37 protein-coding genes and 2 pseudogenes are annotated in these 57,671 nt (G+C 58.0%); 15 read left to right on the top strand and 24 right to left on the bottom strand.

The genetic code is table 11. The annotated features are described in order from the left end of the window. Positions 1 to 93 precede the first annotated feature (93 nt). Positions 94 to 1,068 carry a taurine ABC transporter substrate-binding protein gene (tauA, locus tag GHO42_RS09345; RefSeq protein ID WP_133144556.1) on the bottom strand — a complete coding sequence of 325 codons (975 nt, stop codon included), beginning with the start codon at positions 1,066 to 1,068 and terminating at the stop codon, positions 94 to 96. A 268-nt stretch (positions 1,069 to 1,336) separates the two neighbouring features. On the opposite strand from tauA, the gene GHO42_RS09340 reads away from it, so the two are divergent. Then, positions 1,337 to 3,379 carry a c-type cytochrome gene (locus tag GHO42_RS09340; protein WP_133144557.1) on the top strand — a complete coding sequence of 681 codons (2,043 nt, stop codon included), beginning with the start codon at positions 1,337 to 1,339 and terminating at the stop codon, positions 3,377 to 3,379. Positions 3,380 to 3,519: 140 nt separating this feature from the next. On the opposite strand, the gene GHO42_RS09335 is transcribed toward GHO42_RS09340, so the two are convergent. The 7 genes from GHO42_RS09335 to GHO42_RS09305 form a co-directional block, all read right to left on the bottom strand. After that, a complete protein-coding gene (locus tag GHO42_RS09335) occupies positions 3,520 to 4,929 on the bottom strand; it encodes an efflux transporter outer membrane subunit (RefSeq protein ID WP_133144558.1) in 1,410 nt (469 codons plus the stop codon). After that, positions 4,926 to 8,105, bottom strand: coding sequence for an efflux RND transporter permease subunit (locus GHO42_RS09330; protein WP_095000341.1), 3,180 nt, complete (start codon positions 8,103 to 8,105; stop codon positions 4,926 to 4,928). The genes GHO42_RS09335 and GHO42_RS09330 overlap by 4 nt, the downstream gene beginning before the upstream one ends. Positions 8,106 to 8,120: 15 nt before the next feature. Beyond that, entirely contained in the window at positions 8,121 to 9,365 is a 1,245-nt protein-coding gene (mexE, locus tag GHO42_RS09325) for a multidrug efflux RND transporter periplasmic adaptor subunit MexE (protein ID WP_095000340.1), read from the bottom strand. A 540-nt stretch (positions 9,366 to 9,905) separates the two neighbouring features. Then, positions 9,906 to 14,369, bottom strand: a complete 4,464-nt coding sequence (locus GHO42_RS09320) for a SpvB/TcaC N-terminal domain-containing protein (protein ID WP_153326225.1) — start codon at positions 14,367 to 14,369, stop codon at positions 9,906 to 9,908. Further along, complete coding sequence (locus GHO42_RS09315; protein WP_153326227.1) at positions 14,366 to 19,099, bottom strand: neuraminidase-like domain-containing protein; 4,734 nt, start codon at positions 19,097 to 19,099, stop codon at positions 14,366 to 14,368. The genes GHO42_RS09320 and GHO42_RS09315 overlap by 4 nt, the downstream gene beginning before the upstream one ends. 34 nt (positions 19,100 to 19,133) lie before the next feature. Beyond that, positions 19,134 to 21,755 carry a Tc toxin subunit A gene (locus tag GHO42_RS09310; RefSeq protein WP_133144560.1) on the bottom strand — a complete coding sequence of 874 codons (2,622 nt, stop codon included), beginning with the start codon at positions 21,753 to 21,755 and terminating at the stop codon, positions 19,134 to 19,136. A 203-nt stretch (positions 21,756 to 21,958) separates the two neighbouring features. Then, a complete protein-coding gene (locus GHO42_RS09305; RefSeq protein WP_153326260.1) occupies positions 21,959 to 24,142 on the bottom strand; it encodes a TonB-dependent siderophore receptor in 2,184 nt (727 codons plus the stop codon). 614 nt (positions 24,143 to 24,756) lie between these two features. Between GHO42_RS09305 and mtlD the strand changes: the two genes are divergently transcribed. Both mtlD and GHO42_RS09295 read left to right on the top strand, forming a co-directional pair. After that, positions 24,757 to 26,883: a bifunctional mannitol-1-phosphate dehydrogenase/phosphatase gene (mtlD, locus tag GHO42_RS09300; protein ID WP_095031606.1), complete on the top strand. Its 2,127-nt coding sequence runs from the start codon at positions 24,757 to 24,759 to the stop codon at positions 26,881 to 26,883. Positions 26,884 to 26,944: 61 nt separating this feature from the next. Further along, on the top strand, positions 26,945 to 27,955 hold the full coding sequence (locus GHO42_RS09295) for an Ldh family oxidoreductase (RefSeq protein ID WP_133144561.1): 1,011 nt from the start codon (positions 26,945 to 26,947) through the stop codon (positions 27,953 to 27,955). 90 nt (positions 27,956 to 28,045) lie between these two features. Here the strand turns inward: GHO42_RS09295 and GHO42_RS09290 are convergent, their stop codons facing one another. The 7 genes from GHO42_RS09290 to GHO42_RS09260 form a co-directional block, all read right to left on the bottom strand. Then, the gene (locus tag GHO42_RS09290; RefSeq protein WP_095019987.1) at positions 28,046 to 28,963 is read right to left on the bottom strand and encodes a dihydrodipicolinate synthase family protein; all 918 of its coding nucleotides are present in this window, start codon (positions 28,961 to 28,963) and stop codon (positions 28,046 to 28,048) included. Positions 28,964 to 29,181: 218 nt separating this feature from the next. Continuing rightward, on the bottom strand, positions 29,182 to 30,213 hold the full coding sequence (locus tag GHO42_RS09285) for a proline racemase family protein (protein ID WP_095017990.1): 1,032 nt from the start codon (positions 30,211 to 30,213) through the stop codon (positions 29,182 to 29,184). 9 nt (positions 30,214 to 30,222) lie between these two features. Next, positions 30,223 to 30,945 carry an amino acid ABC transporter ATP-binding protein gene (locus tag GHO42_RS09280; RefSeq protein ID WP_095017989.1) on the bottom strand — a complete coding sequence of 241 codons (723 nt, stop codon included), beginning with the start codon at positions 30,943 to 30,945 and terminating at the stop codon, positions 30,223 to 30,225. Next, complete coding sequence (locus tag GHO42_RS09275) at positions 30,938 to 31,588, bottom strand: amino acid ABC transporter permease (protein WP_095000330.1); 651 nt, start codon at positions 31,586 to 31,588, stop codon at positions 30,938 to 30,940. The genes GHO42_RS09280 and GHO42_RS09275 overlap by 8 nt, the downstream gene beginning before the upstream one ends. Positions 31,589 to 31,597: 9 nt before the next feature. Further along, a complete protein-coding gene (locus GHO42_RS09270) occupies positions 31,598 to 32,263 on the bottom strand; it encodes an amino acid ABC transporter permease (RefSeq protein WP_095000329.1) in 666 nt (221 codons plus the stop codon). Continuing rightward, a complete protein-coding gene (locus GHO42_RS09265; protein WP_133144563.1) occupies positions 32,256 to 34,025 on the bottom strand; it encodes an aconitase X in 1,770 nt (589 codons plus the stop codon). The genes GHO42_RS09270 and GHO42_RS09265 overlap by 8 nt, the downstream gene beginning before the upstream one ends. 10 nt (positions 34,026 to 34,035) lie before the next feature. Then, positions 34,036 to 34,854 carry a transporter substrate-binding domain-containing protein gene (locus GHO42_RS09260; RefSeq protein WP_095026449.1) on the bottom strand — a complete coding sequence of 273 codons (819 nt, stop codon included), beginning with the start codon at positions 34,852 to 34,854 and terminating at the stop codon, positions 34,036 to 34,038. Positions 34,855 to 35,164: 310 nt separating this feature from the next. On the opposite strand from GHO42_RS09260, the gene GHO42_RS09255 reads away from it, so the two are divergent. Continuing rightward, entirely contained in the window at positions 35,165 to 35,590 is a 426-nt protein-coding gene (locus GHO42_RS09255) for a hypothetical protein (protein ID WP_178102646.1), read from the top strand. Between the two features lie 200 nt (positions 35,591 to 35,790). On the opposite strand, the gene GHO42_RS09250 is transcribed toward GHO42_RS09255, so the two are convergent. Continuing rightward, the gene (locus GHO42_RS09250; RefSeq protein ID WP_086797300.1) at positions 35,791 to 36,471 is read right to left on the bottom strand and encodes a GntR family transcriptional regulator; all 681 of its coding nucleotides are present in this window, start codon (positions 36,469 to 36,471) and stop codon (positions 35,791 to 35,793) included. 370 nt (positions 36,472 to 36,841) lie between these two features. Between GHO42_RS09250 and GHO42_RS26410 the strand changes: the two are divergent. The 6 genes and pseudogenes from GHO42_RS26410 (at position 36,842) to GHO42_RS09220 (ending at position 44,271) form a co-directional block, all read left to right on the top strand. Then, positions 36,842 to 38,133 (top strand): annotated as a pseudogene (locus GHO42_RS26410) (MFS transporter). A 13-nt stretch (positions 38,134 to 38,146) separates the two neighbouring features. Continuing rightward, entirely contained in the window at positions 38,147 to 39,637 is a 1,491-nt protein-coding gene (locus GHO42_RS09240) for a sucrose-6-phosphate hydrolase (protein WP_153326229.1), read from the top strand. 100 nt (positions 39,638 to 39,737) lie between these two features. Further along, a complete protein-coding gene (locus GHO42_RS09235) occupies positions 39,738 to 40,736 on the top strand; it encodes a LacI family DNA-binding transcriptional regulator (RefSeq protein ID WP_133144566.1) in 999 nt (332 codons plus the stop codon). Between the two features lie 162 nt (positions 40,737 to 40,898). Further along, positions 40,899 to 41,909, top strand: coding sequence for a zinc-binding alcohol dehydrogenase family protein (locus tag GHO42_RS09230; RefSeq protein ID WP_095026445.1), 1,011 nt, complete (start codon positions 40,899 to 40,901; stop codon positions 41,907 to 41,909). Positions 41,910 to 41,938: 29 nt separating this feature from the next. Further along, entirely contained in the window at positions 41,939 to 43,468 is a 1,530-nt protein-coding gene (locus GHO42_RS09225; protein WP_153326231.1) for a UxaA family hydrolase, read from the top strand. A 92-nt stretch (positions 43,469 to 43,560) separates the two neighbouring features. After that, entirely contained in the window at positions 43,561 to 44,271 is a 711-nt protein-coding gene (locus GHO42_RS09220) for a FadR/GntR family transcriptional regulator (RefSeq protein WP_095019978.1), read from the top strand. Between the two features lie 80 nt (positions 44,272 to 44,351). Here GHO42_RS09220 and GHO42_RS09215 read toward each other — a convergent pair whose 3' ends face one another. Continuing rightward, entirely contained in the window at positions 44,352 to 44,507 is a 156-nt protein-coding gene (locus tag GHO42_RS09215) for a hypothetical protein (protein ID WP_153326233.1), read from the bottom strand. Between the two features lie 234 nt (positions 44,508 to 44,741). Between GHO42_RS09215 and GHO42_RS09210 the strand changes: the two genes are divergently transcribed. Continuing rightward, the gene (locus GHO42_RS09210; RefSeq protein ID WP_133144568.1) at positions 44,742 to 46,106 is read left to right on the top strand and encodes an MFS transporter; all 1,365 of its coding nucleotides are present in this window, start codon (positions 44,742 to 44,744) and stop codon (positions 46,104 to 46,106) included. 65 nt (positions 46,107 to 46,171) lie between these two features. Here GHO42_RS09210 and GHO42_RS09205 read toward each other — a convergent pair whose 3' ends face one another. The 7 genes and pseudogenes from GHO42_RS09205 to GHO42_RS09175 form a co-directional block, all read right to left on the bottom strand. Continuing rightward, positions 46,172 to 46,663, bottom strand: coding sequence for a GNAT family N-acetyltransferase (locus GHO42_RS09205; RefSeq protein ID WP_323165882.1), 492 nt, complete (start codon positions 46,661 to 46,663; stop codon positions 46,172 to 46,174). A gap of 9 nt (positions 46,664 to 46,672) precedes the next feature. Further along, positions 46,673 to 46,834 carry a DUF2986 domain-containing protein gene (locus tag GHO42_RS09200; protein ID WP_095031598.1) on the bottom strand — a complete coding sequence of 54 codons (162 nt, stop codon included), beginning with the start codon at positions 46,832 to 46,834 and terminating at the stop codon, positions 46,673 to 46,675. Positions 46,835 to 46,966: 132 nt separating this feature from the next. Beyond that, the gene (locus tag GHO42_RS09195; RefSeq protein WP_368668056.1) at positions 46,967 to 48,004 is read right to left on the bottom strand and encodes a fimbrial protein; all 1,038 of its coding nucleotides are present in this window, start codon (positions 48,002 to 48,004) and stop codon (positions 46,967 to 46,969) included. 40 nt (positions 48,005 to 48,044) lie between these two features. Further along, on the bottom strand, positions 48,045 to 49,028 hold the full coding sequence (locus GHO42_RS09190; protein WP_153326238.1) for a fimbrial protein: 984 nt from the start codon (positions 49,026 to 49,028) through the stop codon (positions 48,045 to 48,047). A gap of 25 nt (positions 49,029 to 49,053) precedes the next feature. Beyond that, positions 49,054 to 51,501, bottom strand: a complete 2,448-nt coding sequence (locus GHO42_RS09185) for a fimbria/pilus outer membrane usher protein (protein ID WP_240043212.1) — start codon at positions 51,499 to 51,501, stop codon at positions 49,054 to 49,056. A 211-nt stretch (positions 51,502 to 51,712) separates the two neighbouring features. Further along, positions 51,713 to 52,468, bottom strand: a pseudogene (locus GHO42_RS09180) (molecular chaperone). A gap of 66 nt (positions 52,469 to 52,534) precedes the next feature. After that, complete coding sequence (locus tag GHO42_RS09175; RefSeq protein WP_095024707.1) at positions 52,535 to 53,131, bottom strand: fimbrial protein; 597 nt, start codon at positions 53,129 to 53,131, stop codon at positions 52,535 to 52,537. A 357-nt stretch (positions 53,132 to 53,488) separates the two neighbouring features. On the opposite strand from GHO42_RS09175, the gene GHO42_RS09170 reads away from it, so the two are divergent. The 4 genes from GHO42_RS09170 (at position 53,489) to GHO42_RS09155 (ending at position 57,585) form a co-directional block, all read left to right on the top strand. Continuing rightward, positions 53,489 to 54,154: a response regulator transcription factor gene (locus GHO42_RS09170; protein ID WP_095024706.1), complete on the top strand. Its 666-nt coding sequence runs from the start codon at positions 53,489 to 53,491 to the stop codon at positions 54,152 to 54,154. Positions 54,155 to 54,183: 29 nt separating this feature from the next. Continuing rightward, entirely contained in the window at positions 54,184 to 55,410 is a 1,227-nt protein-coding gene (locus tag GHO42_RS09165; protein WP_240043213.1) for an EAL domain-containing protein, read from the top strand. A gap of 127 nt (positions 55,411 to 55,537) precedes the next feature. After that, positions 55,538 to 56,236, top strand: a complete 699-nt coding sequence (locus GHO42_RS09160) for a response regulator transcription factor (protein ID WP_095000313.1) — start codon at positions 55,538 to 55,540, stop codon at positions 56,234 to 56,236. Continuing rightward, a complete protein-coding gene (locus GHO42_RS09155; RefSeq protein ID WP_368668055.1) occupies positions 56,233 to 57,585 on the top strand; it encodes a transporter substrate-binding domain-containing protein in 1,353 nt (450 codons plus the stop codon). Before GHO42_RS09160 ends, GHO42_RS09155 begins: the two co-directional genes overlap by 4 nt. Positions 57,586 to 57,671 lie beyond the last annotated feature (86 nt).

Below are 57,671 nucleotides of genomic sequence, written 5' to 3'. Positions count from 1 at the left end.
AGGTTGTTGCAGCGCCAGAGCGGAGCCGGCGGTGCAAGGCACTGTGTTGTAGGGCGTAACGAAGCATTTGTTGTGCCAGTGGCTAACAGCTTGTTATTGCGGCAAAAATTTATCGCTGACAAAGGCTGAATAGTCGGGCAGAACGGTTTCGATCTTGCCCTGCTCCTTGAGGAACAGGGCCGTCCCGGCGATACTTTTGGCCGTGCCACCCCCCAGCAACTGCGCCGACTTTTGCTCGGCTGCCGAAGGGAAGTGCGCGCCGTGCAGCAACTCGGGGATGTCTTCGGGGCTGGCGCCGGTCAGCCGGGCGATTGTCTGCACCTGCGGCGAATCGGTAGTCCAGGCGGTCTGGTGGGCGTTGTAGTCGGCGATGGCATCGAGGCTGACTTTGGCGAATTTAGCGACGATTTCCGGATGTTTGTCCGCGAAATCCTTGCGTGCGACCCAGACTTCAAAAGTCGGTGCGCCCCATTCGCTGACCTGGCCGGCGTCGGTGAGGATTTTCCCGGTCTTGCGAATTTCCCCCAGGGCAGGTGACCAGGTGAACGCGCCGTCGATATCGCCACGCTTCCAGGCTGCGGTGATTTGCGCAGGGCTGAGGTTGACCACCTTGACCTGCTGCGGGGTCAGGTTCCAGTGTTTCAGCGCGCCTAGCAGGCTGTAGTGCGACGTCGAGACAAAGGGCGTGGCGATGGTCTTGCCGATCAGGTCCTGCGGGCCGTTGATACCACTGCCGTTACGCACCACCAGGGCTTCGGAACCCTTGATCTGCGCGGTGACGATAAAAGTCACCAGCGGCACATTGCGCGAGGCCGCGGCAGCCAGCGGGCTTGAACCCAGGTTGCCGATCTGCAGGTCTCCGGAGGCCAGTGCCGACACCACCGCCGGACCCGAATCAAAGCGGCGCCAGTCAATCTTTTCACCGATGGCTTTCTCGTAACTGCCCTCGGCCTGGGCCAGTTTGGTGGGGTCGATGCCGGTGATATAGCCGATGGTCAAATCAGCTGCCTGCGCGCCGAAGCTGAGGCCTGCGAGGGAAAGAGCAATCAGGAGTGTGCGCACGGACATGGCTTGGACCTTGTTGTAAGAAGATAAAAAGGAGGTGTCCGGCGGTCCGGTGCAGCGAATCTAAGTGCTTTAAATCAAAGGGGAAAATACCGTTTTGGAACTAGCTTAGAGCGCCCGGCCACACACCCTGGTTGCGGCGTGCATGATCCGGGTCAAACGTCGTGGCGGTAAAAGCCGGTACAAGCGTCCTGTGAGGAGTCCATAACAAAACCAGCACGGCCCGTTTCGAGGGGACCACCCCAGATCGACGCCTTAAAGGAATAACGCGATGCTTTCTACCTTTCCACGTCTGGCATTAGCCGGCTTGACGTTGCTGTGTACCCTTGGGGTGCAGGCCAGCGAGCCGACCCCGGCAGCCAACCCCGAGAAAAACCTGATTGAACGCGGCCACTATGTGGCCCGGCTCGGTGACTGCATTGCCTGCCATACCGCCATGGGCGGGGCCGAGATGGCGGGCGGGCTCGAGCTGAAAACGCCAATGGGCACGATTTACTCGAGCAATATCACCCCGGATCCCGAGACAGGTATCGGCCAGTACAGCTTTGAACAGTTCGACAAGGCCATGCGCCAGGGCGTGACACCTGCGGGGAAAAACCTCTATCCGGCGATGCCGTATCCGTCTTACGCGAAGATGAGCGAAGACGATATGCGCGCCCTGTATGCCTACCTGATGCACGACGTGGCCCCGGTAAAAATGGCTAATCTGGAAGCCGATATGGGCTTCCCGTTCAACCAACGCTGGGGGCTGGCGCTGTGGAACTGGGCGTTTGTCGATAATCAGCCGTTTGTCCCCGACCCGGACAAAAGCGTCGAACTGAACCGTGGCGCCTATCTGGTGCAGGGCTTGGGGCATTGCGGCTCGTGCCATACGCCGCGTGGTATCGCCTTTCAGGAAAAGGCCATGAGCGATGACGGCAGTGCCGGCAAGCACTATCTGGCGGGGGAAACCGTCGAGCACTGGCGCGCCTTGAGTCTGCGCAACCTGTGGACGGTGGGGGACACCGTGCAGTTGCTCAAGACCGGACAAAACCGTTTTGCTACGGTGTCGGGCAATATGGCTGATGTGATCCACCACAGTACCCAGCACTTTACCGATGCAGACTTGACTGCCATCGCCAGCTATTTGAAATCGCTACCTGCAGGCAAGGATGATTTACCGATGCCAGCCGTGGCGATCACACCCGCCAAGGCACCGGATACGCTGTACAGCAGCCGTGGCGGGTTGGGTTACACGCAGTTCTGCGCTGATTGCCATCGCCCGGATGGCGGCGGGGTCAAAGGCATGTTCCCGCCGTTGAACGGCAACCCGGGGATCGTTGCGGCCAACCCGACGACACTCCTGCATATCACCCTGACCGGCTGGAAAACCCCGCAAACAGCAACGCATCCGCGGGTGTACACCATGCCTGGCTTCGCCCGGCTGGGCGATGATGAAATTGCCGAGATCCTCAGCTTTGTGCGCAGCAGCTGGGGCAACGCGGCTCCAGCGATCAAGCCAGGGCAAGTCGCGAAGATGCGCAAGCAGTTGAACCCCGAGACTGTCGACGAGACCGCCTTTGTCACCCCGCGCCTGGCCAATCTGCTCAGTGCCGCCAATGCCGATCAGGTGGTGCGCGGCATGCGCCTGCATCTGCAAACCAAGGCGCTGTTACCGGATAACGTCGGCAATGCCCTGAACTGTACCAGTTGCCACTTGAACGCAGGCACCGTGGCCGATGGCTCGCCTTTTGTCGGGGTCTCGGCGTTCTTCCCCGGCTATGCGCCACGGGCGGGCAAGGAAGTGACACTGGAGGAGCGGATCAATGGTTGTTTCCGTCGCTCGATGAATGGCCAACCCTTGCCCGTAGCCTCGCCGGATATGCAGGCGATGGTGGCGTATTTTGACTGGATGAAAATGAACACGGTAGCGGGGGACAAGGTTGCGGGCCGTGGCGTGGGCAAGGTCGATCCGAAAATCGTCCCCGATCCGGAAAACGGCAAACTGATCTATGCGCAGCAATGTGCGGTGTGCCACGGTGACGACGGCCAGGGCCTGAAACAGGCCGATGGCAGCTTTGTGTACCCGCCGTTGTGGGGCAACGAGTCGTTCAATATCGGCGCGGGCATGGCGCGCACTTACACGGCGGCGGCGTTTGTGAAACGCAATATGCCGATCGGCTTCCACGAGAAATTCCCGTTAGGGCAGGGTGGATTATCGGATCAGGAGGCAGTGGATGTGGCTGAGTACTTCTCCCATCAACCACGACCTGATTTTGTCGACAAGGCCAAGGACTGGCCCAAGGGTGGCAAACCGGTGGATGCGCGGTATTAAGGGCAAGCACTCCTTACCTCAAAACAGCGTTCGTGTTTGTGTGTTTGCCGGGCTTCAGCGAAGCAAAAAAAAGCCCCGCGACCGAATGTACGCGGGGCCAAAAAATGGTTGGTTGCGGCCAACCAAAGGAGCTCGTTGAATCAGTGCGCGCTGGCGACAGTCTCGGCTTGCCAGCCGCCGCCCAATGCTTTGTAAATAGCCACTACGCCGCGATACAGCTCAACCTCGGCCTGGGCCTGGCTGTCTTCTGCCGCAAGACGCTCGCGCTGGGCATCGAGCAGCACCAGAAAGTCCACCGTGCCTTCGCGATAGCGAATGGCTGCGAGGTCAGCTGCTGTACGACTTGACTCACTTTGACGTATTAACGACAGCAAGCGCTGTTGGCGTTTGCCGTAGTCACTGAAGGCGTTTTCCGACTCTTCCAGCGCCAGCAGTACTTGCTGCTCGTAACTGGCCAGGGCGCCATCGGCCTCTGCATCGGCACCGCGCAGTCGTGCCCGCACGCTGCCCAGGTCAAATGCAGGCCAGGTAATGCGTGGGCCCAGTGCCCAGGCATTGGCTGCTGCTGAACCGATTTGCGAGCCACGCCCGGCAGTAAAACCGAGGAAACCGCTAAGGCTGACCCGCGGGAACAGGTCGGCCTTGGCCACGCCGATACGGGCCGTCGCCGCTGCCAGCTTGCGCTCGGCACTCATGATGTCCGGGCGTCGTTGCAGCAGGTCGCCGGGATTGCCGATATTCAGCGCCTTGGCAATGGCCGGTAGCTGTTTGGGGCTCAGATCCACGCTCAATTGCTCAGGTCGCTGGCCCAGCAAGGTGGCGATACGATTGCGCTCGCGCACCTGCTCGGCCTGCAATTGCGGCACGCTGGCTTCAACCGAGGCAAGGCGGGCGTCAGCGCGCACCACGTCCAGCTGATCGCCAACTCCGGCGTCACGCAGGCTTTCAGTGATGGCCTTGGAGTCCTGCTGGTTTTTCAGGTTATCCAGGGCGATGCGCTCGCGCAGCTGTGCACCCCGTAGTTCACCATAGGCATCCACCAGTTCGGCAATCATGGTCACTTGCAGTTGATACAGATCGGCCGCAGCCGCCTGCTCGTCGGCATCGCTGGCCTCCAGCTCGCGCTGGATACGGCCAAACAAGTCGATTTCCCAGGCCATGTCCAGGCCCAGGTCGTAGCGCTCACTGTTGACGCGCTTCTCGGTGGTGCCCGGAATCTGGCCCTTGCCCACATCGCTGCTGGCGCGGCTGGTGATGGTCGGCATGATGTCGTTGCTGACATCATCGCGAATCGCCCGGGCCGCCCGCAGGCGGGCAAATGCCACGCGCAGCTCGCGGTTGCCAGCCAGAGACTGGGTCACCAGCTGGTTGAGGGTCGGATCGTCAAACTGTTGCCACCAGATCCCTTCAAAATGTGCCCGGTCAAAGCCCTTGAGGGTGTCGGCACTGATCTGTGCCGGGGCCGTGGCCGGGGTCTTGTAGTCCGGGCCCACGGCGCAAGCGCTCAGGGCCAGCACCAACAGGCTCGGCAGAAAAACTTTCACGCTCATTGTTGCGACTCCAACGTGAGGTGCTTGGCCGCTTTGCGCGCTTCACTGCGCTCTACATAGCGGCGAATCAATACATAGAACACCGGCGTCAGCAGCAGGCCGAAGAAGGTCACCCCGAGCATCCCGGAGAACACCGCAACACCCATCGCATGGCGCATCTCTGCACCGGCACCGCTGGACAGCACCAGAGGCACCACACCCATGATGAAGGCGAAGGAGGTCATCAGAATCGGCCGCAGACGCAGACGGCAGGCTTCCAGCACCGCTGCCAGCGGGTCGAGGCCTTCTTCCTGTTTGTCCTTGGCAAACTCGACGATCAGAATCGCGTTCTTGCACGCCAGCCCCACCAGTACGATCAGGCCGATCTGGGTGAAGATGTTGTTGTCACCCCCCGAGATAATCACCCCGGTAATGGCTGAAAGCAGGGTCATGGGCACGATCAGGATCACCGCCAATGGCAGGCTCCAGCTTTCGTACTGGGCAGCCAGTACCAGGAATGCCAGCAGTACACAGAGCGGGAACACGAACAACGCGGTATTGCCTGAGAGGATTTGCTGATAGGTCAGCTCAGTCCATTCGTAGGTCATGCCGTTGGGCAGTTCTTCCTTGAGCAGTTTTTCCATCGCCGCCTCGGCCTGGCCCGAGCTGTAACCCGGTGCTGCGCCGCCGTTGATTTCAGCGGTGACAAAGCCGTTGTAGTGCATCACGCGGTCAGGACCTGCGGTGTCGCTGACCTTGATAAAGGTCGCCAGCGGGATCATTTCGCCCTTGTTGTTACGCACCTTCAGCTGGCCGATCTGCTCGGGTTCGAGACGGAACTGCTGCTCGGCCTGCACATTCACCTGATAAGTCCGACCGAAGCGGTTGAAATCGTTGGCATACAGCGAACCCAGGTAGATCTGCAGGGTATCGAAGATGTCGCTGATGGCAACGCCGTGGGTCTTGGCCTTTTCGCGGTCGATAGCGGCATCGACTTGCGGCACGTTGACCTGATAGCTGGTGAACAACCCGGCCAGTTCCGGCACGTTATGGCTCTTGGCAATCACGTTCTGCACTTCTTTGTACAGCTCGTCATAGCCCAGACCACTGCGGTCTTCGACTTGCAGGCGGAAACCGCCAATGGTGCCCAGCCCCTGTACCGGCGGCGGCGGGAAGATGGCGATATAGGCGTCCTGAATGTCGGCAAACTGTGCGTTCAACGCGGCGGCAATCGCCGCTGCCGACTGACTTGGGTCCTTGCGTTCATCAAACGGCTTGAGCGGGGTGAACACGATGCCGCTGTTCGGGCTGTTGGTAAAACCGTTGATCGACAGGCCGGGGAAGGCCACCGAGTTGGCAACGCCAGGTTGCTTGAGAGCAATTTCGGACATGCGTTTTATCACCGCTTCTGTGCGGTCCAGGCTCGCGGCGTCCGGCAGTTGGGCGAAGGCCACCAGGTATTGCTTGTCTTGCGGTGGTACAAAGCCGGTGGGCGTGTGGGCAAAGCCAGCCCAGGTCAGCACCATCAAACCTGCGTAAACCAGCATGGCGATGCCGCTGCCACGGATGATCCGTCGCACGGTACCGACATAGCCGTTACTGGCCTTGACGAAGAAGCGGTTGAACGGGCCGAACAACCAGCCACCGAACATACGGTCCAGCAGACGAGTGAAGCGGTCTTTCGGCGCATGATGGCCTTTAAGCAATACTGCTGCCAGTGCAGGGGACAGGGTCAGCGAGTTGAAAGCCGAGATCACCGTCGAAATGGCAATGGTCAGGGCAAATTGCTTGTAAAACTGGCCGGTCAGGCCCGAAATGAATGCGGCCGGGATAAACACCGCACACAGTACCAGCGCGGTGGCAATGATCGGTCCGGTTACTTCGCGCATGGCCCGCTTGGTTGCATCGACGGGGTTAAGCCCCAGCTCGATATTTCGCTCGACGTTCTCCACCACCACAATCGCATCGTCCACCACGATACCGATGGCCAGCACCAGTCCGAACAGGGACAAAGCGTTGAGCGAGAAGCCAAACATATGCATCACTGCAAACGTACCGATCAGCGATACGGGCACAGCGACCAGCGGGATAATCGAAGCGCGCCAGGTTTGCAGGAACAGGATTACAACCAGTACTACCAGGATCAGGGCTTCAAACAGGGTGTGGACTACCGCTTCAATCGAACCACGAACAAAGATGGTCGGGTCGTAAACGATGTCGAAATCCATGCCCTCCGGGAAGTTCTTTTTCAGCTCGGCCATCTTGGCGCGAACGTCATTGGAGATCTGGATGGCGTTGGAACCCGGACGCTGGAAGATCGGGATCGCCACCGCCGGCTGGTTGTTCAGCAAGGAACGCAAGGCGTACTGGCTGGAGCCCAGCTCAACCCGGGCAATGTCCTTGAGGCGGGTGATCTGGCCATCATCACCGGAGCGGATGATGATGTTCTCGAACTCCTCCTCAGTGACCAGGCGGCCCTGGGTGTTGACCGACAGCTGGAAGCTGGTGGCATTGGGGGCGGGCGGGGCACCGAGGGCACCGGCAGCCACCTGGCGGTTTTGCTCGCGAATGGCGGTCACTACATCAGTGGCTGTCAGGTTGCGCGAGGCAGTTTTGTTTGGATCGAGCCATACCCGCAGCGAGTAATCGCCCATGCCGAACATCTGCACATCGCCAATACCGTTGAGGCGCGCCAGCTCATCCTTGATATTGAGGATGGCGTAGTTGGACAGGTAGAGCATGTCGTAGCGCTTGTCCGGCGAGGTCAAGTGCACAACCATGGTCAGGTCTGGCGAGGCTTTGTCCACCGTGATGCCGATGCGCGTCACTTCTTCCGGCAGTTTGGGCTGGGTGCGCGTCACCCGGTTTTGCACCTGCACCTGGGCGTTGTCCAGGTCCGTGCCCAGGGCAAAGGTGATGGTCAGGGTGATCTTGCCGTCAGCGGTGGACTGCGAAGACATATACAGCATGTTCTCGACACCGGTGATGGCCTGCTCCAGTGGTGCGGCCACGGTGTCACCGATCACCTTGGGGTTGGCACCGGGGAAGTTGGCGCGCACCACAACGGTAGGCGGAACCACTTCAGGGTATTCGCTGATCGGTAACTGGAACAGCGAAATGCCGCCCGCAATCAGGATAAGCAAGGAAAGCACAGCGGCGAAAATCGGCCGCTGAATAAAGAACTGGGAAAAATTCATCGGAGTTATCGTCCCTTAACCGCGAGGAGTCGCGACGCTGGCCAACTTCGGCGCGCCAGTGGCGGGCTTGATTTGTGGCAGGTTGCTGGCTTCCAGGGCTTGTCGTTGTTGTGCCAGGGCGGCGAGGGTCTGTTCGTTGGCCATCGGGATCACTTCAGGCGTTACCGGCGAGCCGGGGCGCACTTTCTGCAGGCCCTTGACGATAATGGTGTCGCCCTTGTTCAAACCGCTGCGAACAATGCGCAGGCCTTCGATTTTCGGGCCCAGGTCCACGGCGCGGTAGGTCGACTTGTTGTCGGCGTCCATCACCAGCACGAATTTCTTGCCCAGGTCGGTGCCCACGGCTTCTTCATTGATCAACACGGCGGAGTAGGTGGCGCTACCGACCAGTTTCAGGCGTGCATACAGGCCGGGGGTAAAGCTGCCGTCGGCGTTGTCGAACACGGCGCGGCCACGGATGGTGCCGGTTTGCGGGTTGACCCGGTTGTCGACGAAGTTCATCTGGCCCAGATGCGGGTTGCCGTCTTCGTTGGACAGGCCCAGGTACACCGGTGTGGTCTGGCCGCGTTGACCCTGACGGGCAAGCTGGTTGTACTTGAGGAACACACGCTCGTCAGCGTCGAAGTAGGCGTACACCTTGTCAGTGGACACCAGGCTGGTCAGCGGCGTGACATCGGCGGTGACGATGTTGCCCGCAGTGATTTCGGCACGGCTGACGCGGCCACTGATCGGTGCAGTGACGCGGGTAAAGCTCAGGTTGAGTTTGGCCAGGTCCAGTTCTGCCTGGATGGCCGCGACGCCGGCACGGGCTTGCTGGGCAGCGGTGGTGCGCGAGTCGGCCAGCTCTGCCGAAATGGCATTGCTCTGGCGCAGACGTTCGCCGCGCTGGGCTTCGTTGTCGGTACGGCTGGCATTGGCGCGGGCCTGTTGCACCTGGGCTTCAAGCTGACGCACGGTGGCCTGGAACGGGCGCGGGTCGATCTGGAACAGCAAGTCGCCCTTTTTCACCAGGGCGCCCTCGGTAAAGGCGACCTGATCAATCTGGCCCGACACGCGTGGACGAATTTCTACAGTCTCTGGAGCTTCCAGGCGACCGGTGAATTCATCCCATTCGTTGACCGGCTGTTCAAGCACCTTGGCCACACTGACTTTTGCAGCTGGAGCCGGAGCAGTCGCTTGGGGAGTTTTGCCGCATGCGCTCATCACCACAATGGCCAGGGCCGCAAGTGGGAAGCGCAAATGTTTAAGTGACTGTTCCATGAGGGGAGTCCGCCGATCTATTGAGATGGGCGGATAATGCTGGCGCGAGTGCTGGCGCACGAATCGAACCCAGCGAAGATCAATATCATCCGGAATGATACAAAGCGTTACCAAGCTCTCTAGCCTGCGCTTTTTGTTAGGAAACTATCAATTAAATTCTGTGTTATTGCCAGCGTAGGGTGTGTTGCACGACGGGTAATAATAACCAATATGTACCACCTGCCACGCTGATTGCTTGCCTAGCTGCGTGCGTCTTTGTGCCAGTCAGGTCACGCATCCATGTCTTCCCTTCATCGATTCACACCCTTACTCACGGCCTTCGATTCCCGGGGCTCAACTGTGCGCACGCTGGCATACCACCGGCAGCGTGCTGGGGACGAACCCCAGGCGCGGCTCCATGCGGTTGATGTTTCGCCACCTTGGCGGGCCGCGCTATCTGGTGGTCGGGGTGCGTAACCCGCACTGATGATGCCCTCGCGTGCAAGCCTGGAGGATGACTATTGTGCTCCGGGCCCGGGCTTGCATCGCGATGTGGTTTGTTCAGCTTGAACCAGGCTCCCAGGTGTCGTTTTCATCTTCGCTGATGCTGTACCAGGTGCAATGGGTCTGGCGGCTTAGATGCCCCCTGGCGTTGAGCTTGCTCGTCATACGGCCCAACGGGTCATAGAACAGCTGATCGCAGTAGCCATCCTTGCGCCGGGCTTCATCATCGATAAAGCGATAGTGATCGGCGAAGTAAGGCCGATAGTTTCGAATGGCCAGGCCCTTGTTGTTGTATTCGACCCTGCCGCTGACCCGCCAGCGATGTTCGCTGAACGCACGCAGGGGCTTGCCGTCACTGTCAAGGCTCAGTCGCCCCGACGGGGCAACCACATACGCTTCACCCGCCGAGGTTTTCTGCTTGGTTTGCAGCTCACGTCCAAAGCCATCGGTGAACGTCAGGCTGATCCGGATTTGCCGGTTAACGCTGTCGTCGCTCGACGGGTAGTTATCGGCTTGCAGCACAGCGGCATAGACCGGTTCGCGGCGTGCCTGGAGGATCTGTTCGTTCAGTTGGCGATTCGCCGTGATGCTCATGTCCAGTGTTGCCAGGCGCATGCGGCCGCTGGCACGAATATATCCGTCCGGAGTCAGATATCCCTGCGTTACCCATTGTGTGCCCGGGGGGGCTGCCGGGATGTGGCCCATCCAGTTGAAAGGGGCGTGGAAGCAGGCGCTGGCAGCATCGAGCAGCGCTGTTTGAGGGTTGTCGATGGCAAAAGCGGGGCTGTCATTGGCTGGGCGCATGTAGTCCGTCAGCGGGGCGAACCCTGTTGGTTTGCCATTTTCCTGGCCGTAAACACTGGTTACTTGCAACTGGCCGAATGCATCGTAGCGCGCTTGCCGAACAGTCCCCTGGGGGTCGGTGATTTCGATGGGCAACATTAACCGGTAGTCATAGACGGCTTGGGTGCTGCAACCGTCCACGGCCGTTACTGCGGCGATATGGCAACCGTAACGGTCATGGGTGAGTGTGGTCGCTGAGTGGCTTTCAGAGGCTCGCAACTGATTGGCCCGGTAGAAACCATGCACGTCGGTGTAACGGGTAAAGCCCTGTTTGAGTGACCACAGGGCTGGCGCTGCGTGGGTGTCTGTTGGCTCAGGCAGGAACAGTCTCATGGGATGGTAATGCTCCTGGACGAGGGTGCTGGCCAGGTCGAACGGGGTTCCTCCGGGCAGTGCAGGTACATCGTCGTAGGCGGCAAGTGCCTGGTCGTCGAGTTCGGCCGACTCTTTGAAGGCCGTCAGCGCCTGAAAGCTGGCCTGGCCCGCCGGTAACGGGGCGTCACTCTGCGCCAGGCAGTAATATTGCACGGACAACCCCCCCAGAGTGCGCTGTGCCTGCGGTCGCACAGGGTTGTCAGCGGTGTTGCCGATTAACAGTTCATAGCTGGTATGCGCGCTGTTGAGGGCTTCTTTTTCAAGCACCAGTGCATTGCTGCGTTGCCGGTAAGGCAGTTGCAGGCGCCAGCGTTGAGGATTGTCCAGATGAATGAACTGCGCCCGGATTTCACTGATGTAGTGCATCTGCTGGGCCGGATCGTGGGTATCGCGCCACCAGGTCTGGTGATGGTGCTCATCGAATGGCGGCAGGTCGGATGCGCGCTTGCGCCGGGCGTAATTTATGGTTACCCCGTGTGTCAGGCTGCCATAACGATCCCGGCGCAGATTGATGATGTGCTGGCAGGCGGGGTCGGTTGCCTCGCGCTCGTGGCGGTAGACCCGTGACTCCAGGGCAAGTACCAGCAGGGATTCGGGCGTCTGCAATTGACGCAGCATATAGCGGTACTGGCTGACGGTAAAAGGCACTCGTGACGATTCCGGGTCATCGGCCGCAAACACTTCTTCACGCAGTACCAGCCCGCTCAGTGCCAGAGCCATCCTGCGCCCGGAAGCAGGCGGTGGCAGTACGCTGTCTTGCTCCTTATCGGCTTCCAGGCGGGTCAGCAGTGTGTTGCCTGGCGCAAGGGCCAACCTGTCGCCCGCCCAGTATTGGTCCTGCGGCATATCAAGGGCTTTTCCGGTGTGAAACCAGGTCTTGCGCAGCAAGGGTGCGGTTGCTGCCTTGTCGAGTTTCTGGCCGGCAGGGCCCTCGGTGTCGGTTGCCATCAGCAAACCGAAGCCCTGGAACTTGCGTTCGAGACTGTCGTAGAAACCTTCCCTGTAAGTGAAGCGTTGGGTCAGTTGATTGCCGCTGATCTGATCCAGCTGTTGCTGCTCGCTGACCAGATGCAGCGCAAATGGCAGGCCACCGGTGCGCTGTGTCCGTTGCGGTTTTTCGTCCAGCCACTCCTGGGCACTGCTGCGGTAGGTAACCCGGCCTGAGGCTCCCATATTGTTGTCGGTACCGATCAACAAATAGGGTTTTTGCCGAACAAATTCGTATCGCCAGTGACGGGCTGAAGGGAGAAGGACGGAGAGGATCAGGCTGGTACAGCCCAGCCCTTGCAGGTCGGCCACACTGACCTGGCAAAAGCGGTCATGCCTGACCCCCTCGGGCCAGGGCAGCGCTGTCGGCACGGCTTGCAGGCCGTTGCCGCAGAGGTTCATGAAAATCAGTGCCCGATCGGGCTGAAGGTAGATCAGGTCACTGGCGCCGGAGCCATCCAGATCGGCCAGCAGTACTCGCGAGGCCTCGAATTCGGCGTAGGTGAAGGGCAGGGTGGCGAATACGAACCCTTTGCCAAATCGGCCCCGGCCCAGATTTGGCCAGCACTTGATTTCATCATGACGAATGCGCACCAGGTGTTGCTGGCCACTGCCCAGCAGATCGCTGAACGCCATCAGTTCAGTTTCGCTATTGCCGGGCAGTGGCAGATCGTTATCGGGATGCGGCATGTCCGCGGCAGGGGCAAAACCCTGCGAGCCCTTGTTGCGATAGAGCCGCACACTGTTGCGGCCAATCAGCGCCAGGTCGTCAATACCGTTACCCATCAGGTCGGCGAGCTGGGCTGTCGGCTGGAAGAACTCCTGCGGCAATGCTGCAAAAGGCGCGAAGTTTGCCCAGCTCCGGTCGTTTTCCAGGGTGAAAAAGCCACTCATGCCCGGCTGGGCGATGATCCACTCCAGCTGGCCGTCGCCATTGAGGTCCGCCAGGGACTGGTACAGCGCACCGGTCTGCTGTGCCACCGGGATACGCTCCAGCATTTGCAGCGGGCCATAGGCGACGTCATCAGGCTCGACCGGGTTGGCAGCCCGGACGGGTTCGCGGTAGTACCAGCTTTTGTCAGAGCGCCAGAGCACTCCCGGCAAGCCGTCGTTGTAGAGGTCAACCAGTTGATAGCGCTGGTTGTCGTTGATACCGTCCAAAGCGTCAAAGCGTTGATAGCCTGAAGGCATGCCAGTTAACTGGAAGTCGCTGTAAGTCAGCTCCAGGGGCGGCCAGTGGCAGATCTTTGCGCTGGCATCGCAGGCCTGGCTGTGCAGGGCCTGCAACAGGCTGCCTGCGGTTGCGGTGGTCATGTACTCCAGCAGCAGCCGGCGGGTCAACACCGGTTCGCGGCCCATTGCAGGCTCTTCAGGAAAGTAGTGGAACATCAGGACTTGCCGGCAAAGACGCCGGCTCGCCAGTTCAAAGCCATAGGCATAGTTACACATTGGATCACTGCGTTCCGGCCATGGTTGTTGCACCCCATAGGAAGGGAGGCGAGTCAGATCAGTTGTGCGTTCGCCGTAGTCAAAGAGCAATTCAAAATGCCATTGTTTTTGCGCCGGGGTTTCAACTGTCCACAGTTCCAGATGCTCCCTGGGCACGATATTGGTGTAGCCGATACGGGCAAGGTAGCGCTGGGCGCTGTAGTCTCGAGGGCCACTGCCCCGGGTGTCAGCCTTGTACTGATAGTAGATCTGCTCGCCGTGGGGGTTGAGGCTTTCCTCAAGCAGCCATTGGGCAACATGGGCAGGCGCCTGTGGATCGGCGATGCGGGCCGCGTGCGTTTTGCCAAACAGGTGCAGGTTGCCGTCTGCGCCCTGGACCAGCCAGAACCCTGCGGTGTCTGACGTCGATGACCAGTGTTCAATGCGATCGAAAGTGGTTTCGTGGCGTGGCAGGTAGCGCACCACAGTGTAGGTGGTGTTCAGTTGAAGTCCGTTGAAACGGCTGCTGGAACGGGTTTGCAGCATGCCTTGGGCTGTCCGTTCGGGGAGCAGTTCCGTACCTGACGGACCGATAAATACATCCTCACTGTCATAGGCGGGTACGCCCTTGAGCGTGCTGCGTGCAATCGAGCCAGCGAAGGCTGCCCAACCGATTCCGAACGGGCCATTACCCAGGGCACTGTTGTAAGTCAGGCTGATGGCCGGGTCGAAACCCCGGCCCGGCGACAGTGGCAGGGGAACCTCGAACGAGGCCGCACCGGTCATACCGACGGCTCCCCATGTGGTGCCGATACTGTGTATTGCGCCTCCGCCCTTGGGCAAGGACGGTGTTTGCACCTCGCCTGTGCCGTGTTGTTGAGTCGTCATCCCTGACCTCCTGCGCTTCTCGCGGTGTAGCGCACATGTACGATGATGTCGCTGAGGGAATTGAGCATGGATGACTGGGCTGCAGGGTTGGGAAACGCCAGTCGCCATCTGGACACTGCCCCGGTGTACTCGAAGGGCAGATAGCGTTCGTCATTATCGAAGTTGAGGGTGAACTGGCCGCTGTCATTGAGCCCTGTGGACAGTGCGACCTGCTCCCTGACCCGCATGTTGTCGAGCATATCGTCGTCTTTTGCAGACAGGTGGGTTCGGTTCCAGGTCTGGGTCAGGGTCGCGCAAATGTCTTCATAAGGTCCGAGCGTGGCAGGCAGCGAGACGCTGACGCTTTTTATCCGGCGCAGGTAATGACCGGGGTAGTCGTCGTCGAACAGCGCCTTGCTCAACTCAAAATCCACGGTGCCATTGACGATCATTTCGTGCTTCAGCGACGCCCAGTCCTTGTTCAGCGTGGGCACCCGATCCTTGCCATGCAACAGGCGCAAGGACAGGGTTTTGCTGATTTCCAGTTCACGCTGGTTACGTTGCATATAGGCAGTATTCATGTTCTGCAGGTCGAGCTTGAGCGACTCGCCTGCGGTCAGCCCCTTGAATTGATTGTGCCAGTGGCTGCTTTGGATAAAACGAGTGCTCCAGTCCGCACGTTCAAATTGCCAGCATGCCTGTGCGCTCAAGCACAACGAATGGGCTGCGTCGTAGGCCTGATAGTAGAAAGAAGCCAGATGACTATTGAGCCACTGATACAACTGTGCGCTGGAAAAATGCTTGCTGAGCACCTCGTAGGTGAATCTGGCCTGCTCCATAGCTGTTTCCGTGTGTCTGAGTTGCAAGCGCAGCACCGTGTTCTGCTGTTCGTGGGCCTGCAGTTGCAAGTCGGCCTGAATGAGCTCCTGACGGCACTGCTCCAGGGCCTGGGACCACTCCTGGACGCGGCGGTTGAACAGCGCTGTACGATCCAGATGACCGGCATTGGCGCGTTTCTCATTAGCCATATTTCGGGCCGCAGCCTGAATCGCATAAAAGGCGCCTTCATAGCGCATCCCGCCGTTGGAGGTGCCGAAAATATTGGGTGCCAGCATCGCCAGCCCTGCAGCAGCCTCGGCTACGGATGCTTTGGTTTCCCACTGTGCGCTTTCAAGATATTGCTGGCTGGCCTGTGCTTCGGCTGGAGAGATACCCTCATTGAGCAGTTTTTCGAAATACTGCTGGCGGCTTACCAGTACCTGGCGACCGGCCAGCAGCGCCTCGCGGTTGGCTTCGTTAGCCCGCATGCCCTGACGTTGTTGATCGACGGCGATTCTGGCGAGGTCCCAGGCATGTTGTTGCTGTAACTGAAGGTGCTCGTTCTGCTCTTTGCGCTCGAACAGCACAAGCAGGGTATTACCGAGCTGGATGACATTCTCGACCAGGGTCGCGGCATGGGCATGGACAACCTGGTAGCGATAATGGCCGATTTCCCTGGTTTGTTGGCGGGTCGCAGACAATGGGTCAGAGCTGGCATTGTGGGCGTAGTGGCTCAACAGCAGGTGCGGAGCCAGCGCGGGTGCGAACAGTGCCTGTTGCAAGGGTTTTGCGCTGATACTGAGGTGATGTCGAAGGTTGTAGAGACGACTTTCAAGTTTGTCCCAGCGTGACACCAGATCCGGATTCAGGGGCAGGTACAGGGTGCTCTGGCTTGATGCGCCCAGATCCTGCAGGGTTAAGGGTTGCCAGGGATCGGCTCGGCTGATTTGCGGCCTTGGCCCCAGCAGGCTACTGGCCCGAACGTACCAGAGCTTGGCCTCTGCCAGGCTATCGGCACTGGCTTGACGATAAGCGGCATCGCCGCGATTGAGCAGGATGTCCAGGTACAACATATATAACGCTTGGCGGAAACAGGACGGGCTACTGAGGGCTATCTGGTGCGGATCGTCCGGGTTGTCCTGCTGGTAACCCGGCTCTGATTTGTCCTGGGTCAGGGCCGGCACTTTCCAATATCTTGAGTGTTGCTGCGGTTCAGTTGCCCTGCTTTCTGGATCGAAGATGTATTTGAGCCAGGATTGGGCCTCGGCATAACGCTGCTCCATGTTCAATCGGCAGGCCACCAGCCAAGGAAGGAAGAGGAACAACTCCCGGAAATACTTGCCATGGGCGCCATGAAAATCCAGGGAGTGGGGCTTGGCATTGCTGGTAAGCGCCGGTTCGTGCGATTGATTTGTGGCTATCGTAAACAGCCGGTCGAGACTGACATTGGCGGCGGCGCTCAGGTGTCTGCCAATAGTGGTGTTCATGTGGATCGGCGCACGAAGGGTTCTCGGTGAAGCCACATCGCTGTACTTGAGAAGGGAGCCGCTGAAGTCGATAAACTCGGCTGTTCCTTCAGGCTGCGCCGGGCTGCGTGAGATTCTGGGCGCCAGAGGTGTAATGGGGGTGGCGTTATTGGGATCCAGTTTCAGTCTCAGTGACTTCAGTGCATAACCTCGCAGGCTGCGGCTGTTATGGCGTGTGTCCGTGTCGTAAATCAATACTCCGTGAAGGATCGTGATTGGCCGGGTACCCGTGCTTGCAATGCTGCTCACTTCCTCTTCAGGCCGGAGCGTTTCAGGATTGAGTTGAATATGGGCGCTGAACAGATGGGCCGGGGTCAGGCTTGTAAATACGCCGTTGAGTGCGCGGCGGGAGGTATTGGGTTCACCGACGATATAGCTGTTGTTGCGATGGATGTTGTAAGGGTGCGGTGTGTTTTCGTCCCGTGGAGTCATGATCACGGGCTTGTAGTGGCGGGTATATAACGTGGCAATGACACTATCAAATAACCAGTCATTCTGACTGTTCACTTGCTCATTGAGTGTGGCGTAAAAATGAAGAGTAATGCGGTGGTCGGAATGAGCGTTTTCAAACAAGGTATTGAAAGCGTCGTATTCGATGTATCTGCCTTCCAGCGAAACGTTCCAGTCTTTGCGTACGGCACTTAACCTTTGCGGTTTTACGACGCTGAGGGCGTCGTCGGGAAATTCATATATCAGGCTGGAATAGGTAACGCCGGTTTTGTGACTGGTCATGGAGACCGATACCCAGCTGCAGGGTGGGATCAGTTCGGTCTTGAGAGTCAGCAGCGAGCTAGGTTCCAGCTTGAGTTTGCCGCTGCTACCGGGAAGCGGCCGCAGAAGGGCAAGATGGAGAGTAAGTTCGGCCCGGTTGGTACTCGCCCTGAAGGTGACCGACTGCTGTTCGGGGAATGCTTTTTCAAGCCTGGCGTTGACTTCCAGCGCACAGGATGTGGTGTTGAAGACAATATCGCTGTGGTAGTGCTGGTCACTTATATAAGCCTGTTTGTTCTCGAAGTTCCAACCTGTAAATGCCGGGGTCGGGGTACTGCTGACGATGTCTGTTATTGCGACGGTTTCGCTGGTCGAGGCGTGGAAATTGAAATTTCGCGAATTGTTGTAGATGAACAGGGATAAATAACGTTTTGCCAGTTTTTCGTGTTCAGCGTTGGGTTTAAGGTCTGCCACTGTGCCCCTTGAGAATAACCGCTCACTGCTTAAGTCCTGGTCGAGTCTCACGGCCTGGAAAAAGTCTCTGCGGGTGTGATCCCTGCCGGCGACGGGCTTTTGCGGAGCATGGGCGTTCAGCCCTAAAAACAAGGATGCCGGGCTAGTACTGGTGTCCAGCACTGCCACTGTTTCAGTCGCCTGCATCAAGGCGTTCTGGTCCAGTTTGTTAAGCTCTTTCATCACGCAGTATTCATCACTGCACACCCGTGGCACGCTCCAGCTGCCATCGTATTTCATGTAGGAGAAGTAAAGGCGGAACTGAATGAAACGACTTTTCAGGTAGTTTTCCAGGCGTGCTTTATAGTTTTTTTCCGATTCGTCAGGCTCTGACCAGAAATAATCAGCGCTGTAACTGGCCGCTGCCGGGGATATGCATTGAGCCCAGACAACAAACAGGCGGTTGTTAAAGCAAATCGGACGGACGCTGTGCTCCGGGATGTTTTCCGAGGCAGGCAGAGGTATTTTTTTCCAGTCAGACCAGGCGCCGGGCTGTGGTGCGTCCTGCTTGAGGGCAGGGGCACCCCCTGTGGCGGGATGCAAGTAGCGCCTGGACATATCCAGCGAGCGCCAGTAGTAAGTGTTCTCGACAGTTGATCGGGCAACAAAGTAGTAAGTGCTCTCGGCGAACCTGTCTTTTTCACCATCAATGTAACCATTCAGGGTCTTGAGGCTGCAGATCTCTTCAAATCGGGCCAAGTAGCGTTGAATGGCAGGCAGTATATTGTCCGAGTTAATTCGACATTGATTTATGTCGTTCTCAAGCTGCTGGAAACTTTCGGTTTTATCACGGCGTAACATCGGGTTCAGATAGTTGGCCGGAAAGCTGCGTAACTGTTGAATCGCACGCCAAACCGAATAGGCATGCAGATTGTTGCGCCAGGTGTTTTGTTGTTTGGTTGTCATGCCAAGTTTGTCGTAGCCAGGCTCCAGCCCCACTGAAATGGCGTTGATATATTGCTGCAGGCTGGCAATGGCGCTGGCCACACGACTGGTAGGCACTGCCTGACTGACTTGCACATCCAGCAGCCAGTAGGTGTACAGGTCGTTGGCGTTGTTGATTGTGTGCTTGCGAGCCGGGGTTTGCAGGGTGGTGTCTTCAGGCAGCACGTAGGTGAGGTAGAACGCGAGCAAGGCATCGCGCAGCTGCTCATTGAGTTGCCGGTGGCGTTGGTCAGACATGGACATTCCTCGGAAAGATGTATGAGCGTTGCGCTCATGGGGCGGTGGCGAAGACGGCGCTGCCGACCTGCTGCCAGTCATCGGAACTGAAGGTGGCGGTCAAGCCTGTCGCCATCAGCAACATGCTTGCCGAAAGACCTGTCTGCCTGGCGGTCTCATGGCAGCGCATCAGCCAGTCCAGTTCAGTCATCGAGCGCACGCGTTTTTCCAGCAGGGGCTTTATCAATACCTCTATCTCGCTGGCGTTCCACCCCAGCATCTGGGCCAGCAATTCGCTGGTTTGCGAGTTCAGACCGGTTTGTTCGCCGTTCTGTTTTTGAGGGTTGGCCTGGTTCAGATAATTGAGCAGTGTGGCGTGGTTAATCCCGTAAACGTCGCTGAAATGACTGAACCTCTGGAACAGATACAGGGTGCTCAGGGTTAACTTGAGGGTTGAATGTGCCGATTGCTCGGACTCCAGCCAACCGGGGTCAAGCAGAAAAGCCTGCAGGGCTTCACGGCTGATGGGCAGTTGCAGCTCGGTTTCTGCATGGGGAAAGAACAGCAGCAGGTGTTTGAGGGATTCATTGGGTTTATCACTGCCAAGGGCACTGGCGAAAATACGCGAAGCTTGCCTGAAGGCCTGTTTCATAAGCTCGGGGACCTCGCTGGCCAGGGAGGTATCCTTGAGTAATTGATCTATTTCTTTCTTGAAAGGATGCAATTGTGAGTAGGCTGCGGACAGCTGCGTATTGAGTATCTGCTTGACCCGGGCCTTGAGTGCCTGGTTGCGCCCCGCATCGGGGCTCAGGTTGACGTATTTGTCGACCATGTAGGCCACGCCTTTTTCCAGGCTGTCCGCTTTGGGTTGCGCGGGCAGCATGGACTGGACCCGGAGCAGTCCTTTGGCCAGCAGCACATTCCAGGTGTAGGCAAGGGGTTTGCTACCGGCTTCCGGTTGCGGCAAGTCCAGCTCATCGAGTGTGGATTGCGCCAGCAGATATTGGGGCATGCGTTGCAACACCGCCTCGACCTGCGTGAGCCGCTGCTGTACGGAGGAGGGCAGCAACGTGGTCTCGAGTAACAACTGCTGGCGTAACTGTTGAACGCTTTTACCGCTGTCATTGAGCCAGCTAACCGCCCAGTCCAGTTGCATCAACACATCGAGAAAGTCCGCCGGCGAGTTGCTGCCTGACTGACGCAAGCCCGGCTTGACCAGTTGCTGGTGGTAGGTTTTGCCCCCCATCAACTGGCACAGTTGATCGCAGTCCAGGACTGACAGTCCGAACATTGCGGGTAATGTGGCCTGTCGGTAAAAGCTGGAAAACGTCTCGATATTCCGGCGAGGCGTGGCGAAATATTGCTTGGTACGGGTTTTCAGCAACCCCAGGGACTGTGGTGTGTCTTCGAGGCCCAGAGCGCCACAGGCCCGATACAGAACCCCTTGTGTCGTACCGAGATCCAGCGGCTGGTTGTCGAGAGTCAGGGGGGAGTTGAGCCAGTGCGGCGGGTTGAATACCTGGTCGAATAGCGATGTGTGTTGCCCGACCCCATGAACGGGCATGTGGTAAAGCCATGCCGAAAATGTTCCGGGCGTCAGGCCATAGCGTTGGTTCAGGTAGCGAAAGACACCCATTGCACGCAGGCTGTTGTCGTTGATGGCAAGGTGTTCAGGGCTGCTGCCTTCACAACCGGCGATGCTATAGAGCAAGGTATCCAGATCTGCGAAAGGCATATTGAGCCAGCGTTGCAGGCGGATCATCCGTTGCAAACGGTCATGACGCTGTGGAGTTGTGTCTTGCAGGTGGTTTTTTTTTGATGAGTCGATGCTCAGGCCCAGTTTCTTTTGCCCTGTTCTGTAGGGGCCATTGATAAAGCGAGCGCCTGCAGTGTGATCCCGGGCAATCTGATCTGCCGTCTGCACGACGTTGCCAGACAAGCGCGGCTGATAGCTGGCGTGGGCAAGCAGTTCATGGAACTGCTCGGTGCTCAGACCGGTGTGCTGCATGAACTGTTGTTGGTCAGTGATGGGCTGGCTGTGGCCATAGTGTTTTTTGTAAAAGGTGTCTGTGCCCTGTTCTTCAAAGTCCTCGGTCAACAGGTTTTGTTGTGCAGGGCTGAGCAGGGTGAGCAGACGCTGCGCCTCATAGGCTTGCTGCTGCACCGTGCCGTACTTGTTCTCCGGCTGCTGGTCATAGGGCAGTTTCAGGCTGATGCGATAATTCAATGCACCAAGCCCCGGCTTGTTGCCCGCAAGCCCCAGCACGCATTGCTGATGGGCCAGGTCGAAAGGCAATTCAAAGGGGTAGCGTAATTCGGCCAGCACCTGATGCACCGTGCGGTCGCCGTAAATGTCGCGATGCGTGTCCAGGTAGGTTTTGACCGGTGCGTTCAGGGCCTCGTTGACCAGCGTCAGCAGTGGCAACTGACGGGAAGTGTTTTCAGCATTGATCACCAGTTCCTTGAGCGCAGGTACACGTTGGGCGAGGGTGATTTTGTCTTGAGTGCCTTTGCCGGTTTGCTCCACTTCCAGGGCAAACCGGTAGAGCGCCTGCAGATACGCCGCGGGCGAGTCGACTGCGGCGAGGGAAGTCGGTGAGCAAAAGGTATCCCAGTCGTCTTTGAACAGGGCTGACCAGGTGGGGCCCGAGTCGGGAGAGGCTGTGTCCGTTGGCATGGTAAATCTCCTGTGCACACAGTGGGTGATCCACGGCGCGTGCAGAAAATTAGCATTGCCATACCTGGCTTCTCGGCCAGCTGAAAGCACTGAAAAGCTTGGGAATTGTCGCTGAATGACAAGCGTTCGTGTGTTCCGGACGCAGGCCTTTTATGCAAGAGGGTGAAGGCAGGAGGCTACATGCCCCCTGCAATGCAGCATGATCAGAAGTTGATCGAGGCACTCAACCTTGCCGTCAGCGGCGCCCCCTGGAAGACATAGTTATCGCCCATGTATTCGCCCACATCGCGCCAGTAGCGCTTGTCGAACAGGTTATCGACGGTCAGGCGAAACACGGTGTCGTAACCTTCGATACGGGTGCTGTAGCGGCTGCCGATGTTGAAGATGGCGTAGGCGTCGGCCTGTACCGTACCCACCTGGCTGGCGTATTTCTTGCCGCTGTACTGCACGCCGCCCAGCAGGGCCAGGCCGTCGATCCAGGGCAGGGCGTAGTCGCAGTAGAGGCTGGCGCGCAGGGTGGGTACGTTGATGGTCTGGTGGCCTTCATATTCGGGCGATCCGCTACCGCTGACCCGGGAGCGGATCGCCGCGACGCTGGCCGCAATCTGCAGCCGGTCAGTGGCCCAACCGTTGGCCGCCAGCTCAATGCCGGTGTTTTTCTGCTGGCCCTGTTGGACGTAAGTGAACTCGCCATTTTCGGGGCGAGCATACTGGTACGCCTGGCGGATCTGGAACAGTGTGGCGCTCAGGCTCATGCGCTGCCAGTCGTATTTGATCCCGGCCTCTATTTGGCGCGACACGGTGGGTGGCAGGATGTCGAAGTTATTGCTGGCAAACCACGGCGCTGTGCCACCCAGGGACAGGCCCTTGCTGTAGCGGGTGTATAGCGTCATATTTTGCACCGGTTTGTAGATCAGCGCGGCCTGGGGCAGGAATTCATAGCGTTGGGTGTGGCGGGTGGTGTCGCCCTGATTGTCGAAGGTCTTTTCATCCAGACGCACTTCGCGCCCGCCGATCATGGTCTGCCATTGCTCGTTGAAGCTGATCAGGTCATTGAAAAACACCCCGTACTGGCGGCTGTCCAGGCGGCGATGGCTGTCGTTGAGGGCGCCGTTGTAGCGCTCGAGGTTTTCAGGCTCGCTGTCGATATTGCCACTGCCGAGACTATGGTTGATGGCTACACGATTATTCACCACGCGCCGGAATGCACTGCTGCCCACGGTCAGCTCATGACCGATTGCGCCGGTATGGAAGCGACCGCTGAGGGCTGCCTGTACCTCATCATTGCGCCGGGTATCGTCAGGGCTGCGGAAGTCATAGATATCGTAGCCGCCCTCGGGGGTGAAGTAGTTGCCGACATTGGGTGTAACGCAGCCGACAGTACAACCGCCCCAGGCAAACGAGCTGTAGTCGTCGATCACCACCTTGCTGCGTGAGGCGCTCAGACTGCCTTTCCAGCTGTCGTTGAAGCGGTATTCGAAGTTGCCGTTGATATTCAGAGAATCAATGGTCACAGGTTTCGAGCCGCTCTGGTGCGCCAGCAGCTTTTTCGGCGAGGCGTGATGCGGCAGTTCGCTGCCGCCGAGCAACTGATAGCCCGGCACCGAACGCTGCTCCTTGTTCTGATACTCCACGTCCAGTTGCAGCAGGGCATCGGGGTTGATGTTCCAGTCGAACGCCACAGAGGCGAAGTCACGCTGGCCGTTGGCGTGATCGACATAAGAGTGAATATCTTCATGGGCAACGTTGGCACGCAGGCCGAACTGCTGTTCGCTGCCGAACCAGCCTCCCACATCGGTGGCGATGTAACCGCTGCCGCGATCGTCGGTAGACACCGTAACAGAGCGCACATCGGCTGCCCGCTTGGTCACATAGTTGACCGCGCCTCCGGGCTCGGAAACGCCGCTTTGCAGGCCTGAAAGCCCCTTGAGCAGCTCTACCTGCTGCTTGTTTTCCAGCCCGACATTTTGCTCGCCGGTGATGGTGCGGCCATTGATCTTGTAGCTGCTGGCCGAGTTCAGCGAAAAGCCGCGCACTACAAAATTCTCGTAGTAGCCGACGGGCGCGTAGCTTTCGCCGACCGATGCGTCGTTTTTCAGCACATCGCTGAGCAGGCGGGCTTGCTGGTCTTCAATCAGGGCATCGGTAAACACCGCAATGGCGGCCGGCGTATCGAGCAAGGGCGCCGCGTCGAAACCACCGACCCAGGCGTTGTCGGCCTGATAATCGCCGTTGCCCGTGGCCGTCACGGACGTCGCCGGCAGTTCGGTCCCGGCTGCATGTGCCGCAGGCATGGCGCTGCCCAGCAGCAGGCCGAGGCTAAGCAAACTGAGAGAGAATCGCGGGGCGGACTCTCCCTGGCTGAAAGTCCGGTAAAGCATGTTCATGCACAGCTCCTGAACGGTGGGCAGGCTTGAGACCCGAGCCTGTTTCTCAAGCGCGCCATCATACAGTCGCATGCCGGGTTGCGCTTGGCGCTTCGCCATCAGGGAGCCTGCCATGACGGCCTGTCAGGGCCTGGCCCGACGGGTTTTTTGCGCAGCCGTTACAGCCTGTGGCTCAAGGCAATCCTTGATTTAGACGTGTTGCATGGGTTATAGCTAAAAAGGTCAGTCGTAGTATTACAGGAAATTAAAACGCCCTTATGGATGGAATCACACGTATCAATCGCCAGTTGGGCTCACACTTCGCATCCCTGATTGCAAGCTGTGGGCCTCACGTCAAATGCTGCATCAGTGCAGTCACAGGGTTTGTTTCCCGCTTTCTCGCAAACTTCGCTATCCCCCACCTGAGACCCTGCTTCTCGGGCAGCTGCGCCAACTGGCGCCATTGTTACGTCCCTCCGCCTGATTATTTCTGACCGCCAGCCGTTCCGGTGCACTCACGCCCCGCTGTCAATGGTGCGTTCTGCTGCCCGGGATTTGTATTTGAAACCACGTTTTTGATCCAAAGCGTTTCCGCGGGCAGCCAATAATTGCTCGCGCTACAAGGAGCTGTGTTGATGATTTATTTTCAGGGTAAAAGAATTTTCAGTGCCATCTTCGATATGGACGGCACCATGTTCGACACCGAGCGCTTGCGCTTCAAAACGCTCAAGCAGGCCGCCGAGGAGATTTACGGCACGCCACTGAGTGAAGAAACACTGATCGGCTCATTAGGCCTGAGTGCCAAAAAAGCCGAGGCCCTGGCCAGGGCCAACCACGGCGAAGACTTCCCCTATGCCCAGGTTCGCCAGCGTGCCGACGAGCTGGAGCTGGCCCATGTGCGTGACCACGGCGTGCCGATCAAGGATGGCCTGCTGGAAGTGCTGGAGCGCTTGCGCAAATACGGCCTGACCATGGCGGTGGCTACGTCGAGCCGTCGCGCCATCGCCGAGGAATACCTGATCAATGCCAATGTGCTGAAGTATTTCGACGTTACCGTGTGCGGTGATGAGGTGACCCAGGGCAAGCCCCACCCGGAGATTTTCCTCAAGGCGGCCAGCGCGCTCAATTGCCTGCCAGAGCATTGCCTTATGCTGGAGGACTCGCAAAACGGTCTGTTGTCGGCCATTCGTGCCGACGGCCAGCCGATCCTGATTGAGGATATCAAGCCGCCAGCGCCTGAAGTCGCGGACTGCGCCCTCAAGGCCTACACCAGCATGCACGGTTTTTTGGGTGACCTGAACGAATGCATGCCCGATCTCGGTCCTCCCGCGCTGACCGACAGTTTCCCGCCCACCCTCAATCAGTTCAGCGCCGGTATTCATGGTTTTGGCGCAATGGGCGGCGGTTACCTGACGCAGATTTTCTCGCACTGGGACGGCTACACCCGACCCTGCGAGATCATCGCCGCCACCCGCTCACGCATGCTGCGCGAGACCATTCAGGCGTTTGGCCGCTTCAGTGTGCGCTACAGCGCCACGTCCTTCGATCAGACCATCGATAACCTGCGCATGATCGACATGGACGACGCCGAAGCAGTGATCCGCATGTATGACGTGGCGGAAATCATCGGCCTGAGCCTGCCTGAAACGGCAATTCGCAAGCAGGCCGGGGTGATTGCCCGGGGCCTGGTGCGCCGCTACGAGCGCCGGGGGCGTGAGCTGACCATTTTGATTGTGCTGAACAAGGTCGGCGGTGCCGACTTTGTGCGTCGCCATGTGCAGGCGCAACTGGAGTTGCTGGTGTCTGCCGAGCTGTGCCGCAAGATTCTGGATAACACCCACTTTGTAGAAACGGTGGTCAGCCGCATCGTCTCAAAGTTGTCCAACGAAGCGCTGGTGCGCCAGTTGCGGATCAAGTCGAAGATGTTCCAGAACAGCCTCGATGACGAGCCTGACGCACCTCGCGCCGCACCGCGCACTCCGGTGCCCGAGTACGAGCGCCTGATCAGCCGCTTTCGACCTTTTACCCAGTCCAGCAACGCCTTGAGCCAATTGCATCTGATCCTGTTCAACAGCGAGCCGGACATGCCCCTGTACGCCCAGCGCTGTAGCAATCTGCTTGAGCGCTTGCGCCAGGTGAAGACGGTCGACGACATCACCCAGCCACAAGTCATCAAGAACCTGCTGTGGAATGGCCCGCACGCGATCATTGCCTGGTATGCGAGCCTGCTGGGGTACTCCTGGCTGGGGCAGGGCATGGGCGACCCGCGCGTCAGTGAGCTGGCGCAGCGCTTGATCGGTGAGGCAGTCGGCCCGGCACTGGTGGCCGAAAACCCGCAGATGGAAGATGCCGTGGCAGCATTTTCAGCCACCTTTCTGGAGCGCTGCAATACCTCCTTCAAGGACCCCTGTGCCCGTGTCGGACGTGATCCACTACGCAAACTGCAACGTAACGAACGGATCTTTCGCAGTATCGATCTGGCCAGAAAGCACGGGATTGACAGCAGTGCCCTGCAGTTCGGCGCGGCGCTGGCGTTGCACTATGCGCTGCGCAGCACTGACAGCAAGGATCTGGAGTGCCAGCAGATGCGTAGTCTGTATCAGGACAATGGCAGCATCGAGGCGGTCCTGACGTTTACCGGCAGCTATAACGGCCAGCCGTATCCGGGGTTGGACCCGGTCACGGATGCGGCGTTGATTGAGGCAATTGCCGGGTATTTTCATGGCCCGCTCTGTGCTGAATTCGTCATGCGAACGGCCTGAACCGATCAAGCCGTGAGCCTGAGGATGGTCCAGTCTGGAAGGTCTGTTCAAGGAGCTGACCATGAAACGACTGACCCTGACCCAGGCTTACGAGCTTGCCGAATCGATCCTGTTGCATAACGGTTTCAACCAGGCCCATGCCCGCGCGGTGAGCGCCACGGTGCTGGCCGGGGAGCGCGATGGTTGCGCGTCCCATGGTTTGTACCGGGTGCTGGGCTGTGTCAATTCACTGCGCGCGGGCAAGGTCTCGGCCGATGCCGCGCCGCGGGTGATCGACCAGGCGCCGTCGATAGTGCGGGTGGATGCAGCCGGCGGGTTTTCCCAGCTGGCGTTCCAGGCGGGTTTGCCGCTGTTACAGGAAAAAACCCGGGCCAACGGCATTGCAGCCCTGGCGATCAATCGTTGTGTGCATTTTTCCGCACTCTGGGTGGAAATCGAGCAGTTGACCGCGACGGGGCTGGTAGCGCTGGCCTGTAACCCGAGCCATGCCTGGGTGGCCCCGGCGGGCGGCTGCCAGCCGGTGTTCGGTACCAACCCCATTGCCTTTGGCTGGCCACGGGCGGGGCGTGACCCGTTTGTCTTTGACTTTGCCACCAGTGCCATTGCCCGTGGCGACATCGAGTTGCATCGTCGGGCTGGCAAGGCTATTCCTGAGGGCTGGGGGGTTGACGCTCAAGGACTGCCGAGCACCGATGCCAATGTGGTGCTTGATACCGGCGCGATGCTGACCTTTGGCGGGCATAAAGGCTCGGCACTGGCGGCAATGGTGGAGTTGATTGCCGGGCCCCTGATTGGCGATTTGACCAGCGCCGAGTCCCTGGCTTACGACGCGGGGAGCAAGTCATCGCCTTATCATGGCGAGTTGATTATCGCGTTTGATCCGCAGCGCTTTCTGGGTGCGGCAACCGAAGAGCATCTGGCCCGGGCCGAGGGTTTGTTTGCCGGTATCGAAGGGCAGGGCGCGCGCTTGCCGTCGCAACGCCGGTATGAGGCGCGGGCGCGCAGCGAGGCGGAGGGGGTGCAGATTCCGTTAGCCTTGTTCAATGACCTGCAGGCGCTGCTGAAGGGATAGATTTGCCAGGGTGGCGCTTGTTGTGGGAGCGGGCAAGCCCGCTCCCACAAGGGGGGAGGCGGCAACAGAGTATCTACAGTAAGCCGTTGATCAAAGACCGACATCAGGTAAGTGCGGGCGGTTTGCCAGAGCTTTGGCCATGATTCGTTCGACAAATTCACGATCTTCCCGTGGCAGGGCCAGGCGCGGGGGGCGGGTCAAGGCGCTGCCGCGACCGGCAATGGCTTCGCATAGCTTGATGCACTGCACCAGGTCGGCACGGGCGTCCAGATGCAGGATCGGCATCAACCATTCATAGATCGGCATGGCTTCGGCGAAACGCCCGGCCCTGGCCAGGCGGAAGATGGTTTCGCCTTCCCTGGGGAACACATTGGACATGCCCGAAACCCAGCCTTCGGCACCCACGGCAATGCTCTCCAGCACCACGTCGTCGAGGCCGGCAAACAGCACGAAACGGTCGCCTACTTCATTGCGGATATCGATAAAGCGGCGGGTGTCGCCCGAGGAGTCCTTGAAGCACACCACGTTGTCGCAATCGGCCAGAGAAATCAGGATGTCGGGGGTGACATCGTTTTTGTAGATGGGCGGGTTGTTGTAGACCATCAGTGGCACGTCGGCGTGCTTGGCTACATAGCGGTAGTGTTCGGCGGTTTCGAAAGGCTTGGAACCGTAGACCAGCGCGGGCATCAGCATCACCCCATCGACGCCGACCTTGCGCACGGCATTGGCCACCTTGGCGGCTTGCACGCTGGTGAACTCGGCCACGCCGCAGATGACCGGCACCCGGCCGCCGGAGGCTGCCACAGCGACTTCGGTCACGGCGATTTTTTCTTCGGCGGTCAGGGAGGTGTTTTCCCCCACCGAGCCACAGACCACCAGGCCCGACACGCCGTCACGGATGACGTTGGAAATCACCTGGTGGGTCTTGTCCAGGTTGATGCTGAAGTCATCGTTGAATTGAGTGGTCACCGCAGGGAAGACGCCACTCCAGTTGATGCGCTTGCTCATGTTTGTTGCCTCCGGTCGCTAAGATAGTATTTCGTATACGTTTAATTGCGGTTTTATGTAGATACTCTGTTGCAGGTCAAGCCCTATTGTGGGAGCGAGCCTGCTCGCGAACGATCTTCGCGAGCAGGCTCGCTCCCACAGTTGCAGTGTTCCTGTAGCTGACGAACGCAGCCTCGCTGCGCTCGTCAGCTGCTACGGGTATTGCGTAAATGCTCTGGTCAGTTGGCACCCGGCCAGGTATCGGACAGGCGATAGCCCTGTGGCCACGGGTCGCTCGGGTCTAGAAGGTGTTGATGGGTACCGGTAATCCACGCCCGTCCGGAGATGCACGGGTAGATCGCGACGCGCCCGGCCACTTCGGTCATGGAGTCGATGCGGCAATGAAATTCAGAGCCGATTATCGAACGGCCAATAAAGCGCTCGCCCACCTTGAGCAGCCCCTTGGCCTGCAGCACCGCCATGCGCGCCGAGCAACCGGTGCCGCAGGGCGAGCGGTCGATCTTGCCCGGGCGGATCACGACCGCGTTGGCGCCGCTGGCAATACCGTTCTCATACACCACAGGCGCAGCGATCTGGCAAAACGAGATATGCGACCAGTCCGGGTTCAACGGGTGGGTGAAGCCCAGTTGCTCGTTGGCGGCGCGAGTGATTTTCAAACCGGTCTCAACGATGTCCCTGGCTTCATCCGGGCTGATGGCAAAGCCCAGTTCCTTGGCATCGGCGAGTACGAAGCTGTCGCCGCCATAGGCGGTGTCGACCTTGAGCGATCCCAGGCCCTCGACTTCGATCCAGGCATCCAGGCGGTCGGCGAAGGAGGGCACGTTTTTGATCTCGACCCGTTGTACCTTGCCGTCTCGACAGTCGGCTACGGCCTCGATCAGGCCACCGGGAGCTTCGAGCACCAGTCGGGTTTGCGGTTCGGTCATCGGCAGGATGCCGCTATCGAGCAAGACCGTGGACACGCAGATCGAGTTGGAACCCGACATGGGCGGAGTGTCGGCCGGTTCCATAATGATCCAGGCCATTTGCGCCCGTGGATCCTTGGCCGGCACCAGCAGGTTGACGTGCCGGAACACCCCGCCGCGAGGCTCGTTGAGCACAAAATTGCGCAGGGTCTCGTCCCGGGCGATCCAGCGCGACTGCTCCCATACGGTAGCCCCGGGCGGCGGCGCCACACCGCCGACGATCACGTCACCGACCTCGCCCTCGGCGTGACAGCTGACCACATGAATGACTTTCGATGAACGCATGTTCTGCTCCTATTTGACCGACTTGAGGAAGGCCGCGGTTTCCGCGTGCACAGGGTTGCCGATGACTTGATCGGGGGTACCGATTTCGTGCACCAGGCCATTGCGAAAGAACGCCACGCGGTCGGATACATCCCGCGCAAAGCGGATTTCGTGGGTGACCAGCACCATGGTCATGCCGTCTTCGGCGAGCATGCGCATGGTGTCGAGCACCTCGCCCACCAATTGCGGGTCGAGGGCCGAGGTGGCTTCGTCGAACAACATGTAGTCCGGTGACATGGCCAGGGCGCGGGCAATGGCCATGCGCTGTTGCTGGCCGCCGGACAGTTTGCCGGGGAAGGCCTTGAGCTTGTCGCCCAGGCCCACATGGGTCAGTTGCTGCACCGCCAGGGCCTCGGCTTCGGCCTTGCTTTTGCCCAGCACCTTGCGCGGCGCCAGCATCACGTTTTCCAGCACGGTGAGGTGTGGAAAGGCGTTCCATTGCTGGAACACGATGCCGATTTTCTGGCGCAGGTGGTTAAGGTTGGTGGCCCGGTCGTGGACTGCAATGCCGTCGACGCGGATATGGCCTTTCTGGATCGGTTCCAGGCCGTTGATGCACATCAGCAGGGTCGACTTGCCGGAGCCGGAGCCGCCGATAATCGAGACCACCTCACCCTTGTTCACGGTCAAGCTGACGCCCTTGACCACTTCGAGGTCGCCGAAGGATTTGTAGACGTTGTCGATCTCAATCATTTTCTTGCCACCTTTTTTCCAGGCGAGCACCAAGGCGCGCAACCACCAGGCTCATGACGTAATAGATAAGGCCCGCGATGCACAGCACCAGCATCGGTTCCTGGATGCGGGTGACGATGGTTTGCGAGGCGCGCAGCAGTTCGACGATGCCGATCCACATCACCAGTGCGGTATCTTTCATCACGCTGAGCACCAGGTTGAGCCAACCGGGGAAGGCCACGCGCATGGCAATGGGCAACACGATGTAGCGCAGGTCCTGCAGGTAGCTCAGGCCCAGCGAACGGCTGGCCCGGCGCACGGTAAACGGCACTGCCAGCACGCCGCTGCGCACGATCTCGGTGAAGTACGCGGCTGCGTAGACCCCCAGCACGATGCAGCCGACGCTGAAAGCGCTGATGTTCAGGCCGACGATGCTCTTGAGCGAGTTGAACAGTACGAACTGAATGAGCAAAGGCACGCTGCGAAACACATCCAGCACCCAGGCCAGCGGCAGGCTGGCCCGTGGCAGCAAGGCACGCATCAGGCCGAAAAGCAGGCCGGCAACGGTGCCGAGCAAAATCGCCCAGCTGGTCAGTTGCAGGGTGACCCATGCCCCCTGCAGCAAAAACAGAAAATCGTTCCAGGTAAAGCTGGTGGAAAACATGGGCAGTCCTCAGTAACGGAACAGTCGCCAGGCCATGAGCCGGGCTGCTGCAACGATCGCCTTGGCAATCAGGTAATACAGCACCGCGGCAATGGCGAAGTATTCAAAGGTGCGGAACGTTTTGACGTTGTAGTCCTGGGTCACACCGGTGAGGTCGTTGTTCAGGCCCACGATCACCCCCAGCGAGGTCATCAGCACCGCCCAGACCATCTGGTTGGTCAGCGGGTAAAACACGATGCGCAGCAGCTGCGGTACGACGATCATGCGGTAGGTCTGGAAGGCGCTCATGCCCAGCGAGCGAGCTGCACGTACCTGGGTTTCGGGTACTGCCTTGAGCCCGCCGCGAAAGTTCTCGGCCAGGTAACCTGCGTTGTTGAAGGTGATCCCGGCCAGCAGGGCGACCCATGAACTGACATGCAGGCCCAGGGAGCCGAGCCCGAAGTACAGGACATAAATCTGGAACAACGAGGGCGTGTTACGGGCAATGGACACCCAGGCATTACCGGCGCCGCGCAGCAGCGGGTTTTTGCTTTCGCGCATCACCGTCAGGGCCAGGGCGATCAGTACACCGAAGATCATCGACAGGGCAGCGGTCTCGAAGGTCACCAGGGCGCCTGCGAGCATGTCCGGCAAGGCGCGCAGGGCAGAGCGCCATTGGAAGGTATAGTCAAACATGGGGTGCGTTCTCCAGTGAGGCAGCAGCTTGCAGCCACTGCGGCAAGCGCCCGCTGGCCGTGGCGCTGCACGCCGCATCCACACACTCGGCGAGACTGGCGAAGTGAACCTTGCGGCCCACCAGGCCGGGGGCGTAATGGGCGTATTTGCCCGAGTTGGTCATCAGGTTTCTGGCGGCTGGCGGAATCACCGGTTCACCGAGCATGCACCAGCAGGTATCGCTGATAATCACCGCACCAAAGGCTTCGATCACGGCGATATGCCCGGCGACGCGGGCCTGCTCCAGCACGGTGCGACCACAGGTGATCGCCAGTACCACGTCGGGATGACGGTGGCGGCCCTGGCACAGGCTTGCCAAACGGGCGAACTCGCTGAGGGAAAAGTGCGGGTTGCCCAATGACACCACATCCACCCTGGCATCGCGGGCGCTGTTGAGCTCCTGCCAACTGAGCCGCAATTCCTCCAGGCTGAGTTTGAGCACCGGCAGCGGCCCATCGATCACCCGTGTCGGGTCGAGAGCTTCGGGGGTAACCCCGGCGATATGAAACAGCGCAGCGGCGCTGGTGGTGGCGAAGGCCGCACCGAATGCCTTGAGATCGTCCAGGTTCGGATGCTGCTGCTGGAGCCCGGAAACCAGCGGGATCCGGCTGCCGGCCAGGGCACCGATGTGGTAGCCGAGCAGCGGGTAGAAAGAGTCGTCAAGGTTGGACAGGGGCGGCACTTCTATGTGCAAACGGGCCTTGCGCTGATCTTCCAGATGACAGCCAATCAGCGGTGCCCGGCCGGTGAGGGCGATACAGATATCCAGATAGTCGGGGTACTTGAGGGTGCGTGCGCCGAGCACGCTGTTGGCGTAAACCACCGCGTTGGATTCGGCCCAGACAATCTGCTCGCCGGCCTTGGGCGCACTGTCGAGCAGATAAGGCGCGCAGGTGAAACTCAATTGTGCGCCCATGGCCATATAAGCATCGCCCAGCGCGCTGGCGGGTACACCGAGCGCCGGGTCGATACCCAGTTCGCGCCAACGGCGCTGATCCACGGAAATCGAATTGAGGGTGGTGGGTACCCGCACCTTGGCACCCCATGCCACCAGTTGTTGCGCAAAGCGCAAACTCGCCGGCCCGGTATAGATGCAGCCGTCGATATGGGCCTGGGTGATGTCCACCAGATATTTGGCGCCCTGGATATGCGCCATGCGCAAAACGATCTGCATGGCCACCTGAGCGGCCTTGCCTTGGCTGCCGTCGAGCAGTGCACGGTCGTGTGCGGTCAGCTCGATCGAGCTGTGTGCATCTTCGGTTGGCCTGTCGTTGCGTGGTGCCGGAGTATCGTCAGGCGTTGAATCGTAAAGGCTCAAACCGTTGCCATCGACCCTGGCGAACGCCTTGCCGCGCAATTGGCCAAAGGCTTCCTTGCCGATGCACAGCACCGGCAGGGAACGTTGGAACAGGGTCTGTGCCACCAGCACGCCAAGGGTCAGGATCTCGTCGGCCTCGGCCAGCACCAGCGCAGCAGGAGCATGGCCATTGCTGATCAGTTCCATCAGCACACTGCTGCCGGTACAGGAGCCGCGCCCGCTGGGGATTGCCAGCACACGGCCGGCCAGGCATTCGCCGCTGAGCGGGTGATGGCGGTCGATCACCTCGCCGCTGAACGGGTCGACGCCGCCCCAGAAACTCAGGCCGACCTCGGCATACAGCAGCGGGGCGGATGCATAACCATCAACCAGGCTGCGGCCTTCAAGAGAACTTATCCCGGACATGCTGGATACCTCAGTAATAAACGTGAGGTACGGTCAGATCAGCCGGTGGAATCTCGGTCCCGACCCATTTGGTCCACAGCTCCTTGTAGCGTCCGGTGCGTACTTGCTGGTTGACGAACAGGTTCAGGTAGTTGAGCAGGCCGTACTCGTTGCGCTTGGCGCCCAGGGACACGTAATCGACCACATAAGGCGCGTTACCGGCGACCTTGAGGTTTTTGTACTTGCCTGATTTAAGGGTAGCCGCAGCCACGGTGTTGGTGACCACGGTCGCCTCGATATGGCCCTGGGCAACGGCCAGCAGGGTGTCGTTCTGCGACTGATAGGCGCGGAATGAACCGCTGCCCCAGTTTTTCACGTCTTTTTCCAGGGCGATGGCTTCATAGGTGCCGCTGGTGTTGCCCAGGGCCTTGCCCTTGAGATCTTCAAAGCTGTTGATACCGGTGTTGTCGCGGGTCAGCACCACCATCTGGAAGGCAAAGTAAGGAATGCTCAGGCCAACGGTCTTGGCCCGTTCCAGGGTGTCGGAAGTGGAGGCCACAATGACATCGGCGCGACCGGAGACCAACGCCGGAATCCGGTCAGGGAAGGGGGTTTCAACGATTTCGGCATCGACACCGAGCACTTTTGCCAGATCGTTGCAGTAGTCCACATCAAAGCCGACGGGCTTGTTGGCCTCGTCACGGGAGCCCATGGGCGGGAAGTCCAGGGTGACGGCGCAGCGCAACTTGCCCGAACCGATAATATCGTCGAGCTTGTCGGCCTGCGCCGTGGCAATAAAGGAGGTACTGAGAACAGCGCTGAGAGCTACGGCAAGTACGGGGTTTTTCATGGAAGCCTCGGAGTCGTTGAAGGGCTGTTGATTAACGGTCTTTGGATTTCGTATACGATATTTGTTTTGCAAGGCGTGTGCCGATTTTTGCCGCAGGCCGCAATAAGTGAGCGAGCGCGGTATTTGCAGGCTTGCGTGATGGCACTCTGGTACTGGAGGGGTTGAGCGGTAGCAGGGGGGTGTTACAGAAGGGAGCATTACTGTGGGAAATGCCCCACAAAGGAACACTTGCTGGCTTTTTGGCGGTATTGGCTATTTTTTGCCCTGCGGGCAGTATGGGCTAGGTACTTTTTTTGGGAGTGTGAAGCCTGTGCCTATCGATGATGACTGCTGGGTGTACTACATCAATACAGACCTGATGCTCACGGCTCCGGTGAATCTGGCGCCCTTGGCACAAGCCATGGCGCCTGGAGATCTGCCCGAGGAATCAATCAGTTGCCTGCATGACAGTCAGGCTGACGGCGACCTCTATCGTTCTGTTTTCGAAGCCTTTGGCCCGCAAGGCAGTTACCCCACCCCTGATGAAAGCATCAGGGCCTTGCTCGATGCCATTGAGCAATTGCCGCAAGCACTGCAGCCGTTATGGCAAGCCTGTACAAAAAAGACCCTGGATATTGGCTACAACAGCGGAGTTACACCACGTTCCGTCAGCCACCCGATCCCGATCGATACCTTGCTGCGCATGCAGTCATTGGGGATCGACCTGTGTATTACGGTGTACTCGGTGGGGGAGTGAAGAACACGAAATCTTGTCGCCGCGGAGGAGCGCAGCGAGGCTGCGATCGATCGCGAAGCGGTCGTAAACCCTGAGCCCCGGATGTACTTGGCCCAACGCATTAACCGATTTTACGACTGCTGTGTCGCAGTGGCGCACCAAACCGATCGCAGCCTCGCTGCGCTCCTCAGCGACTACAAGCTAAAGCGTTGCGCACAGGCTCAATGGCTTTGCGGCAAATGCTCGAACAGGGTTTTGCACACGCCGGCAATATGCTCATCCAGCAACTTGACGGCCAGCTCAACATCGCCAGCGCGGCAGGCGTCAAGGATCTCCCGGTGTTCGTGATCGGCACGGTGTTTACCTGCCGACAAACTCATTTGCATACGCAGGTAGCGTTCCAGTTTGTCATTGACTGAGCGGATCAGGCTGATCATGAACGGTCGCTGCGCCGGCTCGTACAGGCAGGCGTGCAGTTCCCAGTTAAGCTCGGCCCAGCGGCCCACGTCATCTTCCCCGACAAACTCCTGGCAAATGCGTTCGGCACGGGCAAAGGTGTCTGCGGTCATGTTGGGAATGGCCAGGCGCAGCAGTTTGTCTTCAAGGAGCATGCGCACTTCGAACATCTGCGCCAGTTCGGCCTCGGAAATGCGCGTGACCATGGCGCCGCGGTTGCGCTGGAACATCACCAGCCCTTCAGCTTCAAGTCGCTTGAGGGCTTCGCGCACGGGGATTTTGCTGACATTGAACTGGCGGGCGATATCATCCTGGCGAATCGGTTCATCTTCAGCGAAATGCCCGGCGACAATCGCATCGCGCAAATGCAGGGTGATGATTTCCGATGTGGAAGGCGAATTGCCGAGGTCGGGTGCATTGAGTTTTGGATGGGCCACGGTGGTCATCATTCGCTTGTAAAAGATATATGGTATACGAAACTCAGCGGGTAAGCCTTGTGCCAGTCGCCCTGCGGCCTGTTACCTGGCACGGGTCAGCCTGCAAATGCCAGCACATTACAGGCTAGCCTGAGCCCGACTGAAGGCTGGCGACGTAGTCGGGTTAATCCTTAACCTGCTTGATGTCCTTGCGCAGGGGTTCCCCTGCAAGGTGTCAAAAAAACACCTGATCAGGCACCGGGTCATTGCGACCTGATATGCGCTTCCAGCCCCTGTCCATTGCTGCTTTCCTGAGTCATGAGCTTGACAGCGAAGCTGTAGGCATCCGTAATAGGAGAAAATGTTAACGTTAACTTAAATAAGAACAAGAGGGACACCCATGCAACGGACGGTCAAGCGTGATTACTGGCTTATCAGCGGTTTGCTGTTTTTTTTCTTTTTTTCATGGTCTTCCAGTTACTCGCTTTTTTCCATCTGGTTGCATCAGGTCATCGGCCTCAATGGCGCGCAGACCGGCTATGTATTTGCCGCGAATGCAATCGCAGCACTGCTGATCCAGCCGTTCTACGGGGCATTGCAGGACAAGCTCGGTCTGTCCCGCAAGCTGCTGGTATGGATTGGCCTGCTGCTGTGCGCCGCCGCACCTTTCGCGATTTATGTCTATAGCCACTTGCTGGCTCAGAACGTAGTGCTCGGCTCAGTGGTGGGGGCGGTTTTCCTGGCCTTTGCCATGCTGGCCGGGGTTGGCGTGATCGAAAGTTATACCGAACGGTTGTCACGGCACGTGGGTTTCGAGTTCGGCACCAGCAGGATGTGGGGTTCCCTGGGCTGGGCTGCGGCCACCTGCATTGTGGGTGTGGTGTTCAACATCAACCCCAATATTGCCTTCTACATGAGCAGTGCTGCCGGCGTGGCGTTTTTGCTCATTCTGTTTCGACTGGACCTGAGCCGGTTCAACCAACCCGGCTGCGCCAGCGGCGCAAGTGGCGCTGCACCCGTATCTGTCGGTGATCTATGGCAATTGCTCAAGTTGCCGCGGTTCTGGCCTTCAGTGTCTATCTGACCGGGGTGTGCGGAATTTACATGATCTACGAGCAGCAGTTTCCGGTGTATTTCTCGTCGTTTTTTGCGACCCCGGAACAGGGCATTCAGGCCTATGGTTACCTGAACTCATCCCAGGTCCTGCTGGAGGCCGGCTTGCTCCTGGTTGCCCCTTGGGTGGTTGGCCGTACCGGTGCGAAATACGGGCTGATCCTGGCGGGCAGCATCATGTTTTTTCGCATTCTGGGTTCCGGCCTGGCTACAGAAACCTGGGCCATCGCCGTGTTCAAGATGCTGCATGCGGTTGAGGTGCCGATCCTGCTGGTCTCGGTGTTCAAATATATCGCGTTCAATTTCGACCCGCGCCTGTCTGCCTCGATCTATCTGGTGGGCTTTCACTTCGCCCAGCAACTCACCGCCATGCTGCTGTCGCCCTTGGTTGGCTACGGTTATGACCAATACGGATTTGCCGATGTTTACCTGGCCATGTCCGCTCTGGCTGGCGCCTGCCTGCTGCTGTCCTGGACCCTGCTGCGCAACGATCCACGGCAACCACCGGGCAAAAACGCTGTTGCCGAAGCGCTGGCATTACCCGCCATCACTCAATCAGTTACCCGTTATGAACCCTGACAAGGACCACCCCATGCACGCTGCACGGCTGGACATGGCCCATCGCGCCATTGAACAAACATTGCCCGAACGCGGCAACGACTATCGCCTCGCCTATCACCTGGCCCCGGCAGCCGGGTGGATGAACGACCCTAACGGCCTGGTGTTCTTTCGCGGCCAATACCACATGTTTTATCAGCATCATCCTTTTTCTGCACAATGGGGCCCCATGCACTGGGGGCACGCCAGCAGCGACGACCTGGTGCATTGGCAGCATTTGCCCATCGCCCTGGCACCGGGTGACAGTTATGACCGTGATGGCTGCTTCTCAGGCTCGGCAGTGGTACTCGATGACACCCTGTACCTGATCTATACCGGTCACATCTGGTTGCAAGAGCCGGGTGATGACCAGCACATCCGTCAGGTCCAGTGCCTGGCCAGCAGCACCGATGGCATTACCTTTATCAAGCACGGGCCGGTCATCGACACACCGCCTGACCCGGCCATCATGCATGTTCGTGACCCAAAGGTGTGGCAGCGCCACGGGGCCTGGTGGATGGCGCTGGGGGCACGCCTTGGGGATGACCCGCAGTTGCTGCTCTATCGTTCAGATGACCTGTTGCACTGGGACTTTCTGGGCTGTGCGCTGCAGGGGCAACGTGAACTTGATGGGTATATGTGGGAGTGCCCGGATATTTTCGAGCTGGAGGGGCGCGATGTGTTGCTGTACTCGCCCCAGGGCTTGAAGCCCTGCGGATATGACAATTGGAACCTGTATCAGAACAGCTACCGCATGGGGCAACTGGACGACAAGGGTGTGTTCAAACCCGGTGGGCCGCTCCATGAACTCGATCATGGCCACGATTTCTATGCTGCCCAGACCTTGCTCGCACCAGATGGCCGTCGCTTGTTATGGGCCTGGATGGACATGTGGGAAAGCCCGATGCCCAGCCAGTCCGAGCACTGGTGCGGGGCGCTGACATTACCCCGTGAAGTCAGTCGCGACGGTGCCCGGCTGCTGATGCGTCCGGCCCGCGAGCTGATTGCATTGAGGCAGGCGGGGCAGGTGCTGCAGATAGGTGCGCTGAAGTCTGCCAATCAGTTGCTGGATACCTGGGGTGCGCTGCTGGAGATTGAACTTGAGCTGGATATTGCCGCCAGCAGCGCTGAACATTTTGGTCTGGCATTGCGCTGCAGCAATGATCAGCAGGAGCGTACCTTGCTGTATTTTGATGCCATGGCCCGGCGCCTGGTGCTCGACAGGCAACATTCCGGCGCCGGGGTGAGCGGAGTTCGCAGTGTACCGATCGCGGCAGGGCAGACACGCATTGGCCTGCGAATTTTTCTCGATCGTTCATCCATCGAAGTGTTCGTCGACGATGGCGCCTGGAGCCTGAGCAGCCGAATTTACCCAAAGACTGACAGCCTTGCGCTGCGGGCTTATGCCGTCAATGGCACAGGCCATTTTGGCACAGGCCATTTTGGCAAGGCCCTGGTGTGGGGGCTGGCGGATCTGAAGCTATGAAGTCAGGCCTTTTGGCGCAGGGCGCGCCGTCCTTGCTCATGCTGTTCTGACGCTATCAGGCATGACATCATGCCCGGTCAGACACGTATGGCGCGTACCCATGGCTTCAGTAAAAGATGTTGCACGGCTGGCGGGGGTTTCCCTGATGACCGTTTCCAGGGCCCTCAACACCCCGGGAAAGTTGAATCAGGAGACCCTGGCCAAAGTGCTGCAGGCCGTCGAGACCCTGGGTTATGTGCCCAGTCTTTCTGCGCGCAAGACCCGCGGCGGCCACTCCAGTGGCAAGACCATCGGCATCTTTGCCCTGGATACGGCCACCACTCCTTTTGCCGTTGAAATGCTGCTCTCGATGGAGCGTACGTCCCGCGAGCATGGCTGGAACGTGTTTATCCTCAACGTGTTTGAAGCCCCGCCCTGCCAGAAGGCCATCGAGTTGATGCTCTCCCATCAACCGGACGGCATCATCTTCAGCGCCATGCAGCTTCGCCGGGTGGACATTCCTCAGGTACTGCGCAGCGTGCCGCTGGTTCTGGGCAATTGCGTCAGCACCGAAACCGGCATTGCTTGTTATATATCAGACGATGAAGACGGACAGTATCAGGCGGTACGCCAAGCGCTGCGACAGGGCTACCGCCGTCCGCTCTGCATAAACCTGCCGCAAAGCAGTATGGCCTGGGGGTTGCGCCAACGCGGACTGGCCCGCGCTCTGGACGAGGCCGGGATCAGTGCCGCGCAACTGCCTCAGTTCGACCTGCCCGACGATGACGGCGATCAGCACACCCTTGTGGTGCTGGAGCAACAGCTGCTAGCGGGTAATGGAACTCCGCCCTTTGACCTGCTGATTTGCGGCAACGACCGGATTGCCCTGGTGGCGTATCAGTATCTGCTCAGTCGCGGCTTGCGTATTCCGCACGATGTGGCGGTACTGGGGTTTGACAATATGGTGGGGGTTGCCGAGCTGTTTTACCCACCCTTGAGCACCGTGCAGTTGCCGTATTACGAAATGGGTCGCCGCGCGGCACTGCATCTGATCGAAGGCCGGGACGACTGCGCCATCCACAAGATTGCCTGCCCGCTGGTTGAGCGCGACTCCTGCTGACCCGTTCGGTGGGTAAATCCAGGCATGGAATCTGGTAAGGCCAATTTATTAAAAAAATAATTGGTCTTGCCAATATTTTTTCCTCCGTGTAGTTTTCGAGCCGCACCCATTGTGGTCTCGCCAATACCCGGTAGCCCTTGCGCTATCGACGGAGAATAAAAAATGCTGACTGTGATCTGTAACGAACCCCGCTTGCTCACCACCCTCGAAAGCCCTGTTCCCGAGCGTCGCCCCGGTGAAACCCTGATCAGGATCAAACGCGTGGGTGTGTGCGGTACCGACTTGCACATCTTTACCGGTAACCAGCCGTATCTGGAGTACCCGCGGGTGATGGGCCACGAATTTTCCGGCATCGTCGAGGCCAGCGAAGAGGGCAGCGCCCTGGTGCCGGGCGATGTGGTCTACGTGATGCCTTACATTTCGTGTGGTACGTGCATCGCCTGTCGGCAGGGCAAGACCAACTGCTGCTCGCGCATCCAGGTGCTGGGTGTGCACTGTGACGGTGCCTTTACCGAGTACCTGAGTGTCGCCCATCAGTTCATCCACAAGGCCGTCGGGGTGACCCTGGACCAGGCCGCAATGATCGAATTCCTGTCCATTGGCGCCCATGCGGTGCGCCGTTCGAACCTTCAGGCCGGGCAACGCACGCTGGTAGTCGGTACCGGTCCGATCGGCATGGCCGCGGCGATTTTTGCCGGCTTGCGCGGAGCGCAGGTCACGGTGCTGGATACCCGTGACGACCGTCTGGATTTTTGCCGCAAACATCTGAATATTCACGCCGCGGTGAAGATTGGCGACGGCGATAAAGATGCGCTCGCCGACCTTACCGATGGCGATTTTTATGATGTGGTTTTCGATGCTACCGGCAACGCCCGGGCCATGGAGCGTGGCTTTGAATTTATCGCCCACGGTGGCACCTACGTGATGATCTCGGTGGTGCGTGACACGATCACCTTCTCCGATCCCGAGTTCCACAAGCGCGAAGCCACCCTGATGGGCAGCCGCAATGCCACCGTCGAAGATTTCCGCTATGTGGAGCAATGCCTGCGCGACGGCCTGATCCCCGATCAGGCGCTCAACACCCACCGTATTCCCCTCAACGAAGTGGCCAGCCGTTTCTCCACGCTGCTGGATCCGCAGCAGGGCGTGGTCAAGGCCATTATCGAGTGCTAGGAGCGCACCCTAACCGTTGAGGAAGCAGCATGAAAATGACCAACCCTGGATTACTTGTACTGACTGGCGGTGATGATGTGGCGGTGGCGCGCGGCGACATTGCCAAGGGTCAGCAACTGTTTGCCGATGGCCTGAGCGTGACTGCGCTGGCCGATATCCCTGCGGGGCACAAAATCGCCCTGCGTGCCGTTGCCCAAGGGCAGTTGGTGCGCAAATACGGGCAGTCCATCGGCCAGGCGAGTACAGCCCTGCACCCTGGTGATCATGTTCACGTGCACAACCTGCAGATGCCGCAGACCAGCACGAACCACACGCTGGCCAACGTGTACCAACCCACCGTCCAGGATGGCGGCGGTGCCCGCTTTGCCGGGTATATCCGTGCAGACGGGCGTGTCGGTACGCGCAACTACATCGGGGTGATTTCCAGCGTCAACTGCTCGGCAACCGTATGCAAGCAGATTGCCGCGGCATTTGATGCGGGCTACCTGCGCGACTATCCCAATGTGGACGGCGTAGTGGCAATCACCCATGACAGCGGCTGCGGTATGGGCGCCAAGGGCGAGGGCATCGAGATTCTCAAGCGCACCCTGCGTGGCTATGCCGATCATGTCAATTTCGCCGGTGTACTGGTGATCGGCCTGGGTTGTGAAGTCAATCAACTGGCCCCGCTCATGGAACAATTGGCCGAGCGCAACGCGGTGCTCAAAGCAGGCCTGGTGATCCAGGACGCCGGCGGTACCCGCGAAACGGTGCAACGCGGCAAAGAGCTGGTCAACGCCATGCTCGATCAGGTCAACAGCCAGCAACGCAGCAGCGTGTCGGCCAGCCACCTCACCGTAGGCCTGCAATGCGGTGGCTCGGACGGTTATTCGGGGATTACCGCCAACCCGGCGCTGGGTGCGGCGGTCGACCTGTTGGTGCGCCACGGCGGTACCGCCATTCTCTCCGAAACACCGGAGATCTATGGGGCAGAGCATCTGCTGACGGCCCGCGCAGCGTCAGCGCAGATTGCCGACAAACTGATGGGCCGTATCCACTGGTGGGAGGCCTATGTACGCCAGCATGACGGCGACATGAACAACAACCCTTCACCGGGCAACAAGGCCGGAGGCATAACCACCATCCTCGAGAAGTCCCTGGGTGCAGTGGCCAAGGCGGGGTCTACCGGCTTGATGGCGGTCTATGAATATGGCGAGACAGTCCAGCGAAAAGGTCTGGTGTTTATGGACACGCCCGGCTATGACCCGGTGTCTGCCACTGGCCAGGTGGCGGGTGGTGCGAATCTGATCTGCTTTACCACTGGTCGTGGTTCTACCTATGGCTGTAAACCGACGCCATCGCTGAAAGTTGCCACTAATACCCGCCTGTTTGAGCGCATGGCGCTGGACATGGATTTCAATGCCGGAACGATTGTCGATGGCGAGGAATCGGTGATCGAGGCGGGCGCACGCCTGTTCGCACTGATGCTCACAACCGCGTCAGGCGGCAAAACCTGCAGCGAGGAAAACGGTCTTGGCGACAACGAATTTGTGCCCTGGCAAATTGGCGCGGTGATGTAACACCCACACGTCCAAGGGCTGGCTCCAAGCTTTGTGCAGCGCACCCGGGCCTGTGTGGTAGCCTTTGGCATCATTTTTTGGACGCTACCTCGATGGTCTCCACCTTTGCTCCTTCAGAGCGCAAGCTCTATCAGAAAATCGCCGACCGATTGCGCGACTACATCGTCCAGGGTGACTTCAAGGTGGGCTCGCGCCTGCCTCCCGAGCGCGATTTGACCCAGTTGCTGGGCGTCTCGCGCCCGTCGTTGCGCGAGGCCCTGATTGCCCTGGAAATCGAAGGCAGCATCGAGATCAGAATGGGCTCGGGGGTCTATGTGGCTGCCCGACCGAGCGAAGGCGGCGCCCGTACCGGCACTCATGGCGAGAGCCCGACTGAACTGATGCAGGCCCGCGCGCTGATCGAGGGCGAAGCGGTGGTGCTGGCCTGCATGCACGGGAAAAAGAGCGACTACCGTTACCTGAAGGAGTGCATTGATGCCATGCGCGCGAGCATCGAAGCGAACCGTCCGCCGCTGGAAGACGACCGAAAGTTTCATCATCGCCTGGCAAAGATGACCGGCAATGGTGCGTTGGTGCGCATCATTACTGCGCTGTTCGATGAGCGTCACAGCCCGATTTCTGCGCAGTTGAGCGAGCGTTCGGAAAACCACGGCACCTGGGATGCCGCGGTGGTCGAGCACGAGGCCATTTTGCAGGCCCTGGAATGCAAGGATGTGATTGCTGCCCAGACTGCCATGCGCCAGCATTTGCTGTGTTCCCAGGCGCGCTGGCTGGGAACGCTGGAAGCCCGGACAGGGGATTAGAGACAGACCGCAAAGCCGTGTAGAACCCAGGCGCGCAGTTTTACTGAAACACCGCAAAGCTCTTCAGCGACTACAACGTCTTAGTCCGGTAATGCATAGGCAATGATGTAGTCACCCACATCAGGCGAGTGGCTCATGCCGCCCGCCGAGATCAGCACATATTGCTTGCCCGTGGCCGGCGACTTGTAGATCAACGGCGCTGCAACCGCACCCACCGGCAAACGTGCCTTCCACACTTGCTCACCAGTTTCTGCGTATTGAGATCAATCGCACTCATGCTGCCGAACGTTCGGATGTTTTTTGGGAGAAATCCTCAGGCCTGAGAAACATTGTTGGTAAAGCAGCAATAATCCGGTGTGGCTACAAGGCTATCGACGAACATGAAATTTCGTCCGAGTGCGCAATCGGCCACAGAAAATATCCTCTGCAGGCCTTAATCTTGACGTTTTTGTCGTGTACGCGGATTGCTCATGTCTTCAGTTGTCGATGGTTTGCCCAGTAACAAACGCCTGCCTGCCGTGATCGCGATCTCCCTGGGGATTGGCATGGCGACCCTCGATACCGCCATCATCAACACCGCCTTGCCAACCCTGGCCGAAGGCATCGGCACTGACTCCGCCTCGGTCATCTGGGTAGTCAACGCTTACCAACTGGCGACCATTGCCGCGGTGTTGCCGTTTGCTTCCCTCAGTGACGTGTTGGGCCATCGCCGGGTTTTTCTCGGCGGCCTGCTGGTGTTTATCCTGGCCTCCCTGTTCTGCGGCCTGGCGTGGTCGCTGCCCACGCTGACTGCCGCGCGGGTGGTGCAAGGGCTGGGCGCTGCGGCGATCATGAGTGTGAATATCGCGTTGTTGCGCCACATCTATCCGGCAAAAATTCTGGGCAGGGGGCTGGGCTATAACTCGCTGGTGGTGGGGCTGGCTTTCACTCTGGGGCCAACGGCTGCATCGGCCATCCTGTCGGTGACGACCTGGCATTGGCTGTACCTGATCAATGTACCGTTGGGACTGCTGGCCGTTGTACTGGGCTTGCGCTCGCTGCCGGAAATTCCCAGAAGCGGACACGCGTTTGACCGGCTGGCCGTGATTTTGTGTGCCGGGCTGTTTGCCTTGCTGGTGCTGGGGCTGGGTTCGGCGGTACATGGCGCCGAGGGCGATTTAAGCCTGGGGCTGATCGGCGTGGCGCTGGTGTGCGGGGTATGGCTGATGCGCCGTCAGGCTGCGCATCCGGCACCGATGCTGGCGATTGATCTGTTCAAGCGGCCACTGTTTGCCTTGTCCTCTCTGACCGCGATCTGTGCGTTCAGCGCCCAGGGGCTGGCGTTTGTTTCGTTGCCTTTTCTGTTGCAGACGGCGCTTGGCCACAGCCAGGTGGCTACCGGTTTTTTGATGACGCCGTGGCCCGCGGTGGTAGCGGTTATGGCGCTGATTGCCGGGCGTCTGGCGGACCGCGTATCGCTGGCACTGCTGTGCGGCATCGGTCTGTTGATGTTGAGCGCAGGCATGGCAGCGCTGGCGTTATTGAGCGAAGGCGCTTCGACCTTTGATATTGGCTGGCGCATGGCGTTGTGTGGCGCCGGTTTCGGGTTTTTCCAGTCGCCCAACCTCAAGGCGATCATGACCAGTGCGCCGCTGGCCCGTAGTGGTGGTGCCAGCGGCATTGTCGCCACGTCGCGGTTGCTGGGGCAGACACTGGGCGCGTCACTGGTGGCGCTGTGCTTTCACTTGTCTGCGGTCAGCGGCCCGTACCATGCATTGTGGCTGGGCTGCGCTTTTGCCCTGGCGGGTGCGTTGGCCAGTGGCCTGCGTTTGATGCAGCAGCCCGGACAGGCTTGAGGTGCGGGAGAGTCAAAAGTAGGACTCTCGCGGTGGGCTATTGATCCGGCAAGCTTTCTCAGCCGTCAGAGCGCCATGACCATTTCATGCCAGGCCATGCCGCCATGCCCGGAGGGCGATGGCTGGACGTACTGATAGTCCATGCGGGTATAGAGAGGCACATGCTGTTGTTTGCACATCAGATGGATCGAGTGCTTGCCCTGGTTGCTCATCTGCCTGACAAACTCATTCATGAGCAGCCTGGCAAAGCCCTTGCCCTGGTGTGCGGGGGCAACCACTACGGACATGATTACCACATTGGGTGCAACAGGGTCGTGGCCGATCAGCTCCTTGAAAGCCTCATCCGACATCACGACGTTGTAGGCACAGCCGCTATTGATAAACCCGACGATTTCCCCAGCCTGCTCAAGCACAAGAAACCCTTGGGGATACTGGGCGATTCGCGTTCGGATCTTCTCCAGGGTGGCTGCTTCATCGCCTTCATAGGCCGAAACCTCGATCTGATAGCAGGATTCGGCATCCTGGGGCGTTGCCTGCCTGAAGAGGGGCTCGGGCATGACCATGGCTTAATCCCCAGTGGTTGTTGTGGTGTCCTGCTCCGATTGCTCGGCCAGCTTCAGGCGGTCAGCCTTGCTGATGTACGGGTTCTTGTTCTTCGGGGCCAGCTTGGCGTTGGCCTTCTTGGCATTGGCCTTCAATATCTGGTTGATTTTTTTACGACGGTTCATGGTTGCTGCTCGGTGTGTGGGGCGTAGGGCAGCGATTTTACAGGGGTTATGCAGCGCTCTGAGTATTATTGTCTGAAAATTTGTTCAATGGCCGCAATTGGGTATGCGTAACGCAAGCGTGGGCTCGCGTGACTATAAATAACTCATCGTAAAGGTCATGGACGTATTGGCGGTGCCAAACCCCAGCGTTTGATCTTCGAGGTGAATATAGGCGGCGCTCAGCGGGATCTTGAAGTTGCCGCCCTGTACATCGTAAGCGCTGAACACATGCGCCTTGTCCAGAGCCAACGGGGTGCCATCACCATCCATTATCCGTAGCCCGACGCCCTTGGCGCCGGACGCGCCGTCCAGCGCAACCAGGCCATTTTCCCTGTCGATAACGGGGGTATTGGCTTGCAGCGAATAGGTCACCTTGTCGATGCCTTGGGGGCATGCATTGAGGGCAATATCGAAGTTTACGGGGTGTGTCTGGCCTCGACTGCCTGTGACTTCACTGGCCACATAATCGCCCATATTCACTGAGACATCGGGGGTTTTGCAGGATGATGCGGAGATGATCAGGCTGCCGGTCATGGTTACGTTATGAGTGACCAGTGTCCCGTAATTGATCGTACCGACTGTAAAAGGACCTATAACCGAGCCGTGTTTGATGGTGCCGATTTTCACAAATCGGTAAATAAACCTCACCCCGTAAGCACCCCCTACGTTTGTCGGACGGTGGGTTCTGTCGCCAAACACATTGATTGTGTATTTGGGGTCATCGTAGGAACTGAACATCTGCAGTGCAATGCCGCTGTTTTTTATCGGGAATATATACCCGCTCGCCGGCGCCGGCCCTAATGCAGGATTTGGAATCAGGCCGATGGGCGTAATGCTGTCACACGTTATATTGTTGGTTTCACGCGCTATATAAGAGCTTTCATAGACCGTACGGTCATGTTCCAGGTCGGCAGGGATACTGATAATACCAGGGCCTTTGAGAAGAACTTCAGCTGCTGTGAGGGGGTTGTTTCCGCGATTGAAATGGCAGTCAGCGAATGAGTCTGTGTACCCGAAGAGTAAAAGCAGGGCCAGTAACGGCAAGAGCTTTACATGACTTGTTTTTTGTATTGCACCTGAGAGGATGCGTGTTGTTGCGTGTGTATGGATATATGTTTGTCTGCGCTGCACAGTAGCTCCAGGGTAGTTCATTCAGATCGCAGGATGCGAGTTATAAATAGCTGATCGTAAACGTCAGGGATGTATTGGCGGTACCAAATCCCAATGTTTGGTTGTCAAGTTGAATATAGGCGGCACTCAGCGGGATTTTGAAGTTGCCCCCTCGAACATCATAAGCGCTGAAATCATGGGCTTTGTCCAAAGCCAGAGGTGTTCCATCGCCGCCCATTATTCGCAGCCCGATGCCTTTGGCGCCGGACGCACCATCCAGTGCGACGAGGCCAGTTTCCCTGTCGATAACAGGCGTGTTGGCTTGCAGCGAGTAAGTCACTTTGTTGATACCGTCGGGGCATTCATTGAGCGCAATATCAAAGCTTACGGGTTGGGTCTGGCCTCGGCTGCTCGTCACTTCACTGGCCACGTAATAACCCATGTTCACTGAAACATCGGGGCTTTTGCAGGATGATGCGGAGATAATCAGGCTGCCGGTCATGGTCACGTTGTGAGTGACCAACGTTCCGTAATTTATCGTCCCGACCGTGAAAGGGCCGATTACCGTGCCATGCTTGATGGTGCCGATTTTTACAAACCTGTAAATAAACCCTGTCCCGTAAACGCCCCATGAGTTTGTCCGGTACACGGTTCTGTCGCCAAACACATTGATTGTGTAATCGGGTTCTGCATAGTTATTGAATATCTGCAGAGCAACGCCGCTGTCGTTAATCGGGAATAGATACCCGCTCGCCGGCACCGGCCCTAACGCAGGATTTGGGATCAGGCCGATGGGCGTAACGTTGTTACAGCTAATACCGTTGGTGCCGCGTGCTATATAAAAGCCTTCATATATCGTACGGTTGTTTTCAAGGTCGGTGGGTATGCTGATAACGCCGGGGCCTTTTAGCAGAACCTCAGACGGCGTGAGGGGATTTCTACCTTCATTAAAACGACAGTCTGCGAATGCGTCCGTGTGGGTAATGAGTAAAAGCAGGGCAAGTAACGGCAGGAGCTTTATAGGTTTTATGTGTGTGTTGTACATAAGCGTGCCTTTTCCAGTTTGAGAATCAACGCCCCTCGGTGCCGGGCAAGCAAATCAGCTTGAAGCGTTCGTAGTTCACCTTTTCCTGCTTTGGTGCCAGTGCATAGGCCGCCTGGCATTGCTTGCCTTGCCATTTGATGGTCAGCGTGGCGCTGTCGTCCTCGACCATGGCCAGGGCTTTGCCCGTAGGGTCGGAAATCGCCAGTTGCACACCCTTGGCGTCTTCCACCGAGGCACCGAACGGGATTGAGCGGTTTTGTGCATCGACCAGTTCAAACTGAATCCGCCGGCCCTTGCGGCCCTCGAAGCGTGCCACCACCACCGCGCCTCGGCGCGGCACCAGTTGTTGGGTGGCGCTATCAAGTTCAACGTCACCGCCCAGGTTACGGGTGTCCAGGCTCAACCAGTTCACCCGGTATGGCTGGGTGTTGGGAATAACGGCGTAACCGTTGTTGCCGGTCGTGACCCCCGAGTGCGTGCTGATCTCGACGCCGGATATTCCCGCGACTTCGACCAGGGCGAAGGTTTCACCTACGGTTTGCCCAAGGTTGACCCCGCCGCCGTGGGCGATTACCGAGCCGGAGACGTTCACGTTTTGGGAGTCAAAGCCCCTGCCTTTGCTGTAGCCGACACTGATGTCGGCTATCGATGTGCGGGTGTTCACACTGAGAGAGCCGGATTCACCACCCTGACTGCTGTCACCGGCCTGGACTGAGTAAAACGAATCACTGTTGTCCGACAGATAACCACTGACCCCTAATTGTGTGCTGTTGCCGCTGCGGTCACTTGTGGTGGACACAAAGGCCCGTGGCGACCGGGGGCGAGAGCCCAGCGGGAAAGAGACCGAGAGGTTGACCTGATTGTCCGTGTTCGACACGCCGCGTTCATCAATATCCAGGCTCCTGCTCGCACTCAGGCTGTAGTTGAGTTCGCCCCAGTTGTTGCTGTAACCCGCAGAGAAAGTGCGTGAGCCACCCCGGTTCCAATAGCGCTGGTCGGTGCCGTTGATATAGAGCGAACCATATTGTCGTGTCCCACCCAGGGTCTGGTTGACGGTCAGGTCGGTGCGGGTTTTAGAGCTGCCACTGCGCGGCCTGATGCCCTCACTGATGTCTTCAACATGATCGCTGAAGCTGCGATAGCCTTCTGTGGAGTAGCGATAGGCGGCCAGGGTGAAGCTGGTATCGGTGCCGGTGAATGTTTTTGCATAGAGCGCCCGCACGCTGTTGCCCTGGGTGGTTTTACCCTGGGCGCGGCTGGATGACTGGGTGAGATCGAATGAGACCGCGCCAAGGGAAGTGTTCTTCGCGGCTCCGAGCGAAAACGCCTGGAAATTTTCACTGGCTTGCAGGCCCGCAATACCTGTCAGGTTGCTGTTTATGCCATAGGCGGCGGTGCTGCTGACAAAGGAGGGCGATGCTGCGCCCTCGGCGTTGCTGGCGTATTGGCCAGCAGACACACTGTATTTGAGCTGCCCTTCGCGAACCATCGTGGGAAGCGCGGAAAAAGCCTGTTTGCTGATTCTGCGACGACCGTCGGCTTCGATAATCACCACCTCCAGATCACCGTTGGAACCTGTAGGGTATATATCGCTGATCTCGAACGGACCAGGCGGCACGGTAGTGGTGTAAAGAATGTAGTTGTCCTGACGAATCTCGACCACCGCATTGGAATCGGCGACACCGCGAATGATCGGCGCATAACCCCGTTCGCTGTCGGCACGCATGCCTTCATCCGAGGCCAGTTTTACCCCGCGATAACGCACGCTGTTGAACAGCTCGGTATCGGAGAAGATCTCCCCGGCACTGAACTGCCCCTTGAGAGCGGTAACGTCACGCTGCACGTAACTGCGATTACTCTTGAATGTGTTTGCATGACCGGTGCGGGTGCTCAGATTCGACTCGTTGCGCAGGCGCCATGCGCCCAGGTTGATGCCATTGCGCATGCTCAAGTTGTTGGAGACCTGTGTGCTGAACTCAGTGGAGCTGCGGTTGCTGTTGAACTGATAGTTGATAAACCCGGCCGGAACACCTTCGTCCCATAGTTCTGGGTCCACAAAACCACGCAAGCCTCGAGCCATTGCCAATTGCGGCACGCTGAAATAAAGCCGTAAGCGGCTGGAGTCGTAGCGCCACGTAGCTTTATCAATCATGGACGTCAGGTCATGGCAGGCTTGCGGTAACTCGGGATCAAGCAACCCCTGGTCTTGCAGCTTTTGTAGATCAACGCCAAGTTGTTGAATCAGATCAACCGTCATGCACGGCTCGACCTTGCCGTTGTGCGCGTTGGGCGCGAACTCGATATCCCTGCGACCCACCAGTACGTCATTACTGTATAAGTCGACCCGGTATTTTCCTGGTAATACACGGTGGGTGCTCAACAGTGTGTGCAGGTCCACCGAGGCTCCACCCTGGAAAAAAGTGGTGTTGTAAACTTCTTCTTGTGGCTGTGCCGGTTCTTCGCCCCAAGCCATGCTCGACAGTGTGATAGTAACGACCAAATACAGCGGGTGAATAGTGCTGATTGTAGGGGAGGCATCTGTGCGGGCGCGTTTTTCTACGCAACTATCATGCGTGTGATTATTGGAGAAAAACATATGGATAGCCTATGTCGTCAATATGACGTATGCCGTCATAAAGTGTGCGAATAATAAAGCTCGAGGCATAGCCGTTGGGGCAGGTGATTTATTGTTGATCTTGGACTTCTGCTGGGGTTGCCGAACTCATTGACTGGAAGTTCACGGTTGTTTCAAATTTCTGCAGGGCGCCATAATCATTGATGCTTGCAAATCGCAATGAAGGCGATAAAGACAGGGGCGCAGCTTTTAACTTGAACGTTCTGTCCTCGCCAGGAGCGATCATGGTGGCGCCGATAATCAATTCGGCTTTATCGCTCTTGCCCACTTCAAGGTCAGCTAATTACACATGGTAATGGCCAGGATTATTGACCTTTAGAAGGGTTTGCCCGCCCTCGTTTTGCAGTTTCCATTTTAGTTGCGCAGGCGCTTTGGCTGCTTCGCCAGGTAAATCCGCTGGCCGAAAAAAAATTTTGACCCGTTGACGCACGGCTAATTGCAATATGTTGGCGTCGCTTGCACTGGCTTGCGGTATTTCCTGAACGTTGAGCCATACGACCGATTCTTTGTCGATCGGCATGCCTCCACCTTCGTAAAGAATACGCAGTAATTGTTGTTGATTGGCCGCGACACGGGCCAGCGGTGGAGTGATAGCAAATGGCAGCGATGTATTTTCAGCCAGGTCGCTATCGATCCATGACTGCACCAACACGTTTTGCCCCCCATTGCGTACCGTGATATTGGCTTCTTTGCGTGAGCCATCAAATATCACCCGTGTTGCACTTAACGAAATGCTCGCGAATGCTTCAGTGGTGACAAACAGACTGATAGCACTTAGAAAAACAGGGATTGAACGTCGCATCATAGGTGTGGCCCAAAAAATGTAAGTGGGGGAAGGGGAGGCCCGACAGCCTCCGCCCTGTATCCAGATTTATTCGTACTGAAGTACAAATGGCAGTGTTGCGTTACCTGTACCGGCAACGGCGGTTGCTGCATCACCCGTGGTGACGTAGGCAGCGGCGAATGACAAGGTGCCGTCACCACCGACGGCTTTCTCGCCGCTAAGACCGGTTGTGACCAAGGCAGTGGTGTCTGAGGTCAGGTCTATCAAAGCACCATCACTGTCAAGCAGGGCGATACCCACCCCTTTGGCCGCATCTGTGCCTTGCAGCTTCAACACTTTTTTACCTGTAACCAGGCCAGAGCCCCCGTTGAGGCTTGGTTTGAACACCATTGATACTTTGGTGCCAGCATTACAGTTGACCTTCAAGTTAAAGTCATTGGCGCTGATGCGCCCGGCGTTAGGGGCTGTATCGCTGCCCATGTCCTTGATCGATACGTTGCCCATATCAACAGAAATAACTTTGTCTTTACCGGTGCTGCCGTCAACAGAACAAGCATCATTGTTAATGAAGCCCATAAAGTTGATCTGGCCACTGCCACCTTTAACTGTAACAGGCTCTGCAAAAGTAGCGCCGGAAGCGGCGAGAGCCGACAGGCTGAGAATGGCAAGGTAGAGCTTTTTCATGTTGATATCCTTAAGGTTGTAGTGTGTTCAGCGAACTGCGGAGTCCATGTTAGGGGGGCGTTCTGCTGCTGTCTTTGAGGATTGCCTTAAAATAATATTTCAGGCGGGGCACAACTTTATATATAAGCAAGGTGCCGTGCAGCCATGATCGTTTTGAGGCAAATCCTAGTGTGTATTCCAGGTGCGCTCGTTATATTGATCTATGCGTCGCAGGCGCTGTCCGATCGTCGACGTGCATTAGAACAGGCGTATCAGAAACCGCTTTTATGAATATTAAAATTATCTTTTGAAGTTTTCCTTCTGTCTGCTCCAGTCAATGCGGCGGGCAAATTGGCTGATAGGTTATGGAGCCTTGCAATGTTTAAGTCCATCAGGGTAGGTGTTCTGGATACCCATGAGATAGCCCGTTATGGCTTGTGTTTGCATCTTTTCGAACAGCCTGATATCACGGTTGTTGGTTCCTATGGACGTTGCGATATCGCTATGCGTGGTGTTTCCGAGGATGAGTTTGACTTGCTGCTGATAGGGCACTTGTCAGAGGGGAATGATACGGTTGCGCTTATCAGGGCACTCAGCATAGAACAGTCGACACTGAGAATTCTGGTTTTGCTGGATCAGCCGCATCTGCCGACAGCTGTATTGCTCATGGCATCAGGGGCTCACGGCATTATTTGCAAGACACAACCACTGGATAGCTATGTAACAGCCATTCGCAGCCTGGCCAACGGAGAGTTTTATTTCTGCTCCAGGTTGATTTTGCAAGCGACCTTCGACATGCCGGTCGGTACCCATGCAGGTGATGGAAGTGCAACGCGGGTGTGCCTGTTGGATCGCGTAATGTTGACGTCACAAGAGCGAGAAGTGCTGCATTTGTGTGTGGCCGGATTGACCGACACACAAATAGCGGCGGGCTTCACAAGAAGTGTCAAAACGATCAACGCTCAGAAACGTGCAGCCTATAAAAAGCTGGGCTTGAGAAATGATCTTGATTTGTTCCGGCGTCTGCCCCTGCGTTTCTCTTGAACAGTTGTATTTCAAACGGGAAAGATGTTTTGAACACACTGCGTTTGCTGATGTTTGAGCGTCACGATTTACAGCGTGCTGTTGCAGTCAATACGTTGCTTGATATGGGGTGCATTGATGTCTTGCAAGCCTCTTGCGGGGAGGCCGCCCTGTCATTGCTGCACCTGCACGGAGGCGTTGATATCGTGTTATGTGATTTGCAGACCCTGGCAACCGATGGGTTGTGCTTTTTGAGTCAGGCACGTGAGGCAGGTTTGGTCAATGCGGTGATTATCTGCAGTTCGATACCCGATGAGCTGGTGTATACCGTGGAGCAAATCGTAAGGCTGCAGGGCTTGGAGTGGCTGGGCAATGCAGTCCGGCCACTCGTGGCAGAGGAGCTTGCCCTGTTGTTGCAAGCTTACTGTGCAAGCGGTCGAGCCAGTCAAACCGGTATTGGACAGCCCTGTGACTCGGGATCTGAACCTGATGATGAGGACATACTCGAAGGCATCGATCGGCAAGAGTTTTGTGCCTGGTTTCAGCCAAAATTCCATCTGGGCAGTGGATTGATCCAGGGTGCCGAGGTGTTGCTCAGATGGCAGCGGGCGCAGGGGGACATGTTGTCGCCGGAGGCATTTCTTCCCGCTGTCGTTCAGTTGGGGTTGCTCGATAAGGTCTTCTTCAGAGTATTTGAGCAAGGGCTGCGTTTGCAGCAGTTTATGCAGGCGGGTGGAAATGGGTTCAACCTTGCGTTCAATCTGGATACAACGCAACTGGAATGCCCGCGCTTCGTTGACCGGATCAGGCAGGTGCTGAATAAACACCATGCAGCACCGGCAAGCCTGACGTTTGAACTTACGGAAACCGGTCTTTTGCTAGCCCCCGGGAGGTGCATGGCGAGCATGTTTGGGCTGCGCATGTTGGGTTGCAACTTGTCGATGGATGACTTTGGTGTCGGCTACTCATCGCTTGAGCGGTTGTGCCAGTTGCCGTTTAACGAGGTGAAACTGGATGGCGGTTTTATCCGCGACTTTAAGCGCAATCGCTCAGTTGCAGTGATCAGGAGTGTCCTGCACTTTGCGCGGTCTTTGGATATGCAGGTGGTTGTCGAGGGGATAGAAACCGTAGCGCAATTACGCTGCCTGCAAGGCATGGGTTGCCAGTTGGGGCAGGGGTATTTGTATGCCCGACCAATGAGCGAGGCAGAGTTGATGACCTGGACCTTTTCAGGCGATCCGTCGATATGGCGCGCAGCTTTGCACCCTGCGGGGTGAAATATTTTTACGCCGAACCCTCTCAGCGGCTGATTTTGAGGCAATCCCTATATGCATTGTCTTGTGCATCGTTCAGACTTTTCCTATGTTTTTAATGATTAAAACGTGAGCGATCCGGAGACAAAGAATGCAGTTTTCTGTTGTCACACCCTTACGTGTTGCCGTGCTGGATGATCATTCTCTTATTCGACTGGCCTTGAACTCGCGGCTGAGCCGGGAGACTGACCTGGCGGTGGTCGGCGTGTACAGCGCAAGCGCCGAGTTGATTTCGGCCCTGCGGGTGCAGACGATTGATCTATTGGTACTGGACTATCAATTGCATGATGGCGAGCTGGATGGTCTGAACCTGATTCGCTTGCTGCGAAAGCAATATCCGCAACTGCTTATCCTCATTTCTTCTTCGGCGGAGAAGCCTGCAATAGTCAAGCTAGCCATTGGCGCAGGCGCGAATGGTTTCTTGGGGAAGTCTCAACCGGTTGACGATCTCATCCTGGCCATTCGCACCGTGGCATCGGGGCAGTTGTACCTGTCGTCGATGATGGCCCATGAACTCGACAAAAAGCCGATTCCTGGCCATGAGCGCCCCTGTGACACGGGCGAAGACCCGGCTGGCGATACCTTGCTCGTCGGTAACGTTGCGCTTTCACCCAAAGAGCGTGAGGTGCTGCGGTGTTGCCTGGAGGGCATGCAGGTTTCGCAGATTGCACTCAAATTCATGCGCAGCCCTAAAACCATCAGCGGGCAGAAGCAGGCGGCCTTCAGAAAGCTGGGTATACGCACCGATCTTGAATTGTTCAGGTTGCAACACAACCTCGATCAGCAGTGATTGCACCCTGGTTGATACACAACGGAGTTGTAACAGGGGTTGCGGTATCACTTGGCGCTGCCATTAAACGCGCGGTGTTAGCGATCGTTGTGATGCATTTTTTTCCATATGATTCGCTGCTTGCAGCCAACGACGAGGGGCTGCTGCGGCTGGAGGAGCGTGATTACTGCCCAGCGGCGCAAGTCTCTCTTGCCAATGATGACTGGCAGTGGCTCAGGCAAAAGCGTGCATTGGTGATTGGCGTCGCCCAACCCGATTACCCGCCTTTTGAGATGACCGCGGGTTCCCCGTTTTACGAGGGTATTACTGCAGACGTAGTGTGCTATTTGGGGCAAACACTTCATATCGATACAAAGCTTCGCCGCTTTGCTGATCGGGGCAGTGCGTTGGCCGCACTCGAACGTGGCGAAATTGATCTGTTGGGCAGCTCCAGCGCTCTTGAGGTACTTGGCAATAATGCGCTACTCAGTAAACCTTATGTGCAAGACCAGCCAGCCCTATTTGTCCGTTACGCAGATCAGCAACCGTTGCCGTCCAACCTGGCAGGAAAGCGCATAGCGGTAGCTGCGGACTATCTCCCCTACAGCCAGCTTGCAATACGGTATCCCGATGCCCGGTTTATTGCTTACGCATCACGTAACCTGGCTTTGGCTGCGCTCGCGTTCGGCGGTCTTGATGGTTACCTGGGAGACGGGTTGTCGAGCAACTATCTGATCAACTTGAATTATTTCAACGATGTGCGTCTTGAGCGTTTTGTCGATGTGCACAGTGGCGGCTTCGCGTTCGCCATTCAGCCTGGCAACACACGGTTGAAAACGGTGCTGGACAGTGCAATCAGCGCAATGGACGAAAAGAGTCTGCAGCAGATCGTGAAACGCTGGTCCGGGGGTGGGGCCATGCTATCGGCCCGGCAAATTGACCTGTCGATCAATGAGCAACGCTGGATAGAGCGTCACCCGGTTGTGCGTTTCGTGGTTAATGATGACTTGGCGCCTTTTGCTTTCTTTGATGCCGAGGGGCGTTTTAGTGGAATGAGTTCGGAACTGCTGGAGTTGATTAACAGGCGTACGGGGGTGCAATTTGTAGCGGTTCGCACTGACAGTTTTGCCAGCCTGCTCAGCTCTCTGTCGGATAACAGCGCGGATCTGACCTTGGCTGCGCACACGGCTGAGCGTGAGAGCAGCCTGCGGTTCAGCAAGCCCTTTATGTTCAGTTCGTTTGTGATTGTCACCCGTGACGTGGCCGACCCGCCTTCAAGTCTTCAGGGTTTGCGTGGCAAGCGGGTCGCTGTGCCGATGATGGCGGCCGAGCGCAACGTGCTGGGTACCTACAAGGATATCGAAGTCTGAATCGCCCCAGGTTTCCTAGACACTCTCCAGGCTCGCTGCGTAACGCTTTTCAAACTCTACCGGTGACAGCTGATTGTTGAAACTGT

Origin of the sequence: Pseudomonas sp. FSL R10-0056 (assembly GCF_009600105.1) — a bacterium.
Lineage (GTDB): Bacteria > Pseudomonadota > Gammaproteobacteria > Pseudomonadales > Pseudomonadaceae > Aquipseudomonas > Aquipseudomonas bubulae.
The sequence above is the reverse complement of the archived record's forward strand: the minus strand, read 5'-3'. Positions and strand labels throughout refer to the sequence as shown.

What these genes read in the sequence shown, in the direction of transcription:
- GHO42_RS09335 (WP_133144558.1), bottom strand. Translation starts at nt 4,929, where the DNA reads ATGAGCGTGAAAGTTTTTCTGCCGAGCCTGTTGGTGCTGGCCCTGAGC.
- GHO42_RS09340 (WP_133144557.1), top strand. Translation starts at nt 1,337, where the DNA reads ATGCTTTCTACCTTTCCACGTCTGGCATTAGCCGGCTTGACGTTGCTG.
- tauA (WP_133144556.1), bottom strand. Translation starts at nt 1,068, where the DNA reads ATGTCCGTGCGCACACTCCTGATTGCTCTTTCCCTCGCAGGCCTCAGC.
- GHO42_RS09185 (WP_240043212.1), bottom strand. Translation starts at nt 51,501, where the DNA reads ATGGCTTGGGGCGAAGAACCGGCACAGCCACAAGAAGAAGTTTACAAC.
- mtlD (WP_095031606.1), top strand. Translation starts at nt 24,757, where the DNA reads ATGATTTATTTTCAGGGTAAAAGAATTTTCAGTGCCATCTTCGATATG.
- GHO42_RS09260 (WP_095026449.1), bottom strand. Translation starts at nt 34,854, where the DNA reads ATGAAAAACCCCGTACTTGCCGTAGCTCTCAGCGCTGTTCTCAGTACC.
- GHO42_RS09265 (WP_133144563.1), bottom strand. Translation starts at nt 34,025, where the DNA reads ATGTCCGGGATAAGTTCTCTTGAAGGCCGCAGCCTGGTTGATGGTTAT.
- GHO42_RS09315 (WP_153326227.1), bottom strand. Translation starts at nt 19,099, where the DNA reads ATGTCTGACCAACGCCACCGGCAACTCAATGAGCAGCTGCGCGATGCC.
- GHO42_RS09310 (WP_133144560.1), bottom strand. Translation starts at nt 21,755, where the DNA reads ATGCCAACGGACACAGCCTCTCCCGACTCGGGCCCCACCTGGTCAGCC.
- GHO42_RS09280 (WP_095017989.1), bottom strand. Translation starts at nt 30,945, where the DNA reads ATGATTGAGATCGACAACGTCTACAAATCCTTCGGCGACCTCGAAGTG.
- GHO42_RS09200 (WP_095031598.1), bottom strand. Translation starts at nt 46,834, where the DNA reads ATGAACCGTCGTAAAAAAATCAACCAGATATTGAAGGCCAATGCCAAG.
- GHO42_RS09320 (WP_153326225.1), bottom strand. Translation starts at nt 14,369, where the DNA reads ATGACGACTCAACAACACGGCACAGGCGAGGTGCAAACACCGTCCTTG.
- GHO42_RS09175 (WP_095024707.1), bottom strand. Translation starts at nt 53,131, where the DNA reads ATGAAAAAGCTCTACCTTGCCATTCTCAGCCTGTCGGCTCTCGCCGCT.
- GHO42_RS09210 (WP_133144568.1), top strand. Translation starts at nt 44,742, where the DNA reads ATGTCTTCAGTTGTCGATGGTTTGCCCAGTAACAAACGCCTGCCTGCC.
- GHO42_RS09170 (WP_095024706.1), top strand. Translation starts at nt 53,489, where the DNA reads ATGTTTAAGTCCATCAGGGTAGGTGTTCTGGATACCCATGAGATAGCC.
- GHO42_RS09330 (WP_095000341.1), bottom strand. Translation starts at nt 8,105, where the DNA reads ATGAATTTTTCCCAGTTCTTTATTCAGCGGCCGATTTTCGCCGCTGTG.
- mexE (WP_095000340.1), bottom strand. Translation starts at nt 9,365, where the DNA reads ATGGAACAGTCACTTAAACATTTGCGCTTCCCACTTGCGGCCCTGGCC.
- GHO42_RS09205 (WP_323165882.1), bottom strand. Translation starts at nt 46,663, where the DNA reads ATGCCCGAGCCCCTCTTCAGGCAGGCAACGCCCCAGGATGCCGAATCC.
- GHO42_RS09225 (WP_153326231.1), top strand. Translation starts at nt 41,939, where the DNA reads ATGAAAATGACCAACCCTGGATTACTTGTACTGACTGGCGGTGATGAT.
- GHO42_RS09250 (WP_086797300.1), bottom strand. Translation starts at nt 36,471, where the DNA reads ATGACCACCGTGGCCCATCCAAAACTCAATGCACCCGACCTCGGCAAT.
- GHO42_RS09305 (WP_153326260.1), bottom strand. Translation starts at nt 24,142, where the DNA reads ATGAACATGCTTTACCGGACTTTCAGCCAGGGAGAGTCCGCCCCGCGA.
- GHO42_RS09270 (WP_095000329.1), bottom strand. Translation starts at nt 32,263, where the DNA reads ATGTTTGACTATACCTTCCAATGGCGCTCTGCCCTGCGCGCCTTGCCG.
- GHO42_RS09295 (WP_133144561.1), top strand. Translation starts at nt 26,945, where the DNA reads ATGAAACGACTGACCCTGACCCAGGCTTACGAGCTTGCCGAATCGATC.
- GHO42_RS09220 (WP_095019978.1), top strand. Translation starts at nt 43,561, where the DNA reads ATGGTCTCCACCTTTGCTCCTTCAGAGCGCAAGCTCTATCAGAAAATC.
- GHO42_RS09275 (WP_095000330.1), bottom strand. Translation starts at nt 31,588, where the DNA reads ATGTTTTCCACCAGCTTTACCTGGAACGATTTTCTGTTTTTGCTGCAG.
- GHO42_RS09190 (WP_153326238.1), bottom strand. Translation starts at nt 49,028, where the DNA reads ATGTACAACACACACATAAAACCTATAAAGCTCCTGCCGTTACTTGCC.
- GHO42_RS09290 (WP_095019987.1), bottom strand. Translation starts at nt 28,963, where the DNA reads ATGAGCAAGCGCATCAACTGGAGTGGCGTCTTCCCTGCGGTGACCACT.
- GHO42_RS09235 (WP_133144566.1), top strand. Translation starts at nt 39,738, where the DNA reads ATGGCTTCAGTAAAAGATGTTGCACGGCTGGCGGGGGTTTCCCTGATG.
- GHO42_RS09160 (WP_095000313.1), top strand. Translation starts at nt 55,538, where the DNA reads ATGCAGTTTTCTGTTGTCACACCCTTACGTGTTGCCGTGCTGGATGAT.
- GHO42_RS09240 (WP_153326229.1), top strand. Translation starts at nt 38,147, where the DNA reads ATGCACGCTGCACGGCTGGACATGGCCCATCGCGCCATTGAACAAACA.
- GHO42_RS09285 (WP_095017990.1), bottom strand. Translation starts at nt 30,213, where the DNA reads ATGCGTTCATCGAAAGTCATTCATGTGGTCAGCTGTCACGCCGAGGGC.
- GHO42_RS09230 (WP_095026445.1), top strand. Translation starts at nt 40,899, where the DNA reads ATGCTGACTGTGATCTGTAACGAACCCCGCTTGCTCACCACCCTCGAA.